This is a genomic window from Streptomyces sp. CBMA152, from assembly GCF_014596475.1.
Lineage (GTDB): Bacteria > Actinomycetota > Actinomycetes > Streptomycetales > Streptomycetaceae > Streptomyces.
The window spans coordinates 1-56,512 of record NZ_MECJ01000008.1 but is presented as its reverse complement, the minus strand read 5'-3'; the positions used below and the strand labels follow the sequence as shown (position 1 = coordinate 56,512).

The window sequence follows — 56,512 nt, the reverse complement described above, 5'->3', positions numbered from 1 at the left end:
GTCGTCTCGACGAGGTCGCGCAGCCGCTCGGCGAAGGCGTCGCGGCCGCTGTAGAAGGCGGGGTCAAGGCAGAGCAGGAAGTGCGCCACCTTGCGGCCCTCGCCTGCCTGGGCCCGCTCGATGTGATCGAGCTGCCAGTCGAGCGGGGCGTCGGCGAGCACGGCGGTCAGCAGCGTCACCACCATGCCCAGGCCCTGCCCCTTGTGCCCGGGGCCGAGCGGAGACAGCGTGGCTGCCTGGGCGGGGTCGCAAGTGTCCCGGCCGTCCGGGTCCACGGCCCACCCCGGCTCCAGGGTCCGGCCGCGGCGCCCCCGTTCCCGTACCTCTCCCAGGCACACCTGGCTCGTGGCCATGTCGAGGGCGAATTCATGGTCGCCCTCCCCCGCCGCGACGCTGATCGGATTCGTGCCGAGGAGCGGTTTTCTGCCGTGGTGCGGAGCGACCCGCGAGGACGCCGACGTCATGGCCCAGCCCACCATCCCCGCCCGGGACATGGCGCGGCTGTGGATGGAAGCCGCCGCGAAGTGGTTGGAGTTGCGCACCACGACGGCCGCGACTCCGTACTCCGCGGCGCGCCTCACGGCCACCCGCGCGCCCGTGAGGCCGGCCACCACGCCCAGCGCCGCGTCGGCGTCGAGGAGCACCGCGGGGCCGCTGTCCCGGACCGTCTCGAACTTCGGCGCGGGGTTGGCGACACCGCGCGCGAGATCGTCCAAGTAGCCGGGCAGCAGGCGCAGTCCATGAGTGGCGACGCCTCGCGCGGTCGTCTCCACGAGCGCGTCGGCGACCAGGGCGCAGGCGTCGTCGTCCACGCCGTGCGCGCCGAGGGCGCGGATGGCGATCAGGCGCGCGGTGTCCTCGTCGATGCGGTACGTGTGCGTGTCCGCCTCCGGTGCGGGCATCATCTGGCCACCTTCTCCTGTTGTCGGCATCTAGAGCACGTACGGCAGTTGTCCCGACACCTTCACGCTGGACCAGTCGAAGGCGATCCGGTCCAGGACGTCGAGTTCCTGGAGCACGCGGTGCAGACCGCTGTAGTCGCGCAGCAGGGCGGTGCGTCCCGCCGCCTTGCAGTCCTTGAGCATCTCGGCGCCGCCCGCCACGCCCACCAGGCGCATGATCGCGTCCCAGGCGCGGTAGTCGTTGGCCGAGTACGCCTCCAGCGCCCGGCACAGCGAGTCGAGCAGGAACCGCTGCTGTTCCCCCGTCAGCTGGGGGTAGAGCACCTTCAGCACCTCCCCGCTGATCGAGCCGTGGCACACCTCGTCGTGCCGGTGCAGCCGCGACAGCGCGACGTTCATCGGCTGCACACCCTCGGCGTTGGCGACGAGTTCGAGGTACGCGCCGATGGACAGCTCGGTGGTGGTGGCGAAGGCGAGCGTGAGCAGGCTGCGCTGCCAGCGCTCGGTGGCCGCGTCAGAGAGCTGATGATGCGTCACTGACACGTACGGCAGCGGGAGTTCCCTGCCGCGGAAGTGATCGCCGCGCCTGGCCCGGGTCATGTCGCTCGCCATCCGGTGCATCAGGATGTGGTACTGCTCGTCCACCATGGCCTGCATCAGCGAGATCTCCAGGGCCTCCCCCCACAGCCCCGGGAACTCGCCGCGCAGGACGAGCCCGAAGGCCGGGTTGACCACATGGGTTTCGGAGTACTCCGTGTTCCGGTTCAGCGCGATCATGGCCCAGGTCAGGACGGCGCCAGCCTGCGCCGGGGCGAGCGCCCGGTAGGTGGGGTGGTCGGCGAAGGGGACGATGTCCTCGGGGTAGTCGGGCAGCGCGGGGTCGAACATCTCCAGAAGGCCGGGATCGTCCCGCTTGACGGTGGCCCGGCGCTTCCAGTTGGCGGCCAGCCGGTGGATGACCGGGTTGTCGACGGCGCCGAACACCTCGGTGCCGAAGGCGTCCTCGTCGGGGTTGCTGATGAACCGCTCGTCCATCGTTCAGGATCCTCTCGGGTTCTGCGGGGCGGGTTCTCGCGCGGTACGCACGGGGCGGCCGTGCAGGGCGCCCCAACCGAACGCCGGAGCGTGCTGCGGCCCGGCCCGCGTGGTGCGCGACGTGCGCATGGACCTCTGGGCGAGCACCACACCGGCCAGGACGGCCGCGACGCCGGCGCACTGCGCGGGTGTCAGACGCTCGCCGAGGAAGAGGTACGCGGCCCCGGACCCTGCCACGACCTCCAGCGTCGCGAACAGGCTGGCTGCCGACGGCGCCAGGAACCGCTGCGCGGCGATACCGCTGAGATACGCCACGAGCGTCGCCACCAGAGCGGCCCACAGGACGACGGCCCAGACGGGTGCGCTCACCGTGCCGTAACGGACCGTGTCCCCGAGCCGGTCGTAGGGGAAGGCGCCCACGGGCGCGAGGGCGTCCAGCGCGAGGGCGCCCACCGCGATGCCCAGGGCGGCCACGGTGAGCGGGTCGTGCCGGGCCAGCGCCCGCCCGGCGACGAGGAAGCGTACGGACAGGGCGGCCGCCGTGCCCAGGGCGGCCAGCACACCGACCGTGTCGAGCCGCAGCCGCTGCCACACCTCGCCCACGAGCAGCAGTCCGGCCAGCACCACGGCCGTGCCCGTCCACACGAGACGGGGCTGCATTATGCGCCGCACCCAGCGCAGCCACGCCACGACAATGACCGGCGACAGGTACTGGAGCACCACGAAGACACCGACGGGGATGCGGGCGACGGCGACGCCGCACAGGGTCTGCAGCGCGGCGAAGGAGCAGACCCCGAGGACCGCGATCGTGCCGTACGCCTGCCGGGCCGTGGCGAGGAGCGCCCGGGGCCGGGTGATCGTGGCGAGGGCCAGGAGCAGGACCGCCGCGATCGTCAGGCGCGCCTGGGCGATCTGCAGGGCGGAAAGCCCCGCCGAGCCGAGGACCTTGGTGGCTGGTCCGACGGTTCCGAACGCGCCGGCGGACACCATCGCGAGCGAGACGCCCGTGGCGTGGCCCTGGGCCGGCCGGACGCCGTTCAGCGCGGGCCTCCCTGGGCGAGAGCGGCGCCGCGCGGGAAGAACAGCCGGTCGTGGCCGCCGAGCGGCACCAGCTCGGACCACCACTGGGCGGCGGGGTCCCAGCGGGCGTGGAACGGCCGGCCCACCAGCTCCGGATCACGCGCCTGGAGATAGCGCAGCGCGAACGCACGCTTCCCGCCGGGCAGTTCGGCCACTCCGTCCACGGTGACCTTCCCCTCGGCCGTGGACATCACGGGCCCCCGAGCGGTGCGGCCGAGTCCGGACAGCCGTGACACCGCGCCCCGGTGGATCTCGTACGCACGCTGGATGGGCAGTCCGAAGTAGCGGCGCGCCCCGGTGTCCCGCTCGACGAACAGGTAGTACGGGTGGATGCCGAGGGCGACCTGCGCGCGCCATGAGTCCGCCCACACCTGCGCGTCGTCGTTGACGTGCCGTACGACCGGGGCCTGCGAGCGCAGTTCGCAGCCCGCCGAGCGCAGGGCGGCCACGGCTCGCCTGCTCAGATCGGGCTCCAGCTCGCGCGGGTGCGACACGTGCACCATCACGGCGACGTGCCGCCCCGCCCCCACCAGGCGCTCCACCAGCTTCAGCAGGGGCCCGGCATCCGGATCGGTCACCAGTCGGGCCGGATGGAAGGAGAGCGCCTTGGTGCCGATCCGGACCGTCGTGACGTGCTCAAGTCCCGGCCTCAGCACGGCGTCGACGTAGCGCTCCAGGAGTTCGGCACGCATCACCAGCGGGTCGCCGCCGGTGAACAGCACATCGCTGACCTCGCGGTGGCGCCGCAGATAGCCGGCCATCCGCTCGGGCCCGTCGTCGGCGATGCGCAGCTTGGGGTCGCCGACGAACTGGGCCCAGCGGAAGCAGTACGAGCAGTAGGCGTGGCAGGTCTGCCCGTGCCGGGGGAAGACCAGCGCGGTCTGGGCGTACTTGTGCTGGACGCCCTCCACCTCGCCGTCCTCGTCGTGCGGGATGTTGCGGGTGAGCTGCTCGCCGGGGTGCGGGTTGAGGTCGCGGCGCGCGGCGGCGACGGCGGCGCGCAGCGCGACCGGATCCCCCAGCGCTCGCTCGACGGCCCGGAAGTGCACCGGGTCGATCATGTCGCGGTGCGGGAAGACCAGCCGGTACAGCGGGTCGTCAGGTGCGTTGTCCCAGTCCACGAGGTGGTCGACGACATGGGCGCTGACCTTGAACGGCAGTATCTGGGCGACCACTTCGACGTCATGGGCGAGCCCCGGATCCGCGCACCGGTCGTGCACGAGCCGGGCAAGCCTGCGGCCGGCGACGGTACGGATCGCGGTGACCGTGGAGCCGTTCATCCGGCGATCCAGTACCGGGTCAGATGGCGGCGCTCGTCCGTGTAGGCCGAACGGGCATGCAGCATCCGCTGGTTGTCCCAGATGAGCAGGTGGCCGTCGGGGACGAGCACCTGGGTACGGTACTGGTCGAACAACTCGCTGGCCCGGTAGGCCAGTTCCGCCCCTGCTCGTCCGAGCGGAAGCCGTTCGGGGTCGGCCCTCGCGTCGAGGGACGCGTCGTAGTCGGCCGCGGTCAGCAGGTTGTAGCTGAACCTGAGCACGGGTCGGCCGTCCTCCTCCTGGTACAGCATGGGTACGGTGACGGTCGTGCTGCGGCCCGCGTCGTCCGGCGGTCCGGGGAAGGCGATACGCGAGCCGGTCAGCAGAGCGTGTTCGGCGAGGCTGAGCAGCTTCTCCAGAACCTTCAGGTCGAGCAGGTCGGTGTGGCCACCGCCGCAGCGGGCCTGGCGGTGGCAGTAGAGGGCGAGGTGGCGCGGGCTCGGATCCCAGCCCGGGGCCTCAGTGTGGCAGCGGATGGCGTTGCGGCTCTGCGAGTAGGCACGGCCGTCGTTGCCCGGACGGTAGACCACCTCGTGCTCCACCGCGCCGGTGTACTGGGGCACGAACCGGCCGATCTCCTGCATGAGTTCGACGGCTTGGCGTTGACCGCCTGGCCGGTTCACGACGGCGTAACCGTCGGCGTCGAGATCGGCCCGGACGCTGTCGGCGCATGGCTGTGACATGGGCGGGGTCCCCCTGATAGTCCGGCGTGCCGTGCCGTGCCGCGTGGGCACGGGGGTGTGCTCGGTCGCGAGGTAGCCTCGCAAAGGGGGCGCCGGGGCGTATAGGAGAAAACCGACCTCGACTGCGCATGGCCGGATTCGACGTCCGACGGCGCGCCCGGTCCACCGGTGTGCTCCGGCCGGACGATCTGGGCCCGGCGGGTTCATCCCGGCAGTACGAGGCTCGTGGGACGGCGGGCGCCGCGATCGGTGTCGGCGGGCCCGGTGTGCTCGATGCCGCGGGTACGCGCGAAGTGTGTCAGGGTCCAGCCCGTCATGGCCTTGAACTCCCGGCTCAGATGGCCCTGGTCGCAGTAGCCGGACACGGACGCGGCCGAGGCACCGGTGTGCCCTCGGGACAGCAGCCCAAGGGCACCGCGCAGACGCAGGATGCGCGAGGCGGCCTTGGGCAGCAGACCGATCTGCTGCTCGAAGCGCCGCTCCAAGTGACGTTCGCTCCAGCCGCATTCGCGGGCCAGGACGTGCACGGGGATCCGGCCCGCCGTACGGTTCATCCGCTTCCAGGCCCACAGCACCCGCGCCGAGACGCACGGCCCGTCCGTCATCCATCGGGCGAGCGTCGCGTCGAGCAGCGCGAAGCGGGTGGCCCAGTCGGGGCTGTTGCCCAGGCGCTCGCCGAGCGCCCCGTATCGCGCGCCCAAGAGATCGGAGGGTTCGACCACTCGGTTGGCCAACGCGTTCATGGGCGTACGAAAGAGCGTGTGCGCGGCCCAGGGGGCGATCACCACCTCCACCCCGCTCAGTCGCCCGTCGTGCTCACCGATCCGGGCACGCGACTGCATCCCGGCGAAGACGGAGGTGTAGGCGGTCGCGGTGGGCACGCCGGCTCCCACGGGCTCGTGGACGCTGAGTTCCTGGCCGAAGAGGATCACCAACGTGGTCATGAAGTCCGGTAGTTCGAGCCTGCGCCGCGGCCGGGCCAGGTCGAACCGGAAACCGTGGTAGCCGGCGATGCCGGAACCGAGAGCGGCTGCGGGGCGGGCAATCGCCCTCTCCCAGGTCCCGTCAGGGCAGCACTCGTACCTCACCGGATTCCTCCCCGCCATGGTCCGATTCCGACAGTCACGGCACACCTCGTCCGGTGCTCGGACGAGGTGAAGCCGGCAGGCCGGGCCGCAGTTCAGGTACTGCGGCTTGCTGATCCACTTCTGGATGACCTCGAACCCGGATACGCGGCTCTGGGTCTCGCATACGTCCCCAGCTGCAAAGCATCGTTGTTCGTCGGCGGCCTGTTCAGCAGGGGACGACTGTCCACACGTAGTACCAGTTCTGCTCCGCGGCGGCGGAGATCGGCCCCAAGGTTTGGTCCAGGTAGTCGCCGCGCTTGCCATAGAACTTCGCAGCGTGGTCTCCGTACTGGCGCTCCACCCACGATCCCCAGCCGGTGAAGTTCATGTCGTAGGAGTGGCAGTAGTACATCCGGTCTTCGCTGCCGGTCCAATGCTCGCCGCTGAAGGCGCAGAAGTAGCCGTTCGAAGTGGTGGCGTTCGGGTTGCAGATGCTGCTGTAGGCGGGGGCGGTGCTGCCGTGGTCGGTGAAGGTGCGCGGGTGCGCCTCGCCGGGGATGGCGACGCGGATGGTGCGCTTGTCGTCGACCTTGATCTCGTTGAGGGAGATCTGCTTGCCGCCGCTGCGCTTCAGGTACTTGGCGACTTCGGCGCGCAGCGCCCTGCCCTGCGCGGGGGTGAGATGCGCGGCGCGGACCTGGCCGGCGAACGGCTCGGGCGTACCGGCGCCAACGGCTGCCGCGCTGCTCCGCACACCGGCATCGGCACTGTCGGCGGCGGCCGCCGGGGCCACGGCCATCGCGAGGCCGGTTGCCGTGGCGGCCAGCGCGAGCCCGGCCTGTTGAACCTTCTTCACAGTGCACTCCTGTCCGGTCGATGCCTGCTTGCTTGTGGCCCACGACAGACTCGCCCGCCCCCGCAATGGCGGCCATCCTTTCAGCGGAGACCGAATCGTTGTCCGGGGCCGGCGGGTTCACTGTGTTGCAAGTCCACTGCCAGGCAGAATCGCCAACCGCAGGGGAACCGGGCCGCCCGCGCCAGCTGTAGCCCGGGCGGCCCGGTGGGCCTAACCAGCAAAGACCGACGATGCGTTCGGAAGGCGGATAGCCTCTCAGGCCAGCGCATCACCCCTCCGGTGATCACTCGCGGATTTGTCAGAGATTCGGCTTGCGCCGAATCCGGTGGAGCGACGCCGACTCGCGCCGACAGGCTGGGAATCGCACCGCGGTTGGGGCGCAGGAGGCATACGGACGCAAAGTTCTCGTGTGCCATCGCATCGCCCTTTGCTGTGTGCAGATCAGTTCATGGACGCAGCGGTTCCGTCCCTGCTCGCGCACGGCCAAGGCAGGTCGGCGCTGAAGGGGGATGCCCGCGGCCTGGAGAGGGAGTTTCATGCGTATGCGTTTCAGGACGTGCGCCGTTGTCGCCGTCGCGGTCGGTTCGTTCGCCACCGCCATCGGCCCGGCCTCTGCCGACTCGTACAGCCAGATCACCTACAAGGTGGTGCCCGAGGTCGCCGACCCCACCACCGAGTCCTGCTCGGCCTGGATGGACGGAGCGTGGGACGACACCCAGGGCTACTGGGTCGCCCGCGGGGTCTTCTACCCCAACGGAAGCTGGTGCAAGGCGGCCCTCTACCGCAAGAAGGACGGCACGAATACCTGGTACAAAGCCAGCAACGCGTACGCGGTCTCCACCAACACCATCCTCACCGGCTGGCACTGGGATGGTCCCGGCGCGGTGGAGAAGGCGTGCTTCACTCCCATCAACAGCGACGATCCGATCAAGGCGTCCTACTACTTCTGCACGCAACCGTATTGACGCCTCTTCCGCTGAGCGGGAGGTGTCGAGGAGCCAAGCTCGCACCGCTGGGACGGCCGCCTGCCACATACGGCACCCCGCCCCACAGGACGTGGCAAGCCACCGCCCGGTATCGCCTCGGGGCGGTGGCTCTGCGGGCGGTCTGTCCGCGACGGGGCGCGGCCAGGCCGGGTCTGGGGGTCAGCCGGGAGGGGCGGGCCGGAGGCGACCGGGTGGGGCACGTGCTGGTCGGGAGAGCCTAACCAGCGGCGGTGGTGACCGGAGGTGGTCACGGTGAGCCCGAACCGGTCGATGCCGGGTCGGCCGGAGGCGCCCCACTCCGGCCGACCGAGTGCGAACATCGCGGGAGACCACGGGCCGCCGACGGTAAGTTCCGGCGGGCCTGGTTCCGATGTACGACCGGGTATCGGGGTACGGGCGCAACATTCACCGCTACGCCGACACCCGGCTCCCGACCGACGAGCGTCGGTCGGGAGCCGGGGTTTCTCTGCCCGTGCAGCAGCCGTACGGTCGCCGCGATTGACTCGGCGTCGATCCCCACCAGGTGCAACTCCTGCTGGCGGCCGCCGAGCCGGGCATGGTCTGCGCTCCGAGGCGCACCAGGCGCGGTTCCGATCCGTCCGTGGGAGCCTCGGTCACCGCGTCACCGATTCCGCCCTGGACGCGGCGGTCTTCCACGCCCCTGACCAGGCGCCCGGTCTCCTCGGCCGGTTTCCGGAGGGTTACCGCGCCGACTGGCCTTACCGAGCACCTTGGAGCCGCCGGGCCGGAAGTCCTCGTCCGGGCCGCAGACGACGAGGGTGTGACTTCGGCTGGTGCGCAGGTAGCGCACGCCCGGCAGGTGGGCCCATGGCGGCGACCAGGTGGGCGGTCTGGTTGGGGTCGCGGGGGTAGAGGACGGTGCTGCCAAGCACCGCCCGGAACATCGCCAGGTCCGCCAGCCGCATCTGGGACGGTCCGTCCTGCCCCGATGGCGACCTGCGCGTGCCAGCCGTCGAGGTTGATCCCTGCCCGGCTGACGGCTGCCATCGGGACGAAGTCGTGGGCGCGGGCCAGGAAGGCCGCGAATGTCGAGGCGTAGGGCACACAGCCCCTGGTGTGCAGGCCCACCGCGGCGGCCACCAGCTGCTGCTCGGTGATGCAGCACCCGAAGAACCCCTCGCGGGTATGCCCTGGCGAAGAACTCCGCCCGGGGCGAGTCGCTCACCTCGCCGTCCAGCGCGACCATATCCTCGCGGGCCGAGCCGATCGCGGCCAGCGCCTGGCCGTGGGCGTCGCGGGTGGCCACCGAGTCACCTACCCCGAACCGTGACAGCTCCACATTCCCTCGCCCGACCGCCGTGCGGCTGTGGCGTCGGTCGGTGTCGGCAAGCGCCCTCGACCGCCCCAGGCCCGTACCCCCTTCGAGCAAGCACGGGGAATCCGCGCCCCTGGTACGGCTTCGGCACCGGCCCGCCCGTTTGAGATCCGGGGAAGCGGTTAGAGGTAACTCGTCGGGAAAACTCACGACGATTGTTTGAGGAGGCAATGGCATGTCAGGCAATGAGAAGGCCAGGGCCAAGACCGAGCAGGCAAAGGGAAAGGCCAAGGAGGCTGCTGGCCGCGCGGTCGGCAATGAGCGCCTCACCGCCGAGGGACGCGTCGACCAGGCCAAGGGCGATGCCCGCCAGGCCAAGGAGAAGGCCAAGGACACGTTCAAACACTGACCGCGCCCCGTGGGGAAGCATCCCGTACCGGGGCCCGGAAATCGGGAATCGGCAGTGATGCGCCGATGCATTCACTTTCCCTCACGTCCCGGCGGACACCGCTGCCGGATTTCCGGAAACGCCGTTTCGCCGGGACGGAACTCCCAGAATCCGCCCCTCGGGGCGCCCGGTGGCACTGTGCGGTGATTGCGGACCGAGGGCCCGGAGGCCGCTGGCTTCGGGTCCGGCGACGAGGGACCTTCACCGTGCGACCGCGCCGCCCCGAGGCGGTTTCGTGTAGTACGCACGCACCTTTCTGTCGCCGAAGCGAGAGAGCCGCTGCGCGCCGAGGACCGAGGGTCATCCGCGCTGCCGCCACTGTTCCCGACCGAGGTCCGCTACGGCCCGTTCCTGCGGAACGATGCACGCCGCGGACCGGCTCGACGCACCAGACCGGCCGTCGCCCCAGCCAACAGCCGGGCGACGACGTCTGCCGTGCCACCCGTTCCCGATCCACGCCGCCCAGCCGAACTGCGGCACCGCCGCCCCATTCCTCGCCCAGCCTCCCCGGTACCGAACGGCCACGAGGGGACTTGAAGGGCCGCGTACTGCGTACCGGCGTTCGCATGCTGGGCGCACCACGCCGTCGACCGCCCCGGAACCCCCTCTCGCCGTCACACTCACCGGCGGCAACCGCGACGACAGCACCCAACTCCTGGCGCTGCTGGACGCGGTCGCACCGATCCGGGCACTTCGCGGACGCCCCCCCGGCGCAAGCCCCGACGCCTGGATGCCCCGTCAGGTCTGCGTTCAGCCTCTTCGGTGACTGCGGAGAGCGGTGACAGGTACTGGGTGCATGAGAGGGGATGACCGGCCCGAATCAAGTGTGGGGTCGGAGCCGGTCGTTGAGCGCGGCACCGACGTCGGGGCAGCTCTTCCGGATGGTGTCGAGGAAGGCGCGCAGCACCGGGGAGTGATCGCGGGCCGCGAAGGACAGGACGAGATCGGGCAGGGGCGTGCGCGGGGTCACTTCACAGAACCGCACTCCCGAACGCGGGACCGCCCTCATGCGGGATGGCCCCAAGCCAACGCCCACGCCTGATGCGGCGAGGCCGATGATCGTGTGCACGTCCCTAGCGACGGTCGCGCTGCCGAGAGCCGATGAGTCCGCGCCCAGCAAGGTGCGCAGTCCCGCGACTACAGCGGGCTCGTCCTCGCCGGCCGACACGATCAGCGGCTGTCGCCGCAACTGATCGGCACTTACCGACTGTTGGCCCGCGTACGGGTGCACCGTACTCACCACAGCGATCACGTGGTCGTGTCCGATCGGGACGGACACGAGATACTCGGCTCCGGCACCCCGTGGTGGGCCGAGGGTGAGGGCCACGTCGAGCTCCCCGGCGACGAGAGCTGGGCTGCTGCGGCTAGTTGCCATCTCGTGCAGTTCCAGTCTCACGTCGGGCCGTTCACGGCGGAACCGGCTCAGGACGCCCGGCAGCGGGTCGAGCAGTGCCGAGGCGATGAAGCCGAGGCGCAACCGTCCCGTCTCGCCGCGCGCGGCCCGGCCCGCGTCGACCGTGGCCGCTGCGATCTCGTCGAGCGCCCGGCGCGCCCGCGCGAGGAACGCCTCGCCGGCGGCGGTGGGGAACACCCCCTGACGTGTGCGGTCGAACAGCCGGGCCCCGACCTCGCGCTCCAGGTCGGCGATCTGCTTGGACAGCGGCGGCTGCGCGATGCCCAGCTCGCCGGCTGCCCGGCCGAAGTGTCCGTGCTCGGCGAGAGCAACCGCGTACCGCAGGTGTCGCGCTTCTATGGTTCGCCCTCCATCCCATCAGCTACTGGCAATACCTCAAAGGTATTGCCATGCCACGTGCCAGATCTATAGATGGATGGCGCCGTGGTTCCCTGTCTGGAATGGGGCCATGACGTACGTATCTCTGACCGACACAGTCTTCGTTTTCGTGCACGGCGCCTGGCACAGCTCCGGACAGTGGGCAGCGACGCAACGCGCGCTGGCCGGACTGGGCGCCGCAAGCGTGGCCATCGATATGCCGGGGCACGGCTTCGACGCACCCCTGCCCACCGGATACCTGCTGCCCGGCCAGCCGGGCCTGCTGACCGAGAAGTCACGGCTCGCCACCCTGACGATGGACGACTGCGCCGAGGCAGTACTGAGCGTCCTGCACCAGGTGCGGCGCCATCGCACTGTCGTGCTCGTCGCGCACAGCGCGGGCGGCGGTCCCGCGTCCCTGGCCGCGGAACGGGCGCCGGAGCTGGTGGACCGGATCGTCTACCTGTCCGCTTTCGTCCCGGGCGGGCGGACACGGTTCTTCGACTATCTGGGCTCACCCGAGAACGCCACTGCGCTGGGCCGGAACCTGAACCTCGGCGACCCCGCGGCCCTGGGCGCCGTACGGATCAATCCGCTCTCATCGGATCCCGCCTACCTCGACGAACTGCGGGAAACGCACTACCACGACACCCCCCTGGACCGCTTTGACCGGTGGCGGTCCGCGCTGAGCCCTGACCTGCCCCTGGCCATCCCGACGACTCCAGTCACCCTGACCGCAGCACGCTGGGGACGAATTCCACGAACCTTCCTGCGCTGCGCCGAGGACCGGGCGCTGGCACCGGACGCGCAAGACCTCATGATCGCGGAAGCCGACCGGGCCTTCCCCGGCAACCCGTTCACCGTGCAAACCCTGCCCGGCAGCCACAGCCCGTTCGCAGCCCGGCCGGGCGAACTCGCCGCGGCCCTCGCTTCGTGAGCCGACATCGGCCCATGAAGGGTTCCCGTCCCTGCGCGGGACGGCCGCGGCCGGTGGCGGCGGGCGGCTCGTACTGCGGGTCGTACTGCCGGTCGTACTGAGCGCGACATTCGTGCAGTTGCTCACACCCTGACCTACGCCTGCTTGCTCATCACGGCCGCGCGCCTCGGCGACCAGTCGGCCCTCGGGTATCCCGCCCTCACGGCCGCGCTGACGTCGGCTCCCTTCGCGGCCATGGCCGTGCTGGGCAGCCGTAGCGCACCCGCGCCAACGCTGACACGGGTCAGCCGTGCTCACGGAAGTCCAGGTTTCAACGCATCGCCATGCTCCTGGGAGCAGTCGTGACCACCCTCACGACTTCCGTTCTGGCTGCGCCGAACGCCTCAGCCGCGGTACCGCACCTGATCACCAAGGATGGCGTCTACTGTCTCGGCACAACCAACGGAAATCACAACTCCCTGACACTCATGTGGAACTGCCACGACAGCGCTGACCAGTCCTGGTACATGACACCCCGTGGCAGCGACAGCCAGGGCACCTACTACATGATCACCAACGGTCTCGGTGACTGCCTCGGCATCTACAAGGGATCAACAGCCTCCGGCGCCGACGCCTCCGCATGGGAGTGCAACAACAACGAAGACCAGCGCTGGTACTACCAGAAGGGCTCCGACGGCTGGGGCGGCCTGGTCAACAAGCACTCCGGCATGTGCCTGGGCCGCTACAACGGCTACGACTTCCCCGGGGTCACCAACATTCAGTGGACGTGCAACGGCAACGGTGACCAGCTCTGGCGGCTCACCTCCTTCTAGGGTCTGCCGTGCAAGTGGATCTTGGTCATGGATGATCACGTCCTACGGGGCGTGGTGATCTGGCGAACGGCCAGTGGGCCCGGCTGGCGCCGTTGTTGCCGCACGGCATCAAACCGGGCCGTCCGCAGGCGTGGACGCGGCGGCAGCTGATCTCAGCATACGAGGGCCGACCCAGACGAGTGCGCAACCTCAGCACCCAGCTGCGGCTGCGGCCTCCCTGACGAAGGTCATCAAGGCCCAGGGCCACGCCAACCTCGCGACGATGACCGTCTGCGAGGGGAAGTACGGAGTCCTCGCAGAGGGCACCGGGCGCTCGACCGAACTCAACATCGCCATCGACGTCCCGGCTCCGGAGCCTTCTGCACCACCCCAGCGACTGCTGTAACCGCCGATTGCCTGGCCTCCCGCCCCTGCTCCATCGCGGCTTCCACCCTCTCGCTGTTCGGCCACGCCGCGTTGAAGTCGAGCGCACCGTTTTCCACCGCTCTCCCGGCAACTCGCAACCCGTCTGCGGCTTCCGAAGCCGGACGCGAGCCGATCAAGGCGAGGGCCCTGACGCTGGCGGGAGTCAGGGCCGTCATAGCAGCCCGGAGCAGCGTTGTTGCAGGTGTCGCGGTGCCCGCCGCGACGGCTGGCGCGGGGCACGCGCCGGGCAGGGGAACGGTTACCGGGACAGCCGCAGGTCCCAGCCGCCGTACCCCTCGTCCGCGCGGACCAGGGCCGGGGTGTAGGTCTCAGGCGCGGGCCGTCCCGCCTGCTCCCACTGCTTCAGCCAGCCGTGCAGGATGGTCAGGGGCGGGGAGTTGGGCCGGTCGGCGAGGATCGTGCCGTCCTGCTGGATAACGGCGGCAGTGGTGGCCGCGGTGTGGCCGATCGCCCACAAGTTGGGGGTCAGCCCGGCCATGGTGAGCCGGTCGTCGGCGAGGGTGGCCGCGAACGTCCGCCACGACGGCCAGTCAACCTCGCCGCCCCCGTACGGCTCGGTGTGTGCGGCCTGCAGCAGCCGTTCGAGTGTGGTGCGGGCGCCGGTGTGCAGACGGCCGGGCAGGTCCAGGTCGGGCTTCGGCAAGACGCTTGCCTCGATGTAGCCGCCGGTGGCCACCGCCTCCACGACCGGCTCGCCGCCGCTCACACGGATCGTTGCGACCACGGTCATGTTGGACACTGCGGCGATCGGCAGCGGGGCGACGATCAGCCCGCCGTCGGCGACCTGGTCCACCCACGCCTGCGGCAGCACCGGCAGAGCCTCACTCGCCAGATGAATGACGATCGCCGCCCTGTACGACACCGTCGACGCGCTCGCCGAGGATCCCCGGCCTACCACCTCAACACCCTACGGATCCATGTACGGGCGCCTGCGCGTCGGCTCCTACCGGGCGCTGTGCATCACCGACAACGTCATTCGCATCCTCGTCACCCACATCGGTCGCATGTCCAGCGAGCGTCGCCCCAGTCGGCGCCCTCCAGGCACCCTGTGGCAGCGGCGCACCGTACGGTCACGACGGCCTCTTCGCTGCGGGACTACCGGGGCGGTCGCATGTTCCATCGCGCGTTGCACGGGACCGTAGTCTTCCGACGGTCCGGCAGTACTTGGTCGGCCTGGGCCGCGGGGTGACGTAAGGTTGGGTTCACCGACGCGGGGTGGAGCAGCTCGGTAGCTCGCTGGGCTCATAACCCAGAGGTCGCAGGTTCAAATCCTGTCCCCGCTACCAACTCCGGCCCCTTCGATGCCATATCGAGGGGGCCGTATGCATGCTGGGCCCCGTTACAAGGCAGCGCAGGCGGACCCGCCGGGCTGGCGGGGCGCGATACCCGACCACTCGGCGTCGTATGCCACCGTCTCGTCCGGCAGGATCAGCAGGCCCGGCTCCCACGACCCGGGATCTGGCAGTCGTCGTGGGGCGACATTCCGACCACCACGACCACGCCCCCACCGACACCAAGCCGCTGGCGGCGCGCCCTACGCCTCCAGTGGTAATCCCCCCCCGGCACCATCCGGCTGTCCGCTTGGGGCCGGCCTGACCGGACGGGCAGCTCACGGTTCGCGGTAGGTCAGGGTCTGCGCGTCGAGGTCGAGGTGCCCTCCGCCGTGTTTGCGCAGCTGCCGCCAGGCAGCGTAGCCGGTTGTGATGGCCTTCTCCCAGTCGGCGGCACGCAGCACGCTGACCTCGAGGCGGGCGGTCATGTGGTCGATGGTGATGAGGAGTTCGTGCTCGACGTGGCGGATGTTTTCGAGATAGTGGTGGCGGCCGGCGTAGGTGAAGACGAGAGCGCTGATGCCTTCTTCAATGGCGATGGCGCGGCAGGATCGAGTCATGGCGCGTCCTCCCGCTCGCAGCGCTGGAACAATCAGATCGTTTCATCTTGAATTCGCAGGTCGGGCCGCTGGTGTGGGTGGAGATTGACGCGCTCGTGCTGGTCTCGGACGTGATCACGGCGACCGTCGGACATCGTGGAGCCGGAGCCGGAGCGCGTCGTGGCTGAGCCGGGTGCGGGCGGGATGCGGTTGGTGCCGGAGCGTGCCGAGGGGACGGGGCCGGAGGCCCTGACCTCGGAGTACCCGCGGATCATGGAGATCGTGGCCGGGGCGGACGGTCCGGTGATGGCCAAGGACGTCGCGATGTCACTGGGCCGGGAACTCACACCGGGCAAGGTCGAGCCGGTCCGCGGCCAGCTGCGAAAACTCGCCGACCGGGGCTGGCTGAAGCGGACTGGATCGGGGCGCTACCTTCCACACCCCTCTCACCAGCACCACCGCCATCCACCAAACAGCCCCGCCCGGACCACACCTCGTCAGCAACACCCACGCCGCAGCCCTCTACCTCTTCACCGCCACCCCCGCCCCGACCGCACGTACCGAGCCCCCACCTCCCTCGCCCTGCCCCACACCTTCAGCCCACCCACACCCCGATCAACCACACCCCAGCGCATCCCCTGCCGCTGGACCAATAAGCGCCACGCCCCAGCCAACCTGCTCGTCTACCACGCATGACGACCACGAACAGGAAGAGGAGACCGCCGACCGCCTCGACATCACCGGCGTCCACTGGGGGCCCACCGGCGCCGAAGCGGTCCTCCAGGTCCCTGCCGTGGTCGCCAACGGCGACTTCAACCTCTACTGGCGCCACCACGCCCGCCGCGAGTACGAACACCTCTATCCCACCCCCGACCAGCAGAAAAACGGTCATGCGGCTGACCAATAGGTACGGTTCTTCATCCGAGGTATCGGGCGGGGCGAGACTGCACCTGCTCGTCAGACACAGATCCAGCAGTAGAGCCGGTGTCCTCGCGCGACCGCCCGGCTGGCCAGGTCGGCTGCCCGGTTGAGGAACTCTGCCAGGCCCTCCGGATCCGGCGGCGTCCAGAAAACGTCCGAGGCGGCCCACTCGCGGGCAACCTCGGGCAGCACGGCACGATCAGCGTTGGCGAGGGCGTCGCGCAGAGCGTCGGTCAGCGTCAGACACAGGACCTCGCCATCGTCGAGCATCGCGATCTGGTGACCGTGCCGCGGATCGGCACAAACCGCCTCGGCCGTCCGCCCCGTGAGAAGAGCCTCAGCCGGCAGCAGATCAGTGACCGGGTCCGCACCATTGACATCGAAACCGTCATAGCCCGTCGCGATCAGTTCGCCGTCCTCGCGGACTACGGCCCGCACCGCGTCGTCATCGTCAGCAGCAGCGAAATAGCCATAGATAACTCCCATGCGACGATCTTGGCACCCACCACTGACAAACGCCGTCGACCGTTTCCCCGCAGAGGAACCGCACCCTTCGGCGCTCGACACCACCTAGAAACAGCCCCTGCGCGCTTCTCGGAGGAGTCGTACAGGCGAAGTTCGCGTGTCCCGGGTCGATAGAGATAGGGAGCGCGGCTCAAGTCCCGGGCGACACGGTCGACGGTCCTGTGAGCCAGGGTGGTCGAACGCTCGACCCAGCGGATGTCGACGCCTGGGACGCCCCGGAACAGAGGATGGTCAAGAATCCCGGCGATGACCGGGGGCAGCGTGTACGTGCGCAGTGTCTGAAAGTCCCTGAGACGGTGGATGCCGGTGCAGTCCGTGTAGAACGAGCCGCTCTTGCCGGCCGTTCGCGCGTACAGGTGTGCCAGAAGGACGGCAGCGGCCTCGCCCCATCCCGAATCGGTCAACTCGGGGACACGCACGATGCAGACGTCCCCAACCGGGTCACCCTTCCTATCGGTCCACACGAACGCGCACACCCCAGGGTCACTCCGGCTGAAGTCGCAGGTAAACCCCGCAGAATCGAGTTCAAGCCCCTTGGCTCAGGTACTCCCCGGCCCGCCGCCACACCCCGCTGCACCTCCGCCACCACATCGCGCAGCAGACGGACCGAGGACAGGTCGGCAGCAGCCTCGCAGACCTGGCGCTGCACCACCGGCAGCTGATCCCAGTAGGGGTGCGCACCCTGCAGCGGTCCAGATCGGATCGTCAAGTCAGCAAAGGAGAGCCGCGCCTGGGCCAGGGGCTGGCAGGCAGGGCGTGCCCGTACCAATGGCCGCAGCGATGGCCGGCACCAAATTGTCTGGCAGCCGCGCCACGGCCGTCTCCCCCTCGCGCACGGCGAGCAGCCCGAGACAGACGCGCGCCAGCACCGCGTCAGCAGCTTCCGTGCGGGCGTCTGCTTTCCAGCGGGCAACCATGCCGATCGCGCCCTCGCGGACCCGGAAGCCCCGGTCACACGGCCACCGATGGTGCGCCAGCGCCGTCTCAGCGCGGCACCGTAGGCCCATCCGTCGTGGACGAGACCGGCTGCATGGATCACGTGACAGATGCCCGGTTCGATCGTGCTCCCCACGCACATCCCCCAAGCGCTGTCCGACGCAAGACCCCCACGGCGCATTATCCAGGCGAGACCACGGGACGCGGTGGTACATAACGGAATGCGTCCCCAACTCTTCCCGGCAGGGCTCACGTTGCCGTACTTTCCGGCAATTCCGCTGGGGACGAAAGGCGCGTGACACAGGCCCGTGTTCGTCACCGCCCTGGTCCCGGTCCTACGCGAAGAGCACCTTCCGCAGACCGCACAAATCCCTGCCGAGCTGGCTTGACCACTTGGCCGCGATGTACGGCGTCCATCGTGCTGCCGCGGCCGGGAGCAGCACTGCCTGCCCGGGAGTGAGCCGGACAGGCAGTGGGTCCGGGGTTTGCTCCGCTGCTGGAGGTTCCCGCGAGGCGCCGGAGCGGTCAGTCGTTCAGGACGCGAGGTGGAAGCCGGCGCCGACTCCACCGTTGGCGTTCATCTCGTCGATGATGCTCAGGATGGGCGAGCTGTGCTGGGCGCCCCAGGCGTTGCCGACCAGCGTCTGCCCGACGACGACCGGGGAACCGGAGTCGCCGCCGTCGGTCCAGATGAGGTGGGTGAACCACATGTTGTGGGTGCCCAGCTTGATACCGCAGGTAAGGCCGGTGCGGTGGCCTTGCTTGCACATGCGGACCCCGTTGGCGGGCGGGGCCCCGATCGACGAGATGGTCACGCCGCCGACGGTGCTGGTGGGAGCAACTCTGCTCTCGTCCAGCAAAATTACAGCGTAGTCCAGGCCCTTGGGACCGTTGTTGAGAAGGTTGTTGGGCGTGCTGACGTACGTCACCGTGCCGATGGGACCGGTCTCCAGGTCGGGGCGGGTGTTGGGAATCGGCGCCGGGGCCTGCGCTGTTCCCGCAGGCGAGGCGTCCCGGTAGACCCTTTCCCCGACGAGCTTGTTGCCCTTGTCGTCGATGAAGCAGTGGGCATTGGTCAGCGCCACCAGCTTGCCGGCGTTGTCGCGTCCGACTGCGGTGAGGGTGCAGATGTACAGGCTCGTGGGCGCCTCCGGGCCCGGACTCATCCGGAAGACGATCCCGGTGCCGCCGCCGATGGGCGTGCGTGTGTCCGTACGGGAATCCGCGCTCGCGGACGGAACCGCGACGATGGACATCGTCGCTGCGAGGGCGGCGAAGCCGAGGGCGCGTATCACTCGTAACATGCGTTCACTCCTGTGGAGAACTGTCTTCTGTGCGGGGTGTTGCCGGGGGCGGCGGGAAACGGCGCACGGCCATGCCGATAGCAGAGCCGCCGATCACGCCGACGACCCCTCCCACCACCGTGCCCGGTCCGGGCAGGAAGGTGCCGACGACGCCTCCCGTGATCGAACGATCCGCACGCTAGCCACGGTGCGCAGAACCGGGTACCCGGAACATTCCAGGTGGACAGCAAGCCCGCTCCCGACGGCGCACCGAACATTTCTCCGGTGACGGTTGCCTCAGACCCCCCTGCGATCAGTTCTCATTCACAAGTGATCCGACACGAGCAGAGAGTGCTCTATGTAGGCGCGGGTACGGGCGTCGCCGGACATACGGACCAGGGCGATGCGGTAGAGCGCAGCCCAACGCGATGACCGCGTGGACGGGACAAACGCGATCTGCGCACTGACCTAATGAGTGCGCAGCTCGCCGAACATAGCTGCGCAGAAAAGAGTTCAGTCCCCAGGTCAAGCCATCGCGCACTGAACTGCTTTCTCGCGTCCGACACAGCTCGGCGAACTGAGGATGCTGTCCCGCCTCGCCGAAGGTTGAGCGGTTCTCAGCGAAGGTCGAGCGCACTACGTCCGTCTCAACGAAGATTGACCGCTTCCGGTCAGGCTGCTCACGGCACTCAGCGAGCGCGCTGACCACGTCGGGACGCTCGCAGACGCTGGTGTCGACGTCGATCCCGCCAGCACTCCAATCGGTCGCGCGAGGCTTGCGGGAAGACGGAATTGAGCGCGGCGGACGCGGCGGCCGGCGTGATGAGCAGCACGATTACCCACCAGGGCGCACCACTGTTCCACAGCAAGACCGGCGAGGTGACGGCGGCGGCACCAACCAGAGGTAGGGCGCGATTCTGAATGTCCACTTGGGGCTACCTTCCTCGGCGTGAGCCGACATCGGCCCTCCCACACGCAATGACGCTTTCTTTGCCCTTAAGGTCTAGCGCGCCATCTCGACGGTCGGAGGCGTACCCCTGGCCCACGGCGCGGAACTTCCACTCACCGCCAAGCAGGTAGCTCGCGGCCGTTCGCACAGATCAGGGCGCTGGCCTTCAGGAACTCCGTGCCGACGGTGAAGCGGGACTTCAGCCCAGATCGATCTGCACGTGGGTGAGTCGAGGAACATCATCAGCAGGAACCGCTCCGAAGGTGCCGAGCGAACCCTGTAGTTGTGCCGTAGCCGAGAAGCTCGGTCAAAAAGGGTCAAACTTCGTTGAGACGGACGTAGTGCGCTCAACCTTCGCTGAGAACGTCTTTGGGGGTCAGGTGGATACTCGCCGCACGGCTTGCGTGACCGACGGCCGAGGCGAACGCCCGCCCACCGCCATGCACCGGGGAGCCCACCTGCTGGTGTGGCTCTTTCTCTCGTTCGCAGCCCTCTTGGCCGCCCAGGCCGTGCGGGACGCCTTCACCTTCGTGCCCGGGTTCGTGCCGTGGGACGGCGAAAGCCCCCGCCGTTTCTGCGCCCTGCTCGGCGCTGCGACATGGTCCACCGTGCTAGCTGCCTGTATCGGCTGGGGAAACATCTCACTGCGGACGGCTGCTGGGAGGTTCGCCCACGGCCTGGGACTACGCCGGGCCCCGAAGCGCCAGACGCTGCGATGGACAGCGGTCGCCCTCGCCACCGCGGTGGTGCTGTGGGCGGCAGCCCAGCTCGTGCTTCGTCTTCCCGGTCTCACGTCAGTTCCCGCTGTCGAGGACTCGCGCACGGCCGCCGTAGCGCAGACCTCGGTCCCGGTACGGTTCTGCTACGGGCTGCTCGCCCCCGCACCACTGGAGGAACTCCTCTACCGCGGACCGCTGCTGGCGCTCTGGCTGGCCCTCCTCACCGCACAGCGCCACGGTAACTGGCTAGGGCGCCGATGGGTACTGCTGGTGGCTGACGGGAGCCGCCACCGCCGCCTCTGCCGCTCCCTTCGCCGCCGGGCACACCATGGGCGGCAGCGCCAACGTCGCGCACGCCGCCTTCCTCGCCGTGTCCACGACCGCCATCACCCTGTGGCAGCGCTCCCTCGTCCCCGCCCTGGCCGCCCACGGACTCTACGACGCGTACGCCTTCGCCTGGGCATGACCCAGCACAAGAGCGCCGACGGCGGCGAACGCTCATCAGGGCGCGGGGCTGGTACGGGACGTCCAGGTTCCGTCAGGCCGCGGGCAGTCCGGCCCCGCGGACGGCTTGGCAGCGAGGCGGACGGCGACGCGCCCGGTTACGGCCTGCGGGCAGGGCCGCCGTACGGTCCGCCCCCTGGTGGTGCTTCAGCCGACCGCAGTCTCGCCGGGGGCGTCCTGGTCTGCGGCGGGTGCCGCTTGCTGGACCAGGACCTGCTCCAGCGTCTCGTAGAGCGAGCCGGCCCGCTGGCTGCTCGGGCCGCCGAAGATCTCCCGCTCGGTGGTCATCAGTACCAGCCAGTGCGCGCCGGTCATCGTCATGCGGCCAGCCGCGCGGAGCGCGGACAGCACGCGACGGTGCTCGGGCTTGTTCAACTGGCCCCGCACCGGCGTCACCAGCCGGTGCGCCCCCCACACACAACTGCTGCCGCAGATGAAGCGGCACCTCGCCCCACGACGGGTCCTGCGCCCCGGGCAGCATCCAGCCGCGCGCGACCCCCTCGGCCTGGGCGTAGGCGAACACGTCCTGCAGCGTCCGCAGCCGCAGGCCGGGACGCCCGGGGACAGCACACCCCCGCCCGGCCAGCAGACCCCGGATCTCCCCGATGGCCCGGGTGATGGTGGAGCGGTCCACACCGAACAGCATCCCCAGGACGGCGTGCGGCAGATCATGGCGCAGATGAATCAGCGTCGCCACCACCCGGTCCACGAACACCAACCGGTACCGGGCGCCGGCACCTGCCGCACGCTTCCTCGCCCCACCCCGCACCCGGCAACGACGTCCTTCCTCAGCAGCTGTCCACGGCCCGGCCAACTCCTCGACCAGCAATCCCAGATGAGCCGTGGAGACGCCCGTGAACAACGGATGCACCAACACAGACCGATCAATCACGCCCCTCACAACCAGAGCATGCCCGCCCGCTATCACGCACCAACTCGTTACTGCCGCCGGCACCAACATCGTCCGCCTCAGCGAATGCCTCCCGCCCGGCACCACGCCCCCCACGCACCCCGCAGCCGCTCACCCCAATCCAGCGGCTGTGCCGGAACACTGCCCAACCGTCCGGGAGTTGACCAATCGAAGATCGCCAACAGCATCCCGAATATGCGACAGAGCCATTGACGGCACAGACCCCGGCCTCGGCTGGCCGGTCACCGCAGGCGGGACTCGCTCTTGCCGCCGGGGGTGTCGTCCAGGGGCGCGGGGCTGCTGGGCGGTGCGGTGGCGGGCTGCGGTGGGTGGCGGGTGCCAGGGCGGCCAGCGCCGAGCAGAGTGGCGGCGATACCGAGGACGAGCCCCGCACAGGCGCCCGCGTCCGGGGTCTGGCCAAGCACCGGCCAGGCCAGAACCGCGGCGGTGGGCGGGACGAGGCTGAAGGCGGTGCTGGCGCGGGCGGCGCCGCCGCGGCTGACGGCCGCCAGGATCAGGCGAGTGCCGATCACCGAGTTGACCACCGTCAGCCACACGACGACCAGGCTGGCGGTGTGCCAGTCGGAGACGCCGCCGTCCTCCAGTACGGCCAGCACCGCCAGGGGTGGAACAGCGGAGGCAAGCTGGACGGCAGTGGCGGCCTTCAGGTCGACACCGGTACAGAACCGCTGCTGGTAGACGGCGCTGCCGGCCAGCCCCAGCAGCCCGAACACGGTGAGCGCGCTGCCGGCGTCCAGAGGTCCGGCCGCGGCGAGCCGGCCGGCCAGCGCGGACACCACGGCGGCGATGCCCAGGCCGAGTCCGAGCAACTGGCGCCTGCGCAGGCGGGTGCGGAAGACCACCGCGGTCAGCGCGGCGGTCACCACCGGGAGCAGGCCGAAGACGAGGGCCGATACGGCCGCCGGGACGCCGGCCGCCAAGCCCGCGTACAGGCCGGCGAAGTGCACGCACTGGCCCAGCAGGCCCACCACGCAGCAGTGCAGCAAGAGCCGGCCACGCGGCCAGGCGACGCGCCCGACCCAGGCGATGCACAGGGCCGCTGTGGCCGCCAGTGCGAGGCGGACCGCGGTGAGGGCGAAGGGCGAGGCGGCGCCCACTCCCAGGGAGCCGATGGGGTAGCCCGACGCGGAGGCGAACACCATCCCCGCGGTGAGTGCAGGTGACAGTGGCCGCAGGTCCGTGGGGCTGCCTGTGTGCGTGCGTGACCCCGTGCGCATGGGAGGTCGCCTGCTTCCTTGTCGCTGGTCGCCGCTGCTGGCCGGGGCGGGAGAGAAGTCCGGCTGGCCGGCGCGCGCTTGGGGCGCACCGGCCGGTCGGGGCTAGATCGAGAGCATGGCCTCGTACGGGGTGCTGGCGGCGGTGCCCGCAGCCTCGATGCAGCGCTGCACGAGGTGGGTGACCACCTTGCGGACCACGTCGTGGGCGAGCGGCTTGTTGAAGAGCTCGCCGGGCCACGCCTGGCGGGAGAACCACTCCAGACGTGAGGTGAGGGCGCCGCCGAGGGTCAGGACCTGGCCTGGCAGAGCGGTGATGTCCTGGGCACTGACCTGGCGCATCAGGGCCAGCCCCGCTTCGCCTGCCGGGACCGAGTGGTTGTGGGCCAGCAGGAGCAGTGTGCCCGGGCGCAGCGCCTGCAGGCTGGAGTTCTCCAGCTCGTTGCCCCAGGTGTTCGCCACGATCACGCCGGCCCGGTTCAGGACCTGGTCGGTGTAGCAACCGGGAGCGGAGGGCAGGACGGCGTATCCGTCGAGTGAGTTCTGGGTTTCGGGATAGGCGATGTCGGCGACCGCCACGTCCGGATAGCGGGAGGTTTTCAGGTAGTTGAAGAATTCGCTGCCCATCGCGCCGTTGGAGCCGAGGAGGGTCAGCGGTCCGTTGAGGTTCGGTTTCAGTGATTCGAACGCGGCGATGACGCCGGTGGTGGAGAACGACGATTTTCCGCCGCAGCCGCCGTTGGCCCGGTTGATGCCCAGGACGTGCGGGGTGTACCGGTGGAGGAGGTCGGCCAGTCCGGCGAAGCGGCCGAAGTCAGGGGTGAGTTTGACAGCACCGTTCATCTGGTTGAGGAAGTCCCCGACGCCCGCGAAGACCGGTTCGATGGTGGCCCGGAAGTCCTCGTGCAGCGGGTCCGCGAGGATGGCGGCGACGTGCTCGTCGTGCGGGCGGATGACGCACCGGCCGCCGCCCACGTTGCTGTCCAGGAAGCCGGGTGGCAGGCCCCCGAAGTCGTTCACCACCCCGTCGGCAATGGTCTGGTTGATGAGGCGGTTCTTCAGCTGGCTCTCGTTCACGGCCAGCCGCGTCAGAACCGTCACGGTCTCTTCGTCGCTGGTGTCGAAGGGGACCGTACGGCTGCCCCCGTAGGCGTAGTCGATCCCGTCCTGTTCGTCCCATGCCACCCAGGCATCGGCATTCGCGAGTTCCAGCCTGACCCAGCTCGCTCCGTTTTCCGACCCGGTTTGCGCGTGCATCAAAAATCATCCCCCTGTGGACGTGAGTGTTGATCTTGGTGGGTGCGATCTCTGTTCGGGCGCGACGACACCGTGTGCACGAGGCGGAGTGGGAGTGCTCATCGTCGACACGGATGTCGTACGAGTCGAACGCCGACTGCGCGAGGGCGCCTTGGACGCACATCGTGCGGGTGCGCCTTGGCGCTGTGGAGTCACGAACGAGCGAAGGAAGTAGACGGTGATCTCGGTGCCCGGTTGTTCTTGCGGCCGCGCCGAAGGCGTTGTTCGGGTTGCCGCGTCACTCCTGCGCCACTGGCCGATCTGGTGGTACCTCGGCGCTCGGGACACAGCGGGACCCGGCGCGCGTCGGCACGGACGCCGTGTGCGCGCTCGTTCCGCCGGGTGTGACGGGCGTGGATGTGAGCTGGGCAGCGTTGTCGGCTCCTGCCCCTGCCACGTTCAGGGCGGTGGTCAAGGCCGCCGCCGGCAACCCTCCGGAGATCGTGTTGCGGACTCCCATGACTGTCTTCCCCCTTGGGCCCGGTCCAGAGGTGGTACGGGCCCTGTTTCCCCCGTCGCGTTCAGCATGGGCGGGCTCGTAGCCCGGCCTCTATACGAGGTTCTGCGTAGGGTGTAGCTCCTACTGCACCCAAAGTACAAGCGGCTCGCGCAGGCGACGCCCCTGCACCATCCGCTTGCATATCGTCGTCAAGCGCGGCTCCACCGAGCAGATCGTCGCCATCGACGACGATCGAGCCAAACTCCTGCTGTGCCGCCCGCATTCCGTCGAGCAGCCGGTCCAGCGAGCGGCGATGGAACGGCCTGCCCAACGTCATCGACATGCCGAACCTCGGGGCGGCGATCGCGCTCACGAACATCAAACCCGCCCTTTCCATGACCCAGAGTGGTCATCGAGAACCGTCCTGGCCAGACCCGTCGCAGAATTCCCGATTCCGTTATCGTCCAGAATTCCCGCTTCCGTTACCGAAGGGAGCCTGGCCGTGTTTCTGACGGGAACACCTGACGGCAATCTACGGAGACCCGGAAGAAACGCGGTATCCCAAAATTCTGGGTATTGCGGAGCCGTGGATTCGGCTGTAAAGCGTGTCGCGAAAGGCTGTAAACCGGGCATTCCCCCGGTATGGCCGGGGTGTTGAGGGTGAGCGGCCGCACCCGACGAACGCGCCCTGGCCCGCGCCCCGTTGGGCCAGATTCAGCGCTTCGGCCCCTTGGCTCGGCACCGCCACCGGGTCCACCGGGGCCGACGGCGCCAACGGCGCTCCCCCCCAGCGGCCACGGCGGGGTCGGCTGCGGCTGTGACAACGGCACCATCACCGTCGCCACCAAGGCTGCAGGCAGCACCCGCGGCAACGGCGGGACCGGCGGCCGGCTCTGCACGGTTTAGGCCGATACTGCTACAGCTGGGAGAGGGCGAGGAAGCTGGCGGCGGCCCAGTCGATGCGGCGGGCGTGGCAGTGATTGAGGTACAGGGCGAGACGTCCGGCGTAGACGCGTTCGATGTTCGGCGAGCGACCCTTGTTCCGCAGCGACTGCAGGAACGCGCAGGCTGGCACGTGCAGGGTGTAGGTGGCCGTGTCGGCCGCCACCCAGCGCTCTAAGCGATCTTGGTGATTTGTGGTGTGGTTGGGGTAGGCGACTCGTTGGGAGGGGTTGCCATGGTGATGAAGCCGCCGCGGGTGGAGTTGTCACCGGCCCAAGTCACGCAACTGCGGCGGCGGTTGAGGGCCCGGGATCTCGCACCCAATGAGAGGGTGCGACTGGAGCGTGTGCGGCTTGCGGCCCAGGGCCGCACGGCGCCCGAGGTCGCGCTGGTCCTCGAGAAGCACGTGGTCACGGTACGAGGGGCATTGCATCGCTTCCTCGACGGTGGGTTCGAGGCTCTGGCCGATGCGCCGCGACCGGGGCGGCCGCCCCGGTGGGAGCGCGAGGACCTGGACGCGCTGGAGGACATGCTGGATGCCTCCGCTGCCGAGGGGCGGATCTGGACGCTGCCGGCGCTGGCCGAGTGGCTGCGCCGTGAGCGCGGAGTCGACCTGGATTCCTCCTGGCTGTCGGTGCTGTTGCACCGGGACGGGTTCCGCTGGAAACGCACCCGCGACAGCATCCGGCACCAGGCCGATCCGGCCCTCCAGGCCGCCGCATGGGAGCGGCTGGAGGGTTTACGGCTGTACGGCTGAGGTCCGAAGCCGGTGTGGAGGATCTGTACTACCTGGACGAGTGCGGGTTCTCGCCGACCCTGCCCACCGACTACACCTGGGCCCGCACCGGGACACGGGTGGTGGTGAAGCGGGAGGACACCAAGAACCGCCGGGTCAACGTGCTCGGCTCGTTGAACGACACCGGCCCCCGGCCCGGGCTCGTATGGACCACTGCCGAGGGGAAGTATCGACGCGGAGATGGTCCTCGACTTCGTCTGCACTCACATCGCCCGGCTGCCCGGCGGCGCCGACAGCCTCGGCGCACTGTCCGGCTTCCAGCGGTACCGCCCCTGCCCCATCGTGCTGGACAACGCTGCCATCCACCACGCCCAGCTCTTCAAGGGACGCCGCGAGGAACTCGCGGACATCGGGGTCCATCTGTTCTACCTCCCTCCGAGATCACCGGAGTTGAACCGCGTCGAATGCGTGTAGCGCTCGGTCAAGTATCAGGACACGCCCGTCCGCGCCTATACCAGCACCCCCGAACTGCACACCGCCATCGACACCGCCCTGACGCGGCGAGCGGCCACGATGGCCCCACACCCAACTCAAATACCCAGGGCCGCTTCGTGTTGTGAAGCGTCTTCGCAGGTAGGAAGACACTGCTAAGTACGGGCAAGTAAGAGATTCCGCGGGTAGGGGCGCCCTCGCGAACGCTGCGATACCGCCGCCCGGACCAGCGGAACATGCCCACGCCTCCGAGTTTGCGTTAGAGCGCACTCCAACTCCTAGGTTCGGCGCATGCGTTACATCAAACTCGGAACGACCGGACTGGAAGTCTCCGCCATCGGCCTCGGTTGCATGAGCTTCGGCGAGCGGGACCGGGGCGGCGAGCCCTGGTCAGTGGGCGCGGACGCCAGCCGGGACATCATCAAGCAAGCCCTCGAAAGCGGCGTCAACTTCCTCGACACGGCCAATGGGTACAGCGCCGGAAGCAGCGAGGAGGTCGTCGGCCAGGCGGTCAAGGACTTCACCCGGCGCGAGGAGGTCGTTCTCTCCACCAAGGTCTGGATGCGGATGCGCCCCGGCCCGAATGGCGCTGGGCTGTCCCGCAAGGCGATCTTCGCCGAGCTCGACGCCTCCCTGAAGCGACTGGGGACCGACTACATCGACCTGTACCAGATCCACCGCTGGGACTACGACACCCCGATTGAGGAAACCCTCGAGGCGCTGCACGACGCGGTCAAGTCCGGGAAGGTCCGCTACATCGGAGCCTCTTCCATGTACGCCTGGCAGTTCGCCAAGGCCCTGTACCTGGCTGATCTGAACGGCTGGACCCGGTTCGTGTCGATGCAGGACCACTACAACCTCATCCACCGAGAAGCAGAGCGGGAGATGCTCCCGCTCTGCGCCGACCAGGGCATCGGCGTGATTCCGTGGAGCCCGCTGGCGCGGGGCAGGCTGACGCGGGTCCGGGACACCGCCACGGCGCGTGCCAGGACCGATGAGGGCGGCAAGATCCTCTACCGCGACGAGGACCAGGCAGTGGCCGAGCGCGTCCACGAGATCGCGGGCAAGCGGGGTCTGTCCCCGGCCCAGGTCGCCCTGGCCTGGGTCATGCGCAACCCGGCGGTGGCCTCGCCCATCGTCGGGGTCACCAAGCCGGCCCAGCTTGCCGACGCACTCGCCGCGGTGAACGTCGAACTCGACGAAGACGAGGCCGCCTACGTGGAGGAGCCCTACCAGCCGCACGAGGTCGCCTACCTGGAGGAGTCTTTCTACAAGTCGCGCCCTGTGGCGGGCTCCCGGTAGCCCGGGCTACCGCCGGGCCTTCGAGGAGTCCTTGGCCTCGGCCTTCACAGCCCTGTGGTGGGCCCGGCGGTACGTGCGGGCGGTCGCGCGCAACTGCATGATCTGCGCGCTGCCCGCCGGCGCGGTGAGCTGGATGCCCGCCACCTCGGCCAGCAGCAGGGCCACGCGCAGCGGGACGTGCCCGCGGTCACCGAAGTAGCTGACGTCCATCGACTGCTCCTGAGTTTGGTAAGAGATGTCGCGGGCAGGGCGTAAGGCCGATGTGCGCGGGCACCGGGATCCGTTTTGACGTGGGACTCCTACGTCTCTACATCTGAAAACGGAGCACCGGTGCCCGCCGTCGAAGCATGGGCAATCGAGCCCTTGTGGGTCCAGTTCGAGGCCCTCCTGCCACCGCGTCTCGAGACACATCCGTGGGGCTGTCACAACCCACGGATCCCGGACCGGATCGTGTTCGACAAGCTCGTCGCGAAACTCGTCTTCGGCGGCTCGCACGAGAAGCACGCCGATCAATCGTGCTCGGCAACCACGATGAGAACCCGACTCAACGAGTGGATCGCGGCCGGTGTCTTCGCAGAGCTGGAGCAGATCGTGCTGGAGACCTACGACCGTGTCGTGGGCCTGGACCCGGCCGACATCACCGTCGACGGGCAGATCACCAAAGCGGCCTGCGGTGGCGAGGTCGCCGGGAAACCACCGATTGACCGAGGAAAACTCGGGATCAAGTGGTCGCGGATGACCGACGGACGCGGGATCCCGCTGGGCTGTGTCGTGACCGGCGCGAACCGGCACGACTCCCCGTTGCTGCGCCCGAACGCTAGAGAAGCTCGCGCGTTTCGAGCTCGCGTTGCCTGAGCAGATCACGGTGCACCTTGACGCGGGCTACGACTCCACGGTCACCCGCAAACTGCTGACCGATCTCGGCTGCGAGCGGCGGATCCAGCCCAAGGGCGTCGTGACCCGATCAACCACACTCGCCGCTGGGTCGTCGAGCGCACCAACTCCTGGTACAGCCGCGGCTTCAACTTCACCCTTTCCTGCACGGAACGTCGAGCGGTCGTCATCAACGCACCGCTCGCGTTGATGACCGCGATCAGCGTGATCCGACGCCTCATCCGCGAAGCCCGGACCAGCCAACGCTGGGACGCACGGCCAGCCCGCCGACCATGACGCCTTGTCCTCTTCCCGCGGAATCTCTAAGGCATGTAGTGAGGGCGGACACGGGCACAGAGGCTGGGACCCGACCGGACTATGCCTGGCCCCGGTCGCCGGGCAGTTGGCTGTGGCTCGCACAGCAACTCCTCGCGACAGCGGTCCAAGAGCCGGCATTCCGCGCAGGCATCCCGCCTCTGCAGCTCGCGGAAACGCGCGAGGACGCTGTGCGCGTCGCGATCCGCAATGGCCGTGGAGCACTGCGCGAGTATCGAGGGCTCGCGCTCGTGGCATGACGCGCTCGGTCGGTAGCCAGCGCCCCGGCACTGCACCGTTCCGACCGGTCTGAGGCACAAGGGAATTGGCGGAGCGGGGTCACTGACTCAGCCGCCGTTCGTCCCGTGAAGACTCCGGCGCACCCCTGGTCAACTGCCGTGTGCCTTTGTTAGGTTGCGCGGAACCGATCTTCGGCCACTCCCCCTTCGGGCCGTAGCGGTCATTTCTCTGATCCGCTTACACCGTTTGGGAGAGTCATGCGTACATTCAGAGTGTGGCACGCCGCGATCACGGGCGTCGTCGCCGTCGCCGTCGCCGCCGTGCCCGCTGTCGCGTCCGGCGTTCAGGAGCAGCCCTCGTCGACGACTGCCGGGAGCGACGCGTTCTACACCTACAACGGCAGCAAGCCGCTGTCCTCGTACAGTCCCGGAGACGTGCTCAAGGTCCGGACGCTGCCGTACCACGTCCTGGGTATCGCGACCCCCCTCCAGGCGACGCAGCTGCTCTACCGCACCACCGACGCGCAGGGCCACCCGTCCGCAGGCGTGACCTCCGTGCTGCGCAGCCCTGTTGGTGACGGCCGCAAGGTCGTGTCGTACCAGTCGTTCTACGACTCGCTCGACCCCGAAGACGGTCCATCCCGGGCGGTCGCGGGCAACGTCAAGCTGCCCGGCGGCTTGATCGCGAACGGCGAGTCCACGCTCGTGGCGCCGCTGCTGCTGTCCGGCTACGACGTCGTCCTCCCTGACACCGAGGGGCAGGCCGCCCACCTCGCGGCCTCCCGCGAGTACGGGTACAACACGCTGGACTCCCTGCGTGCCGCTTCCAGCGCGGCGTCGAGGACCGGCATCAGCCCCGACGCGCGCGTCGGCCTCATGGGCTACTCCGGCGGCGCCGTCGCGACCAACTGGGCCGCCTCCCTCGCGCCCCAGTACGCCCCTGACGTCAACAAGCGCCTGGTGGGATACGCCGAGGGCGGGGTGCTCGTGAAGCCCTCGCACATCCTCAGGTACATCGAAGGCAGTCAGGTGTGGTCCGGGCTCATCCCGGAGTTGCTCATCGGGCAAGCGCGTTCGTACGACTTCGACCTCGAGAAGTACCTGAACGACTACGGCAAGCAGCTGGTCGACGAGCACCAGCACTCCTCGATCGCCGACGTGCTGGGCCACTACCCCGGTCTGACGTGGAAGAAGATGGCGAAGCCGGAGTACGTGAACCCGAACTCCGTACCCGAGCTCGTCGAGGCGGTCAACAAGTCCAACCTCGGCCTGGCACCGACCCCGACCGTCCCCGGCTACATCGGCCAGGGCAACGCCGGCTTCCTTGAGGGAACCACGAGCTACATCGCGGGCATCGGCTCGGGCGACGGCATCACGGTCGCCGGGGACACACGGGCGCTGGCGCGGAAGTACTGCGCCGAGGGCGCCGCGGTGTGGTACCAGCAGTACGACGTCCTCAGCCACTTGACCGCGCCCACGGTCACGGTGCCCACCGCGCTCGCCTGGCTGCGCGCCCGGTTCGCCGGCAAGGAGGCCCCGTCCTCCTGCGGCAGCATCGCCGAAGGCAACTCACTTGCGGCTGACGAGACGGTCCCCGCCGGATGAGGACCTGACGGGGGCGGCAGCGAACTTCGCCAAGACCGCTTAGACCCCTCGCCGAGGAGATCGAGCGTTCTGCGACGAAGACGTGCTCCACGTGCCGAACGTAGCCAACAGCCCTGTGGGAGCAAAGGAGTTCACGGGAAGAGGGTGCAGATCCAGGCAGGAGACGTACCAAACGTTCCTCACACCCAACCCACCTCTAGATAATCGATACCGCGAATTGTGACGCGGTCGCTTTCTGTGACGCGCGGGGGGCGATGGTCGACATCGTGCAAATGGTCGGACGCGCCCTCCGCATGAAACCCGGTGAGGGGAAAATCGCCTCGCTGATCGTCCCGGTATTCCTCGGACCGGACGAAGATCCCGACGACATGCTCACCTCCGACGCCTACAGCACCCTCGCGAAAATCCTCGAAGCGCTCCGTGCGCACGACACCGACACGATCGAGGCACTCGCGGATCCCCGCGTACGCAGCGGCAGTTGGACCAGCAAGAGCGAAGGCCAGGACGGCCAGTACCCGGACCACGAGGACCAGGACGCCGCCAACTTGGGCGGCGGCGATGACATGGCCGGGGACAACGACAGGCAGGACGCGGCAGTGAGCGGTGCGGCCGCGCAGCACCTCCGCTTCAGCACCCCCAGGGACCCGGCGGTGCTGGCTCAGTTTGTGAAACTGCCGGTCATCGAACCGGAGAACGAGTACTGGCGGCGCGGCATCCAAGCCGCCACCCGCTACCCCAACGAGACCAGCAGCGGGGAACTGAGGGGCCCATACGGCTACACCACCCCCGAAGCACTGGAAACCCGCCCGGTTCCCGCTCGGGACGTGGCTGGCCGAGCCGCGCCGCTACAACAACGCCGGACGACTCGCGAAAGAGCGGGTGAAGCAGTTGGACGAGCTCGGCATGGTGTGGTCTCACCAGGACGTCGCCTTCGAAGAAGGCCTCGCTGCAGCGCGGGGCTGGGTAGCCTTCCACGGACACTTCCTGCCCCCGTCCACGGCGGTGTGGCAGGGATATCCGGTCGGGGTGTGGGCCAAGAACCAGAGGGCCGCCGCCCGCCTCGCCGCACACATCCGCGAACTGCGCGAAGCCGGCCTGCCCGTGGAGACCAGCGCCGGGGCCATGACCGAAGAGCGGCTGGACGACCTCGAGGAGATCGATCCCGGCTGGTGCCCCGCCTGGGATGTGGGCTGGCAACGCTGCTTCCGCCTTGTCCAGGCCCACCTCGACGGGGGCGGCACGCTGCCGACTGCCGCAGGTGAGGTGATCGTCCAAGGCGAAGACCTCGGACGATGGATCACCACACAGCGCCATGGCTGGGACGGCCTGCAGCCCGCGCTCGAGTGGCTCCTGGAGAACATCCTCGGCCTGGAAGCGGCCGGCCCCGACGAACAGCCCGTCAAAGCGCCCACACACCATGACAAATGGAACCGCACGGCCCCCGCGCGGGCGCGGGAGCAGTGCGGCCGCCGGGGCGATCAGGAGAAGTGGCGGACGAACACGTCCGACTTGCCATTGGTGTCGCCGGGCACGATGTCGCCGGCCGTGGACTGGAAGACCACGTCGCGCCCGTCGGCGCTGACCGCGCCGGTACCGGCCGAGGCGGGCTGGTCCGAGACGGTCGCGTCGGTGTCCTTCTGCAGGTCGCGCAGAACGAGCGAGGGGCCGGTCGTGTCCTGCGGCGCGTACAGCAGATAGCGGCCGGTGGGGTCGATGGCCACGCCCCGCGCGTCCGACACGAGCTCGGTGGTGTCCGAGGGCACGTCGTAAACGTAGGTGTCGCCGCCCGCGAGGTAGACGACCTTGGTGCCGTCGCTGCTGAGCTGGACGAGTGTCGCCCCCTCGGAGGTGTCCTCGATCGGGCCGGAGGTGGTGCCGGTGGTCCGGTCCCACACGAAGACGTCCCCAGCTTGGCCGTCCTCGTAGGCGACGTATCGGCCGTCGCCGCTGATGGACGGCCGGGCCGGGAGGGTGTGCTCGAATTCGGCGACGGTCTCCTTGGTGCCGGCGTGCCAGTCGATCACCTCTACGCTCTGCCGGGACGCCGGTCGATTGAAGGTGGCGACGTGGGCGATGTAACGGCCGTCCGCACTCAGCGACGGCTGGCTGCAGCTGAGGCCCGAGCACCCGATGCCGATCGTGCTTCCCGTGCCCGTCTGGGACAGGAAGATCTTCGTGTCTTTGAACAACTTCCCCCAGTGGGCGGCGTATTGTCCGTCACCGCTGATCACCGGGGACTGGATCGGGGTGGAGTTGGACGACATCCGCTTGAGCTGTCTCGTCTGCTGGTCGCGGACGAACACCTTGTCACCGCCCGTCGTTGCATCGGGCGTGAGGTTATGCGCTGAAGACGAGAAGACGACGTGACGGCCGTCGGGCGTGATCGAGGCGCCGGCGGAGTCGCCGTCGGCCTGGGTGCCGTCGGCCGCGACACTGATCCTCTCGACACTGGCTGCGAGGCCGCCCGCAGTCGTGGGCTCGGCCGAGGCGGCTGCGGGCAGCATCGCCGTGACCGCACAGGCCGCGACCGCCGCGCCCAGGGCGGCCCGTACACGTCTGGTAGTGATCCGGTTCGTGTTTCCCCTCATTTTCCCCCCAGGAAGGACACGGTATTTCCTCCGGCTCCCTACCGGAGGCCCACAACATGCAACCGGGATGGGGCTGTGGGGTCAATGGTTCACACATTCAGCAGGCGCGGTTTCGGTCATGTGAGACGACCCACCCCTCGAACCGCGCTGGAACCGAACGGCGAGTCCGCGCGAGTCCGGCACCATCCGCCGGCCCGGAAGGTCGGCGACTTCCCGGTGCCGCACCCTTTCCCAGACGACGTCGGCAACGCCGTGGTGACGGGCGGCATGGGCATGTACGTGCTGGTGGCGGTGCCGCTGCCCAGCCAGCCATCACTGACGGACCTGTTCCAACTGCCGGCACACGACTTCGGTGCGGCCCGGATCGAGGTTCGCTTTGACGATGCCGCACGTGAGCGTTACGCGGAGCACCCCAACGACCGGGCCGAGCGGAGAATTTGGGAGACGGCCGACCCCGAGCTGCGCTCCGCGCTGCGGTTCCTCCAGCGTCTGCCACCGGAGATCGGTCAGGCATGGTTCGCGGCACGTCCGTCTCGGTGAGGTGTAGACCGTATGAAGTGGTCGTCCCGAGCTGTTGGCTGGGGTCGGCTGCCGCGCCGAAGACCGATGCCCTGCTGGGAAGTTGACGCGGGTTTCCCGCCGGTGAGCACAGTGGCGGGTAGTGCCGCAATTACCGGGGGCACCGGATGTTTTCCGAGCGTACTTCGGTCGGCCTGGATGTCCATGCCCACACCACGATGGCGTGGGCACGGGACTGTGAGACCGGGCAGGTCTTCAGCCAGTGTCGCGACGCTGAGACGCACAATGTCATGACATGGGTGGCCGGACTTCCGCAGCCGGTCGCGGTCGCCTATGAGGCCGGGCCGACCGGTTTCTTCCTGGCCAGGGCCTACGACGACGTCGGCGTCCGCTGTGCGGTGGCGGCTCCGTCGAAGACGGAACGGCCGGCGGGCGACCGGATCAAGGAGGTCGGCGACTGGCAGCGGTTCACCGGCGCGACCAACGGCGCCTACCTCGGCCTGGTGCCCATCGAGCACTCCTCCGACCCCAACCGGGCACTGGGCCCGATCACCAAGACCGGCAACAGTCACGCCAGGCGGCTGCTGGTAGAGGCATCGTGGCAGCACTACAAGCCGTACCGCAGGCCCGGCGTGACGCTGCGCCGCCGCAGGGAACTCCCCCACTCCGTCAGGCTGCGGGCCGACCTCGGCAACCGGCGTCTGCACCAGCGGTGGGAGAACTATCCCACCAGCGCGACCTGGAATGCGTCCACCGGGAGCGAGCCGTGGCTGTCGTCCGAGGCAGATCGATTCGGCGCCTCGCTGCCCTGGCGTACGTTCCGGTGGAGGGCGGGCCACAAGCACTACTCGGGTACGTACTCGTCTTCCTCTGCCATGCCTTCACCGCCTGGCCCTCGACGAGGGTGAAGTTGCCGGACGTGGCTGCGTTCGCTCAGGTGACCCGCGCGGCCACCAGGGTCTCGAAGGTATAGGGCCGCAGCCCATCGGTACGGCCGGCGAAGTACCGCTGCTGGAGGTCTGCACGTGCGGGATGGTCCACGACCTTGAGCCCGCACCGGCTGATCAGCCTCTCGATCTCGATTGCCGGCCAGCCTGGCTGAAGAGGCTCGCCGGCAGAAGCCGCGATCGGCGTGTAGATCCGGGCGAATTCCGTCCCCACGTCGTCCAGCACACAGTCCTCGGCCCGGTAGGAGAACACCACCTCAGACCCGGGAGCAGCCGCCGCGATCGTGCGCAACGTCGACTCGATCGCCTGCGCCGTCAGATAGGGAGCGACACCCGTCCAGCAGAACATCGCCGGCTGCGCCCAGTCGAACCCGGCCGCGCCCAGAACACCCTGAACCGGTTCGGCCTCGAAATCAACCGGCACGAACACCTGCGAGTCGCTGAGCGGCAGGCCGAGCACCCTGACCCGCTCGAGCTTCCAGGCCTGGGAAGCAGGATGATCAACCTCGAACACCGTCAGCGAGCCGAGCAGATCCGGCTGCCGCCACGCGAACGAGTCAAGCCCCGCGCCAAGAATCACGTACTGGGTGAAGGCGCCAGCAGCCAGCCGGTCCTCGGCGTACCGGCTGCGGGTGCAGACAGCCGTGCGGGACTCGCGACGGACCGGGCCGGGGAACAGCGGATCGAACCGGTCTCGCAGCTCCCGCCATACCGGGCCGACAAGCACCAGGGCCAGCACATCATCCAGTACCCACGGCGACGCCGTCTCCAGGCGAAACAATCCACGCGACACGGCCGCAAACATCGCCGTCCTGCTCGGCGCGCTCTCCATACATTCCTCCTCGCCGGCCAGAACCCACGCACGCCCACTCCGCGCACCTCACAGAATGCGCCTGAAACGCCCTGACAGCCACAGCCAGATCGCCTCCCACCACGAACTGCCCGCCATCGGGATCCCCCAAAACCGCCGGGCACACCGCCGTCACATTGAACGGCTTGCCTGACGCTTTCCACTCGTTCACGCGACTCCTCCCGGGTAACACCCGGTTGATCTACGTTCGAACTCCCTCAACTCCCCTTGCATGACCTGGGGAAACACTGACTGCCCGGCCTTGGGGAAGCTTCACCCGCCTCAGACAGTGGCCATGCGCGCTCCCCCGCTAGCGCCCCCACGCCCTCCTCAACCACCTCGGCTGGTGAGAACATGAGCCGGTGCCTGAGCTTGGTGGGTTGCGGCCGGATCAGGGGGCGTCGCTTCCCGTCGACAGGAAGGACGAGCCCATGCGGCATGACCTCACGGACTTCGATCAGGTTGTCCTGCCGACGATTGAGTTGCCGTGGGCCAGCACTGTTCATCCCGATGTCCAAGGGATGCACATGGCGTTGGTCGACTGGTCCGAGCGGCACGCGTTGCTCCGTAACGACGCCGAGCGCGACCGGTACGCAGGTTATCGATTCGCCTGGCTGGCCGGACGCTGTTTTCCCCGTGCCGATCGGGCGTTCGCCCAGTGGGCTGCCGACTTCATGCTGTGGTTCTTCCTGTTCGACGACGTGACCGCCGATCGTGTGGAGAGCACGGAGCAGGCGAGCGCCATGGTACGGAGGCTGACCGCGATACTGGACGTGGTCGATCTCGACGAGCTCGGCGAGCAACCTGTGCACGGTGAGGTGGCATGGCTGGATCTGTGCCGCCGACTGCGTGCGTTGGTCCCCGCGCCCGAGAACTACGAGCGGTGGGCGACAGCGATGCGGCTGTGGCTGCTTTCACTCACCACACAGATATTCGACCAGGTGTGCACCGACCGGATCAGCCCCCGTTCGTACGCGTCGTTCCGCCGCTACTCGGCGGGCCTCAAACCCCCCTTCGCGGTCGCGGATGTGGCCAACGCAGGCCCCATCACCCCCGCGGAGTTCCACGCGCCCGAGACGCGCCGGCTGGAACGGTACGCAGTCAACGTCGTCGCGTGGTCCAACGACGTGCTCAGCGCCCCGGTCGAGGTCCATGAGCCATCGACTCGTAGCCTCGTCACGGTCATCAAGGACGCCGAGCCGAGCCGCTCGTGGCAGGAAGCGGTGAATCTGGCGGTCGGCCAGACGCATGCCGAGATCACCAGGTTCGCCGAGCTGGCCGAGCAGGTGCGCCGAACCGCGAGTCCCCCGCTGTCCGGATGGATCGACGGCTGCCAGGACTGGATGACCGGCACAGTCAACTGGTCTCTGCACGACAGCGCCCGTTACGGTCACACCGCCGCCGCCCCGCTCACCACCGGTGGAACAGCCATGGCTCCCTGACCACAGCCGCTCCCGGAAGTCCGACACGACAAGGCGGTCCCGCACGATGGCCATCAGTCGATCATTACCCCCCGGACCCGCCCCCGACCGCGAAGAACTGTGGCGCCTGGAACAGCAGCCCGCGATGCTGGAGGGCTTCCGGGCCTGCTACGGCGACCTGTTCACGCTTCATCGACCGGACCAACCTCCGCGGGTGTTCCTCAGCACTCCTCGTCAATTCCGCAGCATCCTGTTCCGGCACGACCAGGAGCTCGTCGGCCTGGGCACCACCATGTACAACGACCTGATCGGCCCGCGCAGCATGCTGAAGCTGGCTGGAGCCGAGCATCGACGCATACGGCAGATCGTGACACCGCCCCTGGTCGGCGCCTCGCTGCGGCGGCGGGCCGGCACGGTGCACCGGCTGATCGCACAGCGGCTGCACGACCTACGTGGACGCCCCCCGCAGCCGCTGGCCAGGATGACCATCGGGATCACAGCGCGCATCATGAATGCGCTGATCCTCCCCGACCTTCCCGAAACCACCGATCACGCGCTGGAAGAAGCGCTCGTTGGCGCACTCAACGCCGTGCACGACGCACGCACGGCGGCCCCCGGGCAACGCACACAGCTCGACGCGCAATATCGCCACCATCGCACCTCGCTGGACCGCCTCCTCCTGGCCGAGATCACTCGTGCCCGCTCCACGGGGGCCAACCGCGGCGACTCGCTGCTGGCCGCACTGCTGGCCGCACCTCATCCGCTGTCCGACCGCGACATACGGGATCAACTCGTCAGCGTCCTCACCGGAGGCACCACGACTGCGGGCAACGGCATGTCCATGGCCCTGTACTGGCTCCACCACCGTCCCGATGTCGCCGCACGCCTAACCGCCGAACTGCGGACGTTGCCGGACGACGCCTCCGCACTGGAGATCGCGTCGCTGCCCTACCTGTCCGCCGTGTGCCTGGAAGCCCTGCGTGTCCCGACGATCACGCCGACCAGCGCTGCGCGTCGCGTAGTGACGCCCTTCACCGCAGAAGGCTTCCATTTTCCCGCGGGCACGGAAATCATCGTTGCCATTCACCTGGCCCATCACCACGAACAGACCTATCCCGACCACGGCCGGTTCCGGCCGGAACGGTTCCTGAGCCGGCCTCCCGACAGATTGCACTACCTCCCCTTCGGCATCGGCTCCCACCGCTGTCTGGGCGCCCAGTTGACCGAACTGGAGATGAGGCTCACCCTGGCCGAGGCCCTGCGACTGCACGGTTTCGGTCTCCTGGGTGCCGACGACGAGCTACGACCACGCTCACACGGGGTCAACCTCACGACCCCTCACTCGATCCAGGTGCGCTGCCGCAATGCCTGATCGGCGGGCCGGCGGATGCAGGGTATGCCGTGCTCGCCCAGCAGCAGCATGCCGCCCAACGACGCGCGACGATGCAGAGGGCATTGTTGACCAGGGCTTCGCGGCCCTCATCACCCGGGCTGTGGCCAGCAGCCGTCCGAGACAGCGGGATTGTCGAGGCCGATGCAGCATGCGTTGTCGGCTCCATTCGTCGGTCTGCTCGGCCAAGACCGCGATCACGTTCCGGTCGAACAGGCTCAACAGGGCGGTCAACAGGGCAAGATGAGCGGCACAGACACTGGCCAGGACCGGGGCTTGAGGCAGCCGAGTCATCCCTGCTGACACCCGGCCGTGCCTTGTTCCGGTGTCGGCAATTCACCGCTGTGCCGGCTGGGAAAGCGCTCGTCATGTCGGCCGACCTGCGGGAGCTGGGCAGTCGTTGAAGGGAAAAGGCATGCCATCGACGTCACGCATCGACCTCCTGGACCTCTACGCCCCTGAGCGGGTCGCCGACGACGGCTTCCGGCCTTTCTGCACCGCCGTGGCGATGACCGAGCCGGTCGACTACGTGCTCAGCGACGAGACCGTCGCCGCGCTCGACCACACGGACAAGGACAGCGGGTGGCGCCGGCGCGCCCGCACCGCAGGCGGCGTGCTGACGACAGATGATCCCCTGGTCGGTGCAGTGGGCGCGCTGGCCGCCCGTGCCGCTGCCCGCCCGGACGACCGGATGCTGCGGTGGGTGGAGCCGTATCTGCGCCAGGTCAGTGACCACGAGTACCGCATCGACCTGCCCGACCGGCCCTGCGTTCTCGGCGGTGGCAGGGGACGTGCACAGATGTGGCGCACAGCACGGGAGACGGTTTCCGGCGCATGTGAGTCGGCGTCCCGATGGGCCGCCCACTGCCACTCCACCGACGTCCCGGTCGACGTGGTCATCGCCACCATGCACTTCTGGCCGGTCATTGCCCTCGTCGACCAGCACTATGCCGGACCGACCTGCGCGGCAGAAGTCGGGAAACTGGCCCAGGTCGCTCTCGATCACCTTCACCCCCACCTCGACCGGCCCGGTGCGGTCGAGCAGGTGTGGGTACCGGACCTGGGCAATCTGGTGGCCAATATGGCGACACGGCTGACCTCCCACTACCACGACCCGTCCGTGGTCCCGCTGCCCGACCGGCTGGCGATGCGCGCCGTCGACTCCGGCTCGGACGCCCAGGTCGCTCAGAACGCCTTCTATGCCGGGCTGTCCAGCCATCCACTGCTCGACGAGTGGAAGATCGCCACGGCGCTGGCCCACGACATGTGGCAAATCCGCCACGACGAGACCAAATCCGGCGACGACTTCAACTCCTGTTCCATGCTCCTCCGGGAAGGCGTGAAGGTGGAGGAGCTGGCCGACTACCTCACCTACCTCACCTGCTCCCATGACCTGCCGCCGGCGATTCGCCACTGCTTCGACGCCTGGACCGTCATGACCCTCGCCTCCCAGCGACACGCCACCCGCCTGCCCAAGGCGCCACCACGCCGCGACCGTCTCTGGGTCCCGGCCACGGTGGCACGAGTACGGCAGGCGATCGGCGCCGCCGGTGCCGACGCGCCCTTCGCCGAGGCCGACTCCAGTCTGTCGGGCGCCGACCTCGATCCGGCCGACATCGAGCGGCTCCTCGCCCCCGAGAACTGCCGCAGCTACACAGCCTGCATCGACAGCACAGCCGAGGCGAACAGGATGTGGCGGGAATACGTCTACCGCTTCGACGTCATCCCTGAACTGCTATCACGGTCGAAGTACGCTCAAGCCGGATAGCCGCCCGATGAACCCTCACGCGTCCGGCGCAGGTGGCCACTTGTTCGACACCCGTCATAGCGCGCATCAGAGTGCGCGGGTGTGTGTCGGATTTGGTCGGTGCCGGTCGGTCCGCGACACCCGGGGCATGAGTGCGGAGAAGCCGCCGGAGTACAGCGACCCCCTTGGTGTGGAGGCCACCTAGTCCAGCGCCGAACGCCGTCTCGTGGGGCGGGTGTTGCCAGACCGTGACGCGGGTTCACTCGACAGGGTTCACCGGCCGCCAGATGCCGGCCCGTTGTCCTCGTTGTCGGCCGTGGTGCCGACCGTGCCGGTGCCTTGGCAGTTGTCGCAGGTGACGGTGGTTTCGTTGCCGTCGTTGTCGCGCGTGGTGATGGTGCCGCCGTTGCCGTTCCCGCAGGTCGGCACGCGTTCCTCCAGGAGCCGCTTCGACAGGTTGATGAGGCGCTGGTAGCGCGGGTCATCGGCGATGAGGTGGATGTGCTGGCGGTCGATCCATCCCATAGCAGCCTCCCTGGCAGTTCGCGTCCAGCGTCTCGCCGCCGCCTGTCACCGGCAAGGGCGGACCGGACTGCGCCCCCGTAGCCGTGGCCGGCCGGACGTGGGGAGTTGGCTGGCCACGAGCATCCTCGAAGGTCACGTCGCTCCCCCCGGTGATAAGGCGCAGGACATCGTCGACGTCCTCCAGCACGGTTCACCCCCGCCTGCGCGACGCATCCCGTACCACCGCCCACTCCGCGTCCGTCAGGTCCGACGGATACCGCCGCACCCTGCCCGCACGGTCGGCTGCGTTCCCGAGCCGGTGCGAGGCAATCGCACACCAGCACAGGAGAGTTGGACGACACGAGACCACCCACCTGGGTTCTGTCCGGCGCATCTCGGGCAGCGGCTCTCTCTGGCCCTGGAAGGCCGTTTTGCTGCAAGAGTCAGCAGAGCCGGTCCGGGGAGGGAAGCTGGGTGATCTGTTCATCGCCCCAGGCGTAGACCTCCAGGTTGGACAGGTAGCCGTCGTAGGCGAAGACCAGCGCGCCACCGACGGCCTGTCCGTCAGGACCGAGCACCGTGGCATCGGCGACGGGATTCTCGGTGACGGGCGCACTGGGCACCGACGACCTGTCCAGACCGAAGTCGATGCTGGCGCAGGAACATGTGCAGTGACCGGTCAACCGCAGGTGGGGGATCTGTGCACGCAGAGCGTGATGGACAGGCTTGTCGCCCGTGAGGAGCGCCTCAAGGAGCGCGGCCGCTGCTGCGGGTATTCGATCACTGGTCGTGCTGGTCTCCATACCCTGACCCGATCATTTGGCCAGGCGGAAGGTCAAACCGGAAATCCGGCGCATGCCGGTGCCCCGGACCTGTCACGGACGCACCACAGGCGGATCGCGGCGATGGTGATGGTGCCATGGAAGACGTAGGCGCGCTTGTCGTACCTGGTGGCCACGGCCCGGGAGCGTCCGAGTCCCCCATCGGGGCGGTGGTTGCGGGGCGTGGTTCTTTTCCCGGCACCCGCGGGCGTCTCCTGCGGGCTCCGGCGGCGTGTTGGTGGGCCCGGCAGGTGGTGGAGTCCACCGACACCATCGACCAGTCGATACGGCCTTCCGCGTCGGCGTCGGCCAGGACGGCCGCGAAGATCTTGTCCCACGTGCCGTCTGCCGACCAGCGTCTGTGCTGCTCGTATGCGGTCTTCCACTTTCCGAACCGCGCGGGCAGATCGCGTCATGGCACCCCCGTGCGCTGCCGGTACGGGACCCCGTTGATGGTCCTGCGACGGCTCGCCCAACGGCCGCCCCGCTTGCCGGACTTCGGCAGATGCGGCTTCAGCCGGGCCCATTCCCCGTTCGTGAGATCTCCACGCCCCATGGACATGCCAGCGAGGCAAACTTCGGGTGGTCACATGATCCACCGGACGGAACCTAGGCCAGCACGGGAAGCGAGGCCAGCCCGCGGACGAGACGGGTGCGCCGCCACTCCAGTCGGCCGGGCGGCAGGGCGAGGCGGATTCCTGGGAATCTGGTCAGCACCGCACGCAGGGCGATCTCGACCTCGGCCATGGCCAAGGGGGCGCCGACACAGCGGTGGATGCCGTGACCGAACGCGAGATGAGCAGCCGCGTCCCGGTCCAGGTCGAGGGCGTCCGGCTCCCGGAATCGGGCCGGGTCCCGGTTGGCCGCCCCCAACGCGACCAGGACCGGCGCACCTGCCGGGATCTCGGTGCCGCCGAGCGTGATGGCCTGCGTGGCGAACCGGAAGGTGGCCATGCTCACCGCTGAGTCGAAGCGGAGCAGTTCGTCCAGCGCGGCAGAGACCTCGTCCGGATTCTCCCGGAGGCGATCCAGCATGTCCGGGTGCCGAAGCAGCGCCAAGAGGGCGTTGCCGAGGGCGTTGGTGGTGGTCTCGTGTCCGGCCACGAGCAGCAGCACGGCCAGGGAGACCAGTTCCTCCTCGCTCAGACGGTCCTCTGTGTCCCGAGCCGAGATGAGCCGGTCCAGGAGCGAGCTGCCGGGGCCCAGGCGCTTGGCAGCGATGAGGTCTTCCAGGTAACCGGCCAGCGCGTGTGAGGCCGCGTCGATGACGCAGGGCTCTCCCGCCGCGAACAGCTCCGCGGACCAGCGCTGGACGGCGGACCGGTCGGCCTGCGGCACTCCGAGCAGCTCGCAGATGACGATGACCGGCAGCGGCACCGCCAGGCGGGCCACGAAGTCGAACGGTTCGCCCGCGGGCCACTGGTCCAGCAGCCCGTCGGTGGCCCGGGCGATGAAGGGACGCAGTTTCCTGACGGCCCCCGTCGTGAACTCCTTGGTCACCAGCTGCCGCAGCCGGGTGTGCCGGGGCGGGTCAACGGCCAGCATGGTGTGGGCCACCGCCGGATGCAGGCGGCGTCGCGACTCCCTGCCCGCGAAGAAGGCGCTCGTGTCCTTCGACAGACGGGAGTCACTGAGGGCCTCCCGGGCCTCCGCGTAGCCGGTGACCAGGTAGTTGGCACGCCCTCCGGAACCTGCGGGCACGGACTGCACCGGCCACGCGGACCGCGTGGCCGTATACGTCGCGTAGGGGTCCCGGAGGACACGGGGATCTTGAGCCGACTCGGTCATGGCCTCAGACTCCGACGGGCCATTGCGGGTTTCCACGAGCCCCCGCACCTGCGCCGCTTCGTCGGCCGCCCGCCGCACGCTTCCTTGACCCGCCCTTCGTGCTGAACCGTCTCAGCCCCGACACCCCCTGCGCACGACGCGATCTGCCTCCTCACAAAATAGCCGGTCAGCGCACACTTCCCCGGGCATCCGTGCAGAGGAACTCGCAGCGTCTCGCCCGCAACTACCGGTCTTGTGGAAGACCGCGCGCAGGTGCTGGTTGACCGTGTGCACGGACAGCCCGAGGAGCCGGGCGATCTGTTTCGGTGCGGCACCGCTTTGCAGGTACGCGATGATCTGCCGTTCACGGGCGGTGATCTCGTACCAGTCGCAGAACGCGGGGAGCAGCAGCGCGCCAGTGGCGCGCTGGATCACGATGGCGATGTCGCCGTTGCCGCCAAGAGGCTGGCCTCGAACACGGCCCACAGACCGTGCCCATCAAGGGCGTGCACACCCTGGGACAGCGCGTGCGCGGGTTGCGGGCATGTTCGCGCACCTCGAACGACAGAGCGGCGTGCCACCGCCGGCCCGGGCCGGCGGGCCTGGCGCTTCAGCTGGGCGAAGGCCGCGCCCCGGCTGCCGGCCCTCATCAAGTCACGGCCCACGTCCGGCTCATATCCGGCCCATACCCGTGCCAGAACCCCAGGGCGCCGGCATCCACTCCAAGAGACGGGTTCATCACCATCAACCGCAGCGCAGCATGCCCCACCTCCGACGCAACCACCCGCGAGAGCGCCACCGGGCTGCGGCGCGGAACGACAGAGAAGCACCGGGCAGGTGGACGTTGGCAGCCGGGGCCCCGGTTGGCCACCCGTTCCCCTCGCACCAGCCCCAAGAGGCAGGCCGGCCGACGTACGTGGGCGCACGCGAGGCGCCAGACGAGGATCGCCGATTCCTCCGTCACCGGGTCGGCTAATCTCCATGAGTGGCCGAGCAGCCGTCTCGAACAATATGGGCAGAAGGACGTGTAGTGCGGAATTCGGTACGGGGTGTGGCCGCCGCCGCGATGGCGGCGGCGGTGCTGACGGGGTGCGGCGGCACGAAGGATTCCGCGGACAAGCCGACGGCGACCCCCGCAACGGCGTCCTCTCAAGCGTCCGACAGGGCAACCAGCGCTCCGGCGGCCGCGGGTGACGCCGTGGTCGGGTCCGCCGGATCGGTGTGTCCGCTGCCCGTGACCTTCACCATCGCCGCCAAGTGGAAGGCCAAAGCGGTCAAGCTCGACGGCACGGCACTGGACGCCCTCGCCAAGCAGGGCCCGTTCACCATGGCCTGCGAGATCGACGCCAAGCCCGCCGGGCACATCGGCTTCCTGCGCGCGTGGACCAGCGATGCCAAGGGCAGCACCCCGCGCGCGGCCCTGGAGGCGTTCGTCACTGCCGACAAGAACGCGAGCAAGGCGACGTACAGGGAGGTCACGGCACGCTCGCTGCCTGCGGCCGAAGTCGTCTACGAGACGTACAGCAAGCTCCTCGATGAGTCGAAGCAGGAGCACGCCCTGGCCGTGGCCACCCCGAGCGGTCCGGTGATCCTGCACCTGGGCGGGATGGACACCGAAGAGCACAAGGAAATGCTGCCTGCCTACGAACTGGCCAAGAAGAGCCTGCGGAGCAACCCACGGTAAGAACGCCCCACGCGGCGAGCCCCATTCAGGAGGGCTTCCTCCGTCTCGCCACCTGCCTCGGCAACTACCGCCACTCCCAACGGCTTTGTCAGCACGTCTGAGTGGATGCCAAGTCCGTTTCTGGTAGCGGCTGCTTCCAGGCCGTGATCATCGGCTCGATCGACGCCCACTGCTCGTCCGACAAGTCGCTGAGTACGGCTCTCTCTTCACACCCCGCAGATCAACACGAACGAGGAAGATCGGAATCAGCACCGCCTGAGACCTCGCGGCCATGCCTCGAAAGCAGCAGATTTCAACCCCCAGATCTTGGGATATCCGCAGCTTCACCGCCAGGCCACCATCGGAGATGTCCTCACCGGGTGCCGGGCCACCAGGCCGAACAGCAGCGGTGGCGGGCCGCTGGATCCGCTCAGCGGAACGACCAAACAGCCATCGAGGGGAAATACTCATGCGCACCAAGCTCGCAGCAGCCGGCCTCACCCTCCTCCTGGGCGTCGGCGGTCTGGCCCTGGCCCCGGCCGCCGGCGCCACCACCATGGCCTCGGCACCCCGGACGGCCGTCGCCACCGCGCCCGGGTTCGACGCCGGCGGCACATGGCAGCTCGTCCAGAGCAACGACGCCACACCGACGCTCAACGTCACTCAGGACGGCAGCGGCAGACTCTTCGGGACCGCCTCCTACTCCAACGTCGTCGGCACCATCGAAACCGGTTCGGTCGACGGATCCAGCATCTCGTTCACGATCGGCTGGTCGAACGGAGCGAGGGGCCGCTACACCGGCTCCCTGGGTGTTGACCGGCGGTTGTCCGGCACGACGTTCGACCTCAACAACCCGGGGAGCCAGGCGACCTGGTTCACTCCGAGGACCTTCTAACGCCGAACGGCCGGATGGCTGGTCACCCACGATGACCAGCCATCCGGCGGGGCCGTTCACTCCCGTCGCATCTGGTGTGGCGGACGGTGTCGGGAAGAACGTCCCCGGGTACCGCCGACTGCACCAGCACGCAAGCGTTCCTGCCCACACTGCATGGCGGTGTCAGACCATCAGCGCGGCGGCTTGCTGACGTGCCTGGCGCAGCCATGATGCGCGCATCGCGTCGGTCGAGTCGGTCACCGTACGGAAGACGATTCGCCGGACGTCGGCGACACCTACGTACGGCAGGACACATGCCGCCCAGATCCTTTGCAGCGGGTCACCGAACTCGCTCTCTTCGCGGTCGGCAGGGGTGTCGGAGGTGTTCAGGACGAGCGCCCGGCCGGCCTTCAGCAGCCCTGCGGGCTCCCCGTCCGCGGTGCCCAGCTTGTACGCGACACCGGGCGCGAGCACGCGCTGCACCCAGCCCGTGAGGACGGCGGGCGGCATGCCCCACCAGTTCGGATGGACCAACACCATGGCATCGAGGGTGGCCACCTCGGACCGGTGCAACTCCACCTGCGGGTCACGGGAGGAGATGGCCGACCGGACCGTCTCCGTCTCGTCCGCGCTCAGCACCGGGGCGAATCCCTCGGCGCAGAGGTCGTGCGCGAGTACGTGACACCCCCGGTCGCGCAGTTCTTCCACGACGGCGGTGAACACGGCGTGGTTGAAGCTGCCCGGACGCGGGTGCGCGAGGTAGACCCCGATGCGCATGGTTCCTCCGTGATCGATGACTGGTCCTCCCCGACTATGCCCGGCCTGGTACTGCACACCGCATCCGGGGTCTGTGGCCTCGGCGTTGATAGTGGGGGCCGCAGTCGCTGCCCCTTGTGCGGCTTCTCGGGCACGGAGGCCGCGGCGGAGGCCGTAGGTTTCGCTGGCTGGCGGCCACCCATGCGCTGGGCCCGGACGTTGATCTCGTCGGAGTCGACCTCGACGCCGCACTGGTAGCCGAAGCCGGCCACCTCGCCCGCGCCGAGGGACTCGACTGCCGCTTCGTCCACGGCAACGCGTTCGACCTGCCAGAGGCGGCAACCGTCTACATCTCCACCGGCGTGCTGCACCACTTCCGCGGTCCCGCCCTGGCCGAGTTCTTCCGGTCCCAGGCCGCCTCCCCCGCGTATGCCTTCTGCCACTTCGACATCGCCGCAACCCGCCTCGCACCCCTCGGGGCGTGGATCTTCCACCGCGCCCGGATGCGCCACCCGCTCGGCCGCCACGACGGCGTCGCCTCCGCACGGCGCGCCCACAGCGACGAAGCACTGCTTCGCGCCGCCCGCGTCCCCGGTATCACACCACTGCTGTACGAGCCTCGCGGCGCGGCGAACCCGTTCTGCACCACACTGCGCCCGATCATCGGCGTGCGCCCGCACCTGGAGGATCCGTTTCGCCGGTTTCTCGGGCGTGCCGCGCGCCGACTGGTCGGTCCCGACCACCTCTTCGAGTGCACCCGATGACTCCCGCCATACCGCTCGCACTGCTCGGCCTGGTCGACGCGGCATTCAGCGGCTTCCGTGCCTACGCCGGCCGCGACGCCCGCATCCGCAAACGCCGCACGAACGCCCGAGCCGCCATGCGCGGGCTGGCCGTAGGCGCAGTCCTGCTGCTCGCTCCGGTGCTGACCGCACTCCTGCTGCTTCTCACGGCGCCGGACCGAACCCGGACGTACGGCTCCCTGACGGTCGGCGGGATCGGCTACCTGCTCCCGCTTGCGGTCTATGCCGTCGCCGTCCTGCTGTCACTCGCGGCCTACTTCCTCCTGCCGTTCCGTGCCGGCACGCTCGCGATGGTCATCGGCCTCGGTCTGCTGACACTCCTACGTCCTGCGGCCATTGCCGCCGCCTGTCTCGGCGCGCTCCTCAACGGCGGCGGTTGGCCCACCCTGCTGGTCGGCATGGTCGCAGGCGCCGCAGTGCTGGGTGTCGAACCCGTGGTACACCACCGCTGGTATCGCCACAAGCTCAAGCCATAGACCTCCCGACGCTACGACGGGCGTCGCCCTCGGGGAATATCGTGAAGCGAGACAACCGTGCGGGGTGGAGGGGCTGAGGATGCACGAGACGTTCTTCGCGGCGTACGACAAGCTGCTGGCCCAGTGGGGCCCGGGGATCGAACGCCGTGACATCCCCACTCCCTACGGCACCACCCGCCTCAACTGCCTCGGTTCTCCCGACGCGCCGCCCTTGCTCCTGCTGCCCGGTGGTGGGGAGACCTCGGTCTCCTGGTTCGCCAACGCTCCCGCCTGGGCGCGCACCCACCGCGTCCTGGCCGCCGACCTCATCGGGGACGCCGGCCACAGCACCCCCGCCCCAGAGCGCCCCATCAGCACCGTCGCCGACCTCCATCACTGGCTCGACACCCTGCTCGACGGCCTCGGCATCCACCAGACCACCCTGGCCGGACACTCCTACGGCGCCTGGATCGCACTCCACTACGCCCTCGACTCCCCCCGGGTACACCGCCTGGTCCTCACCGACCCCACCGGCTGCTTCGCCGGGTACCGGCCCACCTACCTGCTGCGCGCGCTGCCGATGCTGATACGGCCCACCCCAGCCCGCACCCGCTCCTTCCTGCACTGGCAGAGCGGCGGCGCACCACTGGACCCGGCCTGGCTACGGTTACAGAAAACAGCGGCCGCCCTACCCAAAGCCCGCCCGGTCACCAGGCCCCGCCCAGCCGCGGCCGCCCTGCGCACGCTCCGCACACCAGTACTGCTACTGCTCGCCGAACACAGCCGACCCCACGATGCCCGCCGGGTCGCAGCCACCGCCAGAAGGCTGCTGCCCCACGCCGAGATCGCGGTCCTGCCCGGCAGCAGCCACCACGGACTCCAGCACCAGGCGGCCGACGAACTCACCACACGAGTGAGCACATTCATCGCGACGTGAGCGATCCACTTCACGCACATCCCCAACACCACCGCCAGAGCGGCCGCGCCGGGCGAAACCCCGACCGAACGTCGAGGGCTCGCCCGCCACGAAGCGGGCTGACGTGATGCCGCCGCGTCCTCGCCGAGCATGGGGGTGAACCGGCCCTTGCCGATCCATAGGCGGGTCCGACGGCGACCCGTGGCCGCTCCTTCCGCCCGGGCGCACACAGCAAGGCGTCGTACCCTGACCCCGCCGCCGCGGCCCGACGTGCGGCGGCGTGGAGTGAGGGTGAGGCGGATGAGCGGTCCGAACCGTCCCGGGGACGTCCTGGTCGTCGACGACGACGCCGCGGTGCGCCGCTCCCTGGAGCGTGGGCTGAGGCTCAGCGGCTTCCGGGTGCGCACCGCCGACGGCGGCCGGGCCGCACTCGACGCGGTGGGCCAGGCACCGCCCGATGTGCTGGTGCTCGACGTCTCCATGCCGGACATGAGCGGCATCGAGGTGTGCACGGCCCTGCGCGGCGCCGGGCACGATCTGCCGGTACTGATGCTGTCGGCGCTCGACGAGACCACCGACCGCATCGCCGGGCTCCAGGCGGGCGGCGACGACTACCTGGTCAAACCGTTCGCCCTCCAAGAGCTGGTGCTGCGGCTGCACGCACTGCTGCGCCGCCGCCCACCCGCCGAGCACGACGTCGTACGGTCCTGCGGTCTCGTCATCGACCCGGCTGCCCGTACCGCACACCGCGACGGACGCCTGCTCGACCTCACCCGGCGCGAGTACGAACTGCTCGAAGTCCTCGCCCGCAACACCGGTCTCGTCCTCACCCGCGACCAGTTGCTCGAACGGGTCTGGGGATACGACGTCGACGTACGCACCGACGCCGTGGACACCTTCGTCAGCTATCTGCGCCGCAAGCTGGAGGCGGACGGCGCTCCCCGGCTCGTCCACACCGTGCGCGGAGTGGGCTTCGTCCTGCGGGAGCAGCCGTGAAACTGTCCACCCGGATCGCCCTCGCGGTGGGCGTGGCCGTGCCGATACTGGTCCTGGCCTGCGGCTGGCTGCTGCTCACGCTCGTCGCCCGCGATCTGCACCGCGAGGAGGACAGCCATCTGCGGACCCGGGCCACGGCGATCGCCCACGACGCCCGCACACTGCTGCGGGCCGCGGCCAACGACCAGCCCACCGCCGAGGAGAACCGGCAGCGCCGGCTCTTCACTTCCGCGCTCGATGTGGGTGTACGCCTCAGCGGACCCGACGGAACCTTCAGCGGCGGCCCGCAGCCCGACGCATCCGTCCCGCTGCCGCACGCAGTCAAGGTCCCGGTGACCGTGCGGGGCGCGGGCCGCACCTGGCGGGCGTACGCGCTGCCGGTCAAGGGGTCGCAGGTGTCCGGCACCCTGTGGGTGTTCTCGCCGGACACCGCGAGCCGCACCCAACTCGGGCTCGTACGAAGGCGGACGGCGACCACCGCCGTGCTCGCCGCCCCGCTCTCGGCGCTGCTCGCCTGGGCCGTCGCCAACGGTGCGACCCGCCCGCTGCGCCGGTTGCGCCGACGCGCGGAGGGCCTCGATCCCCGTACCAGCACCGTACGGCTCGAACACCGGCCGACCGGGGTCACCGAGGTCGACGACCTGGCGGCCACCCTCCAGACCGTCCTCGCCCGCTACGACGAGCAGGCAGCCCGCACCGCGCAGGCCCTGGACACCGCCCGCTCCTTCTCCGCGGCCGCCTCGCACGAGCTGCGCAACCCGCTGATGAGCATGGGCACCAACCTCGACGTCCTGGCCCTTCCCGGGCTGCCGGAGGCGGAGCGCGACGCGGTCGTCGACGAGCTGCGGGCCGAGCACGCGCGCCTGCTCGGCATGCTGGTCGCGCTGCGGGAGTTGGGGCGCGGCGATCTGGTGGAGCCCGACGCGTTCCGGGTGGTCGACGTGGCGGAGTCGGCGGACGCGGCGGTGGCCGAGGCCCGGCGGCGGGTGCCGGACGCCCGGATCACCCTGGACGCGGAGCCCGCGCCGGCGCACTGCTGGGAGCCCGGCATCCGGATCCTGCTCGACAACCTCGTCGGCAACGCGCTCGTGCACGGCAGGGACGCGCGGGGCCGGGCCGAGATCGCCGTCGCCGTCCGCGGGGAGGACGGGCAGGTGCTGATCACCGTGGACGACCGGGGCCCGGGCATCCCGCCGCACGCCCGCCAGGAGGTGTTCCGGCGCTTCCACCGGGGCCCCGGCAGCACCGGCTCCGGACTCGGCCTCACCCTGGTCGCCCAGCAGGCGGCGCTGCACGGCGGCACCGTCGAGCTCCGCGAGGGGCCCGGCGCGACGGGCACCCGCTGCACGGTACGCCTGCCCGCATCCGTCCCGTCGCGGGACGGCGCGCTCCCCCTCCAGCGGGACTGGCTGACGCTCACGGCGGCCCGGTCACAGAGTTTCCACAAAGAGCCTTCGTAGCCTCCGGTCGTTCGATCCGATCCTTGGACCAGGAGGCAGCACCCATGGACACACCCTTCTCGGCCCGCCGCCGGGTGGCCGCGGCGGCACTGGCCGCTACGGCCGTACTCACCGTCGCCGCGCCCAGCGCCTTCGCCGACTCCACCCCCTCCAAGACACCGCGCACCACGGCCAAGGCACCCACGACCGACGGCGCCAAGAGCGTCTGCAAGCGGGCACCCAAGGTCGCGGCGCGCCTCGACCGCTCCCTCGACCGGCTCAACGGCGGTGTGAACACCGTGGGTTCGGTGGCCCGGCTGCAGCAGCGGGTGGACAACGCGAAGAAGGAGGGCCACCCAGCGATCGAGACCTACCTCAATGACAAACTCACCTACCGCAAGGGGCTGGTGACGACGCTTCAACAGCGGCAGAAGGACCTCAAGGACGTGACCGCCTGGTGCGAGGCCAACAACAACGGGACGAAGTGATGCGTGCCCGCACCCTCCTGCACACCGTGGCGGCAGCCGCCCTGACCGCCGCGCTCGCCACCGGCTGCTCACACTCCCCCGCCAAGTCGGACTCACCCTCGGGCACGGAGCAGCAGATGGCGCAGAAGGTCGGCGCGGCGGAGTCGGCAGCCGCGGCCGCCGACTCGGACGCCAAGGCAGACAAGTAGGGCCGCGAAGAATCGCGAACAGCCCCTGCGACAGGCACGACACGTCCTGACGTCTGCTCCATGGACGGACAGTGGGCAGTGATCGTCGGCGCGGGTCTGGGCGCCGGCGGCGCGGTCGTCGGCGCCCTCACGACCTGGTCGGGCTGCCCGCGCCTCCGCCCGCGGGCAGCCCGACGTCGCGCATTTGCGGCTCGTCTCGCAGCAGCAGGCCGAGACCATCGCCCGCGTACGCGGCGCGTACGCCGACCTGATCCTGTGCGCGGACAACGCGGCGCCAGATGCGGATCGTGCGCCGGTACGTGCGGTCGCCTCGGGGCACCGACGACGACCTCGCGGCGAAGCGGGCGCCGCTTCGCGGTGGCCGGTCGCCGGGGTGTTCCTTCGGGCCAGGAGGCAGGGCGTAATGCCCCTGCTATGTCCTGACGATGCGCAGTGCACTGGACGGTGTCACTGCTGTGAAGGTCACCCCTCCAGGCCCAGCGTCCGGGTCAAGTCCCAGATCTCATCCTCGAAAACCCGCCCGGGATCGTCGGTCTCCGGCGCCAGATGCCCATAGACCTCCAGGCTGACCAGGCCGTGCAGGCGCCCCCAGACGCGTAGAGGTGCTCGGCGGCGGCCGCGATCGAGCCGGGCGGAAAGTGCCTCCCTCGCGCGGCCGTAGACCCTGGAGAGGTCCATCGGCCCAGCGAGGAAGGCACTTCTGCGCCCCTGTCCAGCTCTCAGGCGCACCCTGGCCGAACCGGCCGGTCCAGAGCGCTGGAGTGACTTATTCCTCCCGGAGGTACTCGATCGTCGAGAGCATGAACTCTCCGTATCCGAAGGAATGGTTCAGTTCCTCGAACACGGCCCAGGAGGAGGCGGGTACCGGACTGTTGTACGTCGAGTAGGCGTGGAGCAGGAACCGGAACGCGAGTGCGGCACTCACCAGCGTCGCGCAGCGCTCCACCGCACCGGTCACCGTGGGGGCCGACAAGGGCTCCAGCGCCGACTCGGACCGCGGTGTCAGACGTCCCGCGAGAGCGACGACCGCCGCGCGCTCGGCGTCGGAGCTCGCTACCGCAGAAGGCTCGCCTCCCGGCTCCGGGAAGTGCGGCCGCAATTCGCTTTCGATCTCGGTCAGCCATGCGCGGCCCCGCGCGGGTTCCTCCCCGGCAACCGGGTAGAACGGATAGAACATCGCGGCGGCTCTCCACAACGCATGGATGTCATCGTCCGAGAGTGGCGATGCGAGGAGTAGCCGCGTGTCCTCGTCCAGGAGGCGCAGCCGTTCGCGGCCGGTCTCGTCGTCCCCGACGAGCGCGGCCCATCGGCGTACCAAATCCCGAGGGGTATCGCCTTCGTGCCGCCAGTCCATGTGGAATTTCCCACCCAGCGCGGTCAGTCCGAAATCAAAGTCCACTGCACGTCCTTCTCTCGTTGCCCGCTCTACGGTAGTGGGTACGAGGTGAAGATGTAGTACCCACCCGGAACCTTCTTGCCGTCCGGACTCCTGCCCTTTTCGATCTTCTTGATCACGACTTTCACCCTGTTACTGGCGGCACCCGTACTGCCGTCCCTTCTGATGTAAGTTCCCAGCGACCCTCCGCTGTACATCTGCACGGGAAGTTCTGCGGTTTCGTTGTGCTGCAGCTTGCGGAGGTTGTTCCTGAGCCACGTCTGGTTCAACTTCACCGCCTCGTCCACAGCCGCTTGCGCCGTTTCTGCATCCGTCCACTTCGTGACGATGCCGTCCTTCTTGAGTTTCTCTTCGATCCTCGCCTGGGTCGGATTGATGTGATCGCTGTAGGTGTGTGCCTGATCGCGGAAACGACGCTCCGCGGCTGCCAGGTCAGTGCAGTTGTGGACGAGGGCATCGGTCGCTCCCACACCCACGTAGTAGGTGTGGAACTCCCCGACCGTGAGGTCATGGGTGCGCTGGCGCTCGTGGTAGTTGACGACGCCTGTCACGGCGAGCGTCGAGCCCGCGGGGGTGCGCAGCTGGTTTCCCACCCGCACGTCGCCCGCGTCCACCCACTGCTTGCGGTCCGTCAGCCAGAAGGGATGGTTGGAGGTCGCCGTGATGGTGGCGGGACCCTGGGCCGTGGTGACGACGAGGCGGGTGAAGTCCTTGTCGTCCTCGGTGGTGAAGTAGTTCGTCACCGGCCGCACATCGGTGCGGCCGCTCTCCGGATCGGTCGCGACCACCCGGTCCCCGATGCGGACGTCCTTGATGGACCGGTGCGTACCGTCGGCGAGCAGAACCGGGGTAGTGGGCGGGAAGCTGTGCTTCCTGCGGCAGTCGAACTGCTTGTAGATCTTGTCGAGAAGCTCGTCGCTCTTCTTGAGCAGCTTCTTCGCCGCCGCCGATTCCTTGAGAAGGCCCCCGATGTTGGCGAGGCGCTTGATGGCCTTGGCGATCTCCGGGAACTTCTCGATGGCTCGGAACGCCTTGCCCCACGGAAGGTTGTTGACCAGCGCCCAGAAGCAGGCTTCGACGTTTCCTTCGCTGTAGCACTTCTTGATGTTGTCGACGTCGAAGTACTGCTTGAGAACCTCACCGCCGATTTCGATCAGGAAGTCTTCGAAGTTCTTGCCCGCGAGTTCCTGGGCCCTTTCGAGGTCCTTCTTCGAGATGCCGGCCTCTTCGAGGTCGGCCAGGTCCTCGTCGGACAGGTCGCCGGTGTCGGTCTTCGGGGCGTTGGCGGCCTCCTCAAGGGCCTTGCGCTCCCTTTCCTCCTGCTCCGCCTCCGCCTTCTTCGCGACCTCCTCGGCTTCCTTGGCGTAGTTGAGGGCGTTGTCGGCCGCTTCCTTCGCCGACTTCGCGTGGCTCTCGGCGGACTCCGCCAGTTTTCCTGCGGCGTCGGCGTCCTCCTTCGCCTGGTTCGCGGCGCCCTGCGCGGTGGCGGCTTCCTTCTCGGCGAGGTCGGCGGCACCGGCGGCTGCGCTGGCGTGCTGTTCGGCCTCTGCGGCGGCACCACGGGCGCGGGCGGCTTCGGCCTCGGCCTGGTTGGCGGCCTGGCGAGCCGCGGTAGCGTCGGCGTACGCCTGGTTGGCAGCTGCCCGGGCGTCCTTCGCGTCCTTCTGCGCCTGGGCGTCGGCCTGGTTGGCGCTGGCGGCCGCGGCTCGGGCCTTGGCTCCGTCCTCGGCGGCTTCGGCCGCGGACTTCATCGCCGCCGCGGTCGAGCGTGCGGCGTTCGCGGACGAACGGGCGGCGTCGGCAGCGGCCTTGAAGGCCGGGGCGACCTGGGCGTTGGCCCGCTTCGCGGCCTCGTCCGCGGCGTCGGCGGCCTTGACGGCCTCCGCGGCCTTGGCCTCGGCCGAGGCGACCTGCTCCTGGCCCATCTCCTGGGCGGCGGCGGCCACCGCCGCGGCGAAGTCCGCGTCGATGTCCTTGCCGGAGAACGGCGCGGTCAGCTCGATCGCGGTGTTGGCCGGGTCGGCGATACCGGCCGCGGTGGTGCGGGCGGCGTTGGACGCCTGAACGGCGATACCGGCCTGCAGGCGGGCCATCGCGGCTTCACGGACCGCACCCTCGGCCTCGTCCTTGGTGCGGTTCGCCGCCTGGAGGGCGTTGTTGGCCTCGACGGCGGCCAGTCCGGCCAGCCGTGCGGCCTCGTGCGCGGCGACGCCGGCCCGCGCCTCTTGAGCGGTGGCCTCGGCGGCCTGGGTGTTGGCGCGCAGCGCGGCCGCGTGGGTGGCGGCGGCTTCGGCC

General features: G+C 69.2%; 53 protein-coding genes, 1 tRNA gene and 7 pseudogenes (1 of these 61 cut by a window edge). 29 read left to right on the top strand and 32 right to left on the bottom strand.

Annotation, left to right across the window (positions count from 1 at the left end; translation table 11 throughout):
* The 7 genes from BG418_RS07985 to BG418_RS07955 form a co-directional block, all read right to left on the bottom strand.
* Positions 1–905, bottom strand: the 5' portion of a protein-coding gene (locus tag BG418_RS07985) for an Ldh family oxidoreductase (protein WP_188273026.1). Its footprint begins 190 nt before the window's first position; the window shows 905 of its 1,095 coding nt (coding positions 1–905); its start codon is at positions 903–905; the stop codon falls past the left edge of the window.
* Positions 906–932: 27 nt separating this feature from the next.
* Entirely contained in the window at positions 933–1,937 is a 1,005-nt protein-coding gene (locus BG418_RS07980; protein WP_188273025.1) for a diiron oxygenase, read from the bottom strand.
* Positions 1,938–1,940: 3 nt separating this feature from the next.
* Complete coding sequence (locus BG418_RS07975; RefSeq protein WP_317453556.1) at positions 1,941–3,059, bottom strand: DMT family transporter; 1,119 nt, start codon at positions 3,057–3,059, stop codon at positions 1,941–1,943.
* Positions 2,975–4,297 (bottom strand): KamA family radical SAM protein, encoded by a 1,323-nt coding sequence (locus BG418_RS07970; RefSeq protein WP_188273023.1) that lies wholly within the window; start codon positions 4,295–4,297, stop codon positions 2,975–2,977. Before BG418_RS07970 ends, BG418_RS07975 begins: the two co-directional genes overlap by 85 nt.
* Positions 4,294–5,019 (bottom strand): TauD/TfdA family dioxygenase, encoded by a 726-nt coding sequence (locus BG418_RS07965; protein WP_188273022.1) that lies wholly within the window; start codon positions 5,017–5,019, stop codon positions 4,294–4,296. Before BG418_RS07965 ends, BG418_RS07970 begins: the two co-directional genes overlap by 4 nt.
* A 203-nt stretch (positions 5,020–5,222) precedes the next feature.
* Positions 5,223–6,107 carry an AraC family transcriptional regulator gene (locus BG418_RS40790; RefSeq protein ID WP_188273021.1) on the bottom strand — a complete coding sequence of 295 codons (885 nt, stop codon included), beginning with the start codon at positions 6,105–6,107 and terminating at the stop codon, positions 5,223–5,225.
* A 205-nt stretch (positions 6,108–6,312) separates the two neighbouring features.
* Entirely contained in the window at positions 6,313–6,942 is a 630-nt protein-coding gene (locus tag BG418_RS07955) for a hypothetical protein (protein WP_188273020.1), read from the bottom strand.
* A 542-nt stretch (positions 6,943–7,484) separates the two neighbouring features.
* Here BG418_RS07955 and BG418_RS07950 point away from each other — a divergent pair.
* Positions 7,485–7,907 carry a hypothetical protein gene (locus BG418_RS07950; protein ID WP_188273019.1) on the top strand — a complete coding sequence of 141 codons (423 nt, stop codon included), beginning with the start codon at positions 7,485–7,487 and terminating at the stop codon, positions 7,905–7,907.
* A gap of 496 nt (positions 7,908–8,403) precedes the next feature.
* On the opposite strand, the pseudogene BG418_RS07945 reads toward BG418_RS07950, so the two are convergent.
* Positions 8,404–9,246: pseudogene (locus tag BG418_RS07945) on the bottom strand (transketolase); the annotation flags it as partial.
* Between the two features lie 193 nt (positions 9,247–9,439).
* On the opposite strand from BG418_RS07945, the gene BG418_RS07940 reads away from it, so the two are divergent.
* Both BG418_RS07940 and BG418_RS07935 read left to right on the top strand, forming a co-directional pair.
* Positions 9,440–9,613 (top strand): CsbD family protein, encoded by a 174-nt coding sequence (locus BG418_RS07940; RefSeq protein ID WP_188273018.1) that lies wholly within the window; start codon positions 9,440–9,442, stop codon positions 9,611–9,613.
* Positions 9,614–10,256: 643 nt separating this feature from the next.
* Positions 10,257–10,396, top strand: a pseudogene (locus BG418_RS07935) (IS5/IS1182 family transposase); the annotation flags it as partial.
* Positions 10,397–10,472: 76 nt separating this feature from the next.
* On the opposite strand, the gene BG418_RS07930 reads toward BG418_RS07935, so the two are convergent.
* A complete protein-coding gene (locus tag BG418_RS07930) occupies positions 10,473–11,405 on the bottom strand; it encodes a LysR family transcriptional regulator (protein WP_188273037.1) in 933 nt (310 codons plus the stop codon).
* 109 nt (positions 11,406–11,514) lie between these two features.
* On the opposite strand from BG418_RS07930, the gene BG418_RS07925 reads away from it, so the two are divergent.
* The 3 genes from BG418_RS07925 to BG418_RS40445 all read left to right on the top strand — a co-directional run bounded on the left by BG418_RS07925 (position 11,515) and on the right by BG418_RS40445 (position 13,557).
* Positions 11,515–12,360 (top strand): alpha/beta fold hydrolase, encoded by an 846-nt coding sequence (locus BG418_RS07925; protein ID WP_188273017.1) that lies wholly within the window; start codon positions 11,515–11,517, stop codon positions 12,358–12,360.
* Between the two features lie 323 nt (positions 12,361–12,683).
* Positions 12,684–13,172 carry an RICIN domain-containing protein gene (locus BG418_RS07920; protein ID WP_223184524.1) on the top strand — a complete coding sequence of 163 codons (489 nt, stop codon included), beginning with the start codon at positions 12,684–12,686 and terminating at the stop codon, positions 13,170–13,172.
* 262 nt (positions 13,173–13,434) lie between these two features.
* Positions 13,435–13,557, top strand: a complete 123-nt coding sequence (locus tag BG418_RS40445) for a hypothetical protein (RefSeq protein WP_262928557.1) — start codon at positions 13,435–13,437, stop codon at positions 13,555–13,557.
* Between the two features lie 279 nt (positions 13,558–13,836).
* Here the strand turns inward: BG418_RS40445 and BG418_RS07915 are convergent, their stop codons facing one another.
* Positions 13,837–14,496, bottom strand: a complete 660-nt coding sequence (locus BG418_RS07915; protein ID WP_188273015.1) for a hypothetical protein — start codon at positions 14,494–14,496, stop codon at positions 13,837–13,839.
* Positions 14,497–14,807: 311 nt separating this feature from the next.
* Between BG418_RS07915 and BG418_RS07910 the strand changes: the two genes are divergently transcribed.
* Positions 14,808–14,884 (top strand) — tRNA-Met (locus BG418_RS07910).
* A 323-nt stretch (positions 14,885–15,207) separates the two neighbouring features.
* Here BG418_RS07910 and BG418_RS07905 read toward each other — a convergent pair.
* Complete coding sequence (locus tag BG418_RS07905; RefSeq protein ID WP_188273014.1) at positions 15,208–15,489, bottom strand: hypothetical protein; 282 nt, start codon at positions 15,487–15,489, stop codon at positions 15,208–15,210.
* 159 nt (positions 15,490–15,648) lie between these two features.
* Here BG418_RS07905 and BG418_RS07900 point away from each other — a divergent pair, with 159 nt between their 5' ends.
* Complete coding sequence (locus BG418_RS07900) at positions 15,649–16,164, top strand: hypothetical protein (protein ID WP_188273013.1); 516 nt, start codon at positions 15,649–15,651, stop codon at positions 16,162–16,164.
* Positions 16,165–16,425: 261 nt separating this feature from the next.
* On the opposite strand, the gene BG418_RS07895 is transcribed toward BG418_RS07900, so the two are convergent.
* Entirely contained in the window at positions 16,426–16,875 is a 450-nt protein-coding gene (locus BG418_RS07895) for a hypothetical protein (RefSeq protein ID WP_188273012.1), read from the bottom strand.
* A gap of 1,508 nt (positions 16,876–18,383) precedes the next feature.
* A complete protein-coding gene (locus BG418_RS07890) occupies positions 18,384–19,154 on the bottom strand; it encodes a S1 family peptidase (RefSeq protein ID WP_223184523.1) in 771 nt (256 codons plus the stop codon).
* A 1,921-nt stretch (positions 19,155–21,075) separates the two neighbouring features.
* Here BG418_RS07890 and BG418_RS07885 point away from each other — a divergent pair.
* Positions 21,076–21,267, top strand: a complete 192-nt coding sequence (locus BG418_RS07885) for a type II CAAX prenyl endopeptidase Rce1 family protein (RefSeq protein WP_398997964.1) — start codon at positions 21,076–21,078, stop codon at positions 21,265–21,267.
* A 185-nt stretch (positions 21,268–21,452) separates the two neighbouring features.
* Here BG418_RS07885 and BG418_RS07880 read toward each other — a convergent pair whose 3' ends face one another.
* The 5 genes and pseudogenes from BG418_RS07880 to BG418_RS07860 all read right to left on the bottom strand — a co-directional run bounded on the left by BG418_RS07880 (position 21,453) and on the right by BG418_RS07860 (position 26,260).
* On the bottom strand, positions 21,453–21,701 hold the full coding sequence (locus BG418_RS07880) for a hypothetical protein (RefSeq protein ID WP_188273010.1): 249 nt from the start codon (positions 21,699–21,701) through the stop codon (positions 21,453–21,455).
* 83 nt (positions 21,702–21,784) lie between these two features.
* Positions 21,785–22,197: pseudogene (locus BG418_RS07875) on the bottom strand (transposase family protein); the annotation flags it as partial.
* A gap of 260 nt (positions 22,198–22,457) precedes the next feature.
* Positions 22,458–23,378 carry a DMT family transporter gene (locus BG418_RS07870; protein ID WP_188273009.1) on the bottom strand — a complete coding sequence of 307 codons (921 nt, stop codon included), beginning with the start codon at positions 23,376–23,378 and terminating at the stop codon, positions 22,458–22,460.
* A gap of 177 nt (positions 23,379–23,555) precedes the next feature.
* Complete coding sequence (locus tag BG418_RS07865; protein ID WP_188273008.1) at positions 23,556–24,635, bottom strand: hypothetical protein; 1,080 nt, start codon at positions 24,633–24,635, stop codon at positions 23,556–23,558.
* A gap of 1,466 nt (positions 24,636–26,101) precedes the next feature.
* Positions 26,102–26,260, bottom strand: a complete 159-nt coding sequence (locus BG418_RS07860) for a hypothetical protein (RefSeq protein ID WP_188273007.1) — start codon at positions 26,258–26,260, stop codon at positions 26,102–26,104.
* Positions 26,261–26,362: 102 nt separating this feature from the next.
* Here BG418_RS07860 and BG418_RS07855 point away from each other — a divergent pair, with 102 nt between their 5' ends.
* The 3 genes from BG418_RS07855 (at position 26,363) to BG418_RS07845 (ending at position 28,657) form a co-directional block, all read left to right on the top strand.
* Positions 26,363–26,884 (top strand): helix-turn-helix domain-containing protein, encoded by a 522-nt coding sequence (locus BG418_RS07855; protein WP_188273006.1) that lies wholly within the window; start codon positions 26,363–26,365, stop codon positions 26,882–26,884.
* Between the two features lie 219 nt (positions 26,885–27,103).
* Positions 27,104–27,337 carry a transposase gene (locus BG418_RS07850; protein WP_188273005.1) on the top strand — a complete coding sequence of 78 codons (234 nt, stop codon included), beginning with the start codon at positions 27,104–27,106 and terminating at the stop codon, positions 27,335–27,337.
* A 309-nt stretch (positions 27,338–27,646) separates the two neighbouring features.
* Positions 27,647–28,657, top strand: coding sequence for an aldo/keto reductase (locus BG418_RS07845; protein WP_188273004.1), 1,011 nt, complete (start codon positions 27,647–27,649; stop codon positions 28,655–28,657).
* Between the two features lie 6 nt (positions 28,658–28,663).
* On the opposite strand, the gene BG418_RS07840 is transcribed toward BG418_RS07845, so the two are convergent.
* Positions 28,664–28,867, bottom strand: a complete 204-nt coding sequence (locus tag BG418_RS07840) for a hypothetical protein (RefSeq protein ID WP_188273040.1) — start codon at positions 28,865–28,867, stop codon at positions 28,664–28,666.
* 120 nt (positions 28,868–28,987) lie between these two features.
* On the opposite strand from BG418_RS07840, the pseudogene BG418_RS07835 reads away from it, so the two are divergent.
* Positions 28,988–29,827: pseudogene (locus BG418_RS07835) on the top strand (IS5 family transposase).
* Positions 29,828–30,342: 515 nt separating this feature from the next.
* The gene (locus BG418_RS07830) at positions 30,343–31,689 is read left to right on the top strand and encodes a lipase family protein (protein ID WP_188273003.1); all 1,347 of its coding nucleotides are present in this window, start codon (positions 30,343–30,345) and stop codon (positions 31,687–31,689) included.
* A 179-nt stretch (positions 31,690–31,868) separates the two neighbouring features.
* Here the strand turns inward: BG418_RS07830 and BG418_RS39640 are convergent, their stop codons facing one another.
* On the bottom strand, positions 31,869–32,408 hold the full coding sequence (locus tag BG418_RS39640; RefSeq protein WP_223184522.1) for a hypothetical protein: 540 nt from the start codon (positions 32,406–32,408) through the stop codon (positions 31,869–31,871).
* 61 nt (positions 32,409–32,469) lie between these two features.
* Between BG418_RS39640 and BG418_RS41105 the strand changes: the two are divergent.
* A pseudogene (locus BG418_RS41105) lies at positions 32,470–32,838 on the top strand (helicase associated domain-containing protein); the annotation flags it as partial.
* A gap of 329 nt (positions 32,839–33,167) precedes the next feature.
* Here BG418_RS41105 and BG418_RS07820 read toward each other — a convergent pair.
* On the bottom strand, positions 33,168–34,277 hold the full coding sequence (locus BG418_RS07820; RefSeq protein ID WP_188273002.1) for a PD40 domain-containing protein: 1,110 nt from the start codon (positions 34,275–34,277) through the stop codon (positions 33,168–33,170).
* A gap of 216 nt (positions 34,278–34,493) precedes the next feature.
* Here BG418_RS07820 and BG418_RS07815 point away from each other — a divergent pair, with 216 nt between their 5' ends.
* Together BG418_RS07815 and BG418_RS41100 are read left to right on the top strand one after the other, a co-directional pair.
* On the top strand, positions 34,494–34,817 hold the full coding sequence (locus tag BG418_RS07815; protein WP_188273001.1) for a hypothetical protein: 324 nt from the start codon (positions 34,494–34,496) through the stop codon (positions 34,815–34,817).
* A gap of 419 nt (positions 34,818–35,236) precedes the next feature.
* Positions 35,237–35,404 (top strand): annotated as a pseudogene (locus tag BG418_RS41100) (transposase); the annotation flags it as partial.
* A gap of 325 nt (positions 35,405–35,729) precedes the next feature.
* Here the strand turns inward: BG418_RS41100 and BG418_RS07805 are convergent.
* Positions 35,730–36,575, bottom strand: a complete 846-nt coding sequence (locus BG418_RS07805; protein ID WP_188273000.1) for a class I SAM-dependent methyltransferase — start codon at positions 36,573–36,575, stop codon at positions 35,730–35,732.
* 380 nt (positions 36,576–36,955) lie between these two features.
* Here BG418_RS07805 and BG418_RS07800 point away from each other — a divergent pair, with 380 nt between their 5' ends.
* From BG418_RS07800 to BG418_RS07790, 3 genes are all read left to right on the top strand, one after another.
* Complete coding sequence (locus tag BG418_RS07800) at positions 36,956–38,035, top strand: terpene synthase family protein (protein WP_188272999.1); 1,080 nt, start codon at positions 36,956–36,958, stop codon at positions 38,033–38,035.
* A 46-nt stretch (positions 38,036–38,081) separates the two neighbouring features.
* Positions 38,082–39,386 (top strand): cytochrome P450, encoded by a 1,305-nt coding sequence (locus BG418_RS07795; protein ID WP_188272998.1) that lies wholly within the window; start codon positions 38,082–38,084, stop codon positions 39,384–39,386.
* 433 nt (positions 39,387–39,819) lie between these two features.
* A complete protein-coding gene (locus tag BG418_RS07790) occupies positions 39,820–41,172 on the top strand; it encodes a hypothetical protein (RefSeq protein WP_188272997.1) in 1,353 nt (450 codons plus the stop codon).
* Between the two features lie 252 nt (positions 41,173–41,424).
* On the opposite strand, the gene BG418_RS07785 is transcribed toward BG418_RS07790, so the two are convergent.
* The 5 genes and pseudogenes from BG418_RS07785 to BG418_RS07765 all read right to left on the bottom strand — a co-directional run bounded on the left by BG418_RS07785 (position 41,425) and on the right by BG418_RS07765 (position 44,729).
* Positions 41,425–41,676 carry a hypothetical protein gene (locus tag BG418_RS07785; protein WP_188272996.1) on the bottom strand — a complete coding sequence of 84 codons (252 nt, stop codon included), beginning with the start codon at positions 41,674–41,676 and terminating at the stop codon, positions 41,425–41,427.
* A gap of 422 nt (positions 41,677–42,098) precedes the next feature.
* Positions 42,099–42,458, bottom strand: coding sequence for a hypothetical protein (locus tag BG418_RS07780; RefSeq protein ID WP_188272995.1), 360 nt, complete (start codon positions 42,456–42,458; stop codon positions 42,099–42,101).
* A gap of 146 nt (positions 42,459–42,604) precedes the next feature.
* Positions 42,605–43,032 (bottom strand): annotated as a pseudogene (locus BG418_RS07775) (IS5 family transposase); the annotation flags it as partial.
* 53 nt (positions 43,033–43,085) lie between these two features.
* Positions 43,086–44,264, bottom strand: coding sequence for a cytochrome P450 (locus BG418_RS07770; protein WP_188272994.1), 1,179 nt, complete (start codon positions 44,262–44,264; stop codon positions 43,086–43,088).
* A 111-nt stretch (positions 44,265–44,375) separates the two neighbouring features.
* Positions 44,376–44,729, bottom strand: coding sequence for a helix-turn-helix transcriptional regulator (locus BG418_RS07765; RefSeq protein WP_317453553.1), 354 nt, complete (start codon positions 44,727–44,729; stop codon positions 44,376–44,378).
* A 544-nt stretch (positions 44,730–45,273) separates the two neighbouring features.
* On the opposite strand from BG418_RS07765, the gene BG418_RS07760 reads away from it, so the two are divergent.
* A complete protein-coding gene (locus BG418_RS07760; RefSeq protein WP_317453552.1) occupies positions 45,274–45,927 on the top strand; it encodes a lipoprotein in 654 nt (217 codons plus the stop codon).
* A 448-nt stretch (positions 45,928–46,375) separates the two neighbouring features.
* Positions 46,376–46,801, top strand: a complete 426-nt coding sequence (locus BG418_RS07755; RefSeq protein WP_188272993.1) for a hypothetical protein — start codon at positions 46,376–46,378, stop codon at positions 46,799–46,801.
* A 162-nt stretch (positions 46,802–46,963) separates the two neighbouring features.
* Here BG418_RS07755 and BG418_RS07750 read toward each other — a convergent pair whose 3' ends face one another.
* A complete protein-coding gene (locus BG418_RS07750; RefSeq protein WP_188272992.1) occupies positions 46,964–47,557 on the bottom strand; it encodes an NAD(P)H-dependent oxidoreductase in 594 nt (197 codons plus the stop codon).
* Positions 47,558–47,673: 116 nt separating this feature from the next.
* Between BG418_RS07750 and BG418_RS07745 the strand changes: the two genes are divergently transcribed.
* The 7 genes from BG418_RS07745 to BG418_RS07715 all read left to right on the top strand — a co-directional run bounded on the left by BG418_RS07745 (position 47,674) and on the right by BG418_RS07715 (position 52,821).
* Positions 47,674–48,300 carry a class I SAM-dependent methyltransferase gene (locus tag BG418_RS07745; RefSeq protein ID WP_317453551.1) on the top strand — a complete coding sequence of 209 codons (627 nt, stop codon included), beginning with the start codon at positions 47,674–47,676 and terminating at the stop codon, positions 48,298–48,300.
* Positions 48,297–48,815, top strand: coding sequence for a hypothetical protein (locus BG418_RS07740; RefSeq protein WP_188272991.1), 519 nt, complete (start codon positions 48,297–48,299; stop codon positions 48,813–48,815). Before BG418_RS07745 ends, BG418_RS07740 begins: the two co-directional genes overlap by 4 nt.
* 79 nt (positions 48,816–48,894) lie before the next feature.
* Positions 48,895–49,731: an alpha/beta fold hydrolase gene (locus BG418_RS07735; RefSeq protein WP_188272990.1), complete on the top strand. Its 837-nt coding sequence runs from the start codon at positions 48,895–48,897 to the stop codon at positions 49,729–49,731.
* Positions 49,732–50,010: 279 nt separating this feature from the next.
* Positions 50,011–50,706 carry a response regulator transcription factor gene (locus tag BG418_RS07730; protein ID WP_188272989.1) on the top strand — a complete coding sequence of 232 codons (696 nt, stop codon included), beginning with the start codon at positions 50,011–50,013 and terminating at the stop codon, positions 50,704–50,706.
* A complete protein-coding gene (locus BG418_RS07725; RefSeq protein WP_188272988.1) occupies positions 50,703–52,166 on the top strand; it encodes an ATP-binding protein in 1,464 nt (487 codons plus the stop codon). Before BG418_RS07730 ends, BG418_RS07725 begins: the two co-directional genes overlap by 4 nt.
* Positions 52,167–52,210: 44 nt before the next feature.
* Positions 52,211–52,633 carry a hypothetical protein gene (locus BG418_RS07720; RefSeq protein ID WP_188272987.1) on the top strand — a complete coding sequence of 141 codons (423 nt, stop codon included), beginning with the start codon at positions 52,211–52,213 and terminating at the stop codon, positions 52,631–52,633.
* The gene (locus BG418_RS07715) at positions 52,633–52,821 is read left to right on the top strand and encodes a hypothetical protein (RefSeq protein ID WP_188272986.1); all 189 of its coding nucleotides are present in this window, start codon (positions 52,633–52,635) and stop codon (positions 52,819–52,821) included. The genes BG418_RS07720 and BG418_RS07715 overlap by 1 nt, the downstream gene beginning before the upstream one ends.
* 127 nt (positions 52,822–52,948) lie before the next feature.
* Here the strand turns inward: BG418_RS07715 and BG418_RS07710 are convergent, their stop codons facing one another.
* The 4 genes from BG418_RS07710 to BG418_RS07695 form a co-directional block, all read right to left on the bottom strand.
* Positions 52,949–53,140 (bottom strand): hypothetical protein, encoded by a 192-nt coding sequence (locus BG418_RS07710; protein ID WP_188272985.1) that lies wholly within the window; start codon positions 53,138–53,140, stop codon positions 52,949–52,951.
* Between the two features lie 143 nt (positions 53,141–53,283).
* Positions 53,284–53,499, bottom strand: a complete 216-nt coding sequence (locus tag BG418_RS07705; RefSeq protein WP_188272984.1) for a TetR-like C-terminal domain-containing protein — start codon at positions 53,497–53,499, stop codon at positions 53,284–53,286.
* 88 nt (positions 53,500–53,587) lie between these two features.
* On the bottom strand, positions 53,588–54,220 hold the full coding sequence (locus BG418_RS07700) for a hypothetical protein (RefSeq protein ID WP_188272983.1): 633 nt from the start codon (positions 54,218–54,220) through the stop codon (positions 53,588–53,590).
* Between the two features lie 26 nt (positions 54,221–54,246).
* Positions 54,247–56,512 (bottom strand): polymorphic toxin-type HINT domain-containing protein (locus tag BG418_RS07695; protein WP_262928556.1); only part of this gene is annotated, 2,266 nt, incomplete at its 5' end.

Coding starts and splice junctions, on each gene's coding strand:
- BG418_RS07980 (WP_188273025.1), bottom strand. CDS start 1,937: ATGGACGAGCGGTTCATCAGCAACCCCGACGAGGACGCCTTCGGCACC.
- BG418_RS07970 (WP_188273023.1), bottom strand. CDS start 4,297: ATGAACGGCTCCACGGTCACCGCGATCCGTACCGTCGCCGGCCGCAGG.
- BG418_RS07965 (WP_188273022.1), bottom strand. CDS start 5,019: ATGTCACAGCCATGCGCCGACAGCGTCCGGGCCGATCTCGACGCCGAC.
- BG418_RS07950 (WP_188273019.1), top strand. CDS start 7,485: ATGCGTTTCAGGACGTGCGCCGTTGTCGCCGTCGCGGTCGGTTCGTTC.
- BG418_RS07940 (WP_188273018.1), top strand. CDS start 9,440: ATGTCAGGCAATGAGAAGGCCAGGGCCAAGACCGAGCAGGCAAAGGGA.
- BG418_RS07925 (WP_188273017.1), top strand. CDS start 11,515: ATGACGTACGTATCTCTGACCGACACAGTCTTCGTTTTCGTGCACGGC.
- BG418_RS07920 (WP_223184524.1), top strand. CDS start 12,684: ATGCTCCTGGGAGCAGTCGTGACCACCCTCACGACTTCCGTTCTGGCT.
- BG418_RS40445 (WP_262928557.1), top strand. CDS start 13,435: ATGACCGTCTGCGAGGGGAAGTACGGAGTCCTCGCAGAGGGCACCGGG.
- BG418_RS07905 (WP_188273014.1), bottom strand. CDS start 15,489: ATGACTCGATCCTGCCGCGCCATCGCCATTGAAGAAGGCATCAGCGCT.
- BG418_RS07895 (WP_188273012.1), bottom strand. CDS start 16,875: ATGGGAGTTATCTATGGCTATTTCGCTGCTGCTGACGATGACGACGCG.
- BG418_RS07890 (WP_223184523.1), bottom strand. CDS start 19,154: ATGTTACGAGTGATACGCGCCCTCGGCTTCGCCGCCCTCGCAGCGACG.
- BG418_RS07870 (WP_188273009.1), bottom strand. CDS start 23,378: ATGGTGTTCGCCTCCGCGTCGGGCTACCCCATCGGCTCCCTGGGAGTG.
- BG418_RS07855 (WP_188273006.1), top strand. CDS start 26,363: ATGGTGATGAAGCCGCCGCGGGTGGAGTTGTCACCGGCCCAAGTCACG.
- BG418_RS07850 (WP_188273005.1), top strand. CDS start 27,104: ATGGTCCTCGACTTCGTCTGCACTCACATCGCCCGGCTGCCCGGCGGC.
- BG418_RS07845 (WP_188273004.1), top strand. CDS start 27,647: ATGCGTTACATCAAACTCGGAACGACCGGACTGGAAGTCTCCGCCATC.
- BG418_RS07840 (WP_188273040.1), bottom strand. CDS start 28,867: ATGGACGTCAGCTACTTCGGTGACCGCGGGCACGTCCCGCTGCGCGTG.
- BG418_RS07830 (WP_188273003.1), top strand. CDS start 30,343: ATGCGTACATTCAGAGTGTGGCACGCCGCGATCACGGGCGTCGTCGCC.
- BG418_RS07820 (WP_188273002.1), bottom strand. CDS start 34,277: ATGAGGGGAAACACGAACCGGATCACTACCAGACGTGTACGGGCCGCC.
- BG418_RS07805 (WP_188273000.1), bottom strand. CDS start 36,575: ATGGAGAGCGCGCCGAGCAGGACGGCGATGTTTGCGGCCGTGTCGCGT.
- BG418_RS07795 (WP_188272998.1), top strand. CDS start 38,082: ATGGCCATCAGTCGATCATTACCCCCCGGACCCGCCCCCGACCGCGAA.
- BG418_RS07790 (WP_188272997.1), top strand. CDS start 39,820: ATGCCATCGACGTCACGCATCGACCTCCTGGACCTCTACGCCCCTGAG.
- BG418_RS07785 (WP_188272996.1), bottom strand. CDS start 41,676: ATGGGATGGATCGACCGCCAGCACATCCACCTCATCGCCGATGACCCG.
- BG418_RS07780 (WP_188272995.1), bottom strand. CDS start 42,458: ATGGAGACCAGCACGACCAGTGATCGAATACCCGCAGCAGCGGCCGCG.
- BG418_RS07770 (WP_188272994.1), bottom strand. CDS start 44,264: ATGACCGAGTCGGCTCAAGATCCCCGTGTCCTCCGGGACCCCTACGCG.
- BG418_RS07755 (WP_188272993.1), top strand. CDS start 46,376: ATGCGCACCAAGCTCGCAGCAGCCGGCCTCACCCTCCTCCTGGGCGTC.
- BG418_RS07750 (WP_188272992.1), bottom strand. CDS start 47,557: ATGCGCATCGGGGTCTACCTCGCGCACCCGCGTCCGGGCAGCTTCAAC.
- BG418_RS07740 (WP_188272991.1), top strand. CDS start 48,297: ATGACTCCCGCCATACCGCTCGCACTGCTCGGCCTGGTCGACGCGGCA.
- BG418_RS07735 (WP_188272990.1), top strand. CDS start 48,895: ATGCACGAGACGTTCTTCGCGGCGTACGACAAGCTGCTGGCCCAGTGG.
- BG418_RS07730 (WP_188272989.1), top strand. CDS start 50,011: ATGAGCGGTCCGAACCGTCCCGGGGACGTCCTGGTCGTCGACGACGAC.
- BG418_RS07720 (WP_188272987.1), top strand. CDS start 52,211: ATGGACACACCCTTCTCGGCCCGCCGCCGGGTGGCCGCGGCGGCACTG.
- BG418_RS07715 (WP_188272986.1), top strand. CDS start 52,633: ATGCGTGCCCGCACCCTCCTGCACACCGTGGCGGCAGCCGCCCTGACC.
- BG418_RS07705 (WP_188272984.1), bottom strand. CDS start 53,499: ATGGACCTCTCCAGGGTCTACGGCCGCGCGAGGGAGGCACTTTCCGCC.